Below are 57,671 nucleotides of genomic sequence, written 5' to 3'. Positions count from 1 at the left end.
ACTTTCCGTCAAGTCCTGCTTTAGCGCGATCAATTCCAGGCGATTCGGCAGACGGCCATACCATAGTAAGTAAATGATTTCTTCAAACGACGCTTTATAGGCCAAATCGTCAATCGTATAGCCGCGATAGCGCAATGTGCCCTCTTCTATCGAGCATATCGACGTTTCACAGGCAACAACACCCGTCAATCCAGACATACAGCCAGCCCCTTTACTCTAACCTGCTCGTTTTACTTCTTTACACTTTTGTATACTTGTATACAAAATTACCCTCATTATATGTACTAAGAACTCCCCGGTATAAACAAATGTATATAATTTTTGATTATATGCCCTGTCGTTTAGATAATCAAGCCAAATATCTTATATAATATGCGAAAAAAGTCCCGGTCATGACCGGTGAGAGGCGCTAGACGCTTTATATGGTCCCTGACGCCCCCTTTTATCCGTCAAGCAGTGGCGTCAGCATATCCCCTGCCAGGTCGGCGATACTCAGGCAGCAGGTAAGACCGGGCGATTCAATGCCGATCAGGTTGACAAACCCCGGCAAATCCCGCTCCGTCTCATGGCAAATGACAAAATCCCGCGGCGGACTGCCGCAGGCAACCAGCAGCCGGCAACGCAGCGCCGCGATATCGGCAGACAAATCGTCTTCTTCCAGAAACGGCAGGTAACTGCCAACCACAGCCAAAAACTGCCGGGCATTGGCCGGACTGATCCGGTAGTCGGTCAGGCCATTGGCGGCGTAATGGGCATCAGGCCCCAGTCGCAGCCGCCCGCCCATATCCTTGATGACCGGAATGCCGCTGCCCTTAAGCTCCCGGATGGAAGCGGGAAAGATCAGATGAGACACCAAGCCGGCCTTCTCATTGGCGACCGAAAAATATTCACCCTTGCAGCGGTAAATCCGGTAGCCCGCCTGGTCAACCGCAATGCCGGCCATAGCGGCGACGGCGTCGGCACCCAGACCGGCGGCATTGACGATACAGCGACAGCCTACCTCATCAGACCGGCCGGACGCATCAGTATAGGTCACACAGTAACCGCCGGTCATGCGGGCTATGCCGGTCACCGTCTGCTGATACACCGGCATGGCGCCGTATTTTCGCCCCACCTGCTCCAGGCGGGCCAGCAAGGTCCGGGTGTCCACAATCCCGCTGGACGGCGAAAACAACGCGGCCTGGCAGGAAATATTCGGCTCCAGCCGGGCTACTGCCACTGGCTCCAGTTTCGTTACATCGGCTATCCCATTGGCCAGCGCCTGCTCCTGCAATTGGTCCAGCTTAGCCGCCTCTTCATCATTACGGGCGATGACCAGCTTGCCCAGCCGCTGGTAAGGAACCTGCCAGGAGGTGCAAAAGTCATACAGTTTTTCCTTGCCGGACACACACAGCCTTGCCTTGAAGCTGCCCGGCGGATAATACAGGCCCGAATGGATCACCTCGCTGGTACGAGCCGACATTTCGAGGCCGAAAGTCCGGTTTTTCTCCAGCAGCAAAATACTTTTTTCCGGCCAGCGCTGAGCCAGCCGGCAGGCCGCCGCCAGGCCGACTACGCCGGCTCCGATCACAATCACATCTACCTGGTCCATCTTGTTTATCACCTGTTTTACTATAATACCCTTTATTGTACCACGGATCGGGCTGCCATACCATCTAAGCCGGTTTATCCTGTTTTGACAAAAAATACCCGGCATGATCCCGTCTGATCGGCAAACACTACTAAGGAACCACTAATTTATTCACACTGCCAGACTGGCGGATCTTTTTCCGTCTGGCTACGTCAGCAAAACCTTGAAATAGGGACCGCTTTTCCTGCGATTTTACTTCCTTGCCAGCCGAAAAAATCTCTCGCCAGTCTGGCAAGCTCATTAAATCAGCGGTTCCTTAATAAAAATAAGCCGGTAAAGGAGATTAGTTATGAAGCGCATCATTCGTAAATTAGGTAATCAACGGTACAAAAAGCTGCTGGCTGCCGTCGCCGGTGCAGCGGTTATCTCTTCGGCCATGATGCCCGGCCTGCCGGCGGCGCAGGCAAAGTCTTCCGCCGATACACCCCGGCAGGAACACAAAAGCGAAGACCGCCGGGATGACGCCCGCGCCATCCGCTTAGGCGACCCGGTGCGAAAAGTAAAAGAAAATGCCGCCACCTTCGGCTTTAATGTCAGCCGCGACCAGTTCTCCCTGCTGTCCATTTCCCGTGACAGTGCTACCGTACAGGTACGCTCCAGTGGCCGGACCTATAAGGTGGATTTAAAACGGGGCGGCCACGACTGGATTATTACCACCATCCGTGGTATCGGCGACTCCAACCATGCCGCCACCTATGTACCGGCCAGCATGTTTCCGGACTATACCCTGTCGCCGGCAGCCAGCCAGCTCATTCTGTACCAAAACACCAACTTCGACAACTGGCAGTGGCTGGACAGCACCTATACGCCAGGGACAGCCTTCGGTGTCCTGCTCGTCAATCCCCGCTTAGCCGGTACTACGGCGGAGGTTCCGGCCGCTGTAACAGCCCAGGCGGACTCAGTGGATTTTAACCGTCAGTTTCTACTGTACGGCAGCCTGCGGGGAGTGTCCGGCGACGGCTACGGCATTGCACTGAGCAAGGTAGTCCAGACCGGCAACGACTTTACCGTAACCGTCCGGACCAAAAGCCCGCAAAGTGCCGGCACCGCCAGCCAAACCGACAGTTGGGTGCTGCTTGACCGCTCCTTCCTGAATTTCAGCGACCCTGTGGTCATCACCTTTGTCAATCCGGCGGGCGCGGTGCTCAGCACGCTCACCCTGACCGGCCGGTAACCGTCCACTGCAGCAGCACAGATCGACAAATTTTATATTGACTAGTGGACGCCGGCTACTTTATAATGAGATCAAACAGCAAAAAGATGCGGAACTGGCGGAGTGACGTGGGTTACCACAGGGGACCGTATCTTGGGGAGAGAATAGCCGACCGCCTGGGCAAGATATCTGTATTTCTTGCACCAGGCGGTTTTATTATTCTTACAAAATGATCGCCTTTGTGCATGATCATTATCTAAAGGAGGGTTTACTTATGGAAGCTTGGCAACACTTTGTGGCGGGAGCCTGGAATGAGACGATCGATGTGCGTGATTTTATCCAACGCAATTATAAGCCTTATCATGGCGATGACAGCTTTTTATCCGGCCCGACGGCCAAAACGGAAAAGGTCTGGGCTGAATGCCGCCGGTTATTGAAAGCCGAACACGACAATCAGGGTGTGCTGGATGTGGACACTACCGTCGTATCAAGCATTACGTCCCACCGGCCGGGCTATATTGACCGGGAGTCCGAGACAATCGTCGGCCTGCAGACCGACGCGCCGTTAAAGCGCAGTGTCATTGTCAATGGCGGCATCCGTATGGCCGAACAGGCTTGCGAAGCCTACGGCCACAAGCTGAACCCCGTCATCAGTGACATCTACCATAACCATGCCACTACCCACAACACGGCGGTGTTTAATGTATATACTAAGGAAATGAAGCAGGCCCGCAAGGTGGGCATTATCACCGGACTGCCCGACGCCTACGGCCGCGGCCGGATCATCGGCGATTACCGGCGGATTGCCCTGTACGGTATTGACCGCCTGGTGGCCGCCAAGCAGCAGGATCTGACACATCTGGCTTCTTATCCGATTCTGGAAGACATTATCAAGCTGCGGGAAGAAGTGTCCCTGCAAATCAATGCCTTAAAGGCCATCGCGACTATGGCGGCAGAACATGGCTTTGACATCAGCCAGCCGGCAAAAACTGCCCAGGAAGCGGTGCAATGGCTCTACTTCGGCTATCTGGCCGGTATCAAAGAACAAAACGGCGCCGCCATGTCCTTAGGCCGGGTATCGACCTTCCTGGATATCTATATCGAACGCGATCTGGCAAGCGGCGTGCTGACCGAAGCAGAGGCCCAGGAGCTGATCGATCAACTGGTGATCAAGCTGCGTCTGGCCCGCCATCTGCGCACCCCGGAATACAACGAACTGTTCGCCGGCGACCCGCTGTGGGTAACGGAAGCAATTGGCGGTACCGGCCTGGATGGCAGAACGCTGGTTACGGCTACTTCATATCGTATACTGCATACTTTATACAATTTAGGTCCCTCACCGGAGCCCAATCTGACCGTGCTCTGGTCAACCAGCCTGCCGGAAAACTTCAAGAAATTCTGCGCCCAGGTGTCGATCGATACCAGCGCCATTCAATATGAAAGCGACGATCTGATGCGTCCCGTCTATGGCGACGATTACGCTATCGCCTGCTGCGTATCAGCCATGCAGGTCGGCAAGCAAATGCAGTTCTTCGGCGCCCGGGCCAATCTGGCCAAAGCCCTGCTGCTGGCCATCAACGGCGGCCGCGATGAAAAGACCGGCGAACAGGTAGGACCGGTCCTGCCCATTGCGGACGGCGAATATCTGGATTATGAGACGGTGCGGCAAAACTATTCCACCGTGCTGACCTGGCTGGCCGGACTGTACGTCAACACCATGAACGTCATTCACTACATGCATGATAAATATGCCTACGAAAGTGGCCAGATGGCCCTGCACGACACCCAGGTTGAGCGGTTGATGGCCTTTGGCGTAGCCGGACTTTCGGTGGCAGCCGATTCGCTAAGCGCCATCCGTTATGCCAAGGTGCGGCCAATCCGGGATGAACGGGGCATCACCGTTGATTTTGCGGTGGAAGGCGAATTCCCCTGCTTCGGCAATGACGATGACCGGGTCGACAATATCGCCAGGGAACTGCCCGCCGAGTTCTCCCGCCTGTTAAAGCAGCACCCCACCTATCGCAAGGCTACACATACCCTGTCCATTCTCACCATTACCTCCAACGTCATGTATGGCAAAAAGACCGGCGCCACCCCCGACGGACGCAAAGCCGGCCAGGCTTTTGCCCCCGGCGCCAACCCTATGCACGGCCGGGAAAAGCGGGGTGCCCTGGCCGCCATCAATTCGGCCGCCAAGATTTCCTATGAGGACTGCCGGGACGGCATTTCCTACACCTTTTCCATTGTGCCGAAGGCGCTGGGTAAAACACCGGCTGCCCGGGCTGCCAACCTGACGGCACTCTTGGATGCTCATGCGATGCACGGCGGCCATCACATCAATGTCAACGTGCTCAACCGCGAGCTGTTGGAGGACGCCATGGCTCATCCCGAGCAGTACCCGCAGCTCACCATCCGCGTGTCGGGCTATGCAGTTCATTTTGTCAAACTGAGCAAGGCCCATCAGCAGGAAGTTATCAGCCGCACCTTTTATCAGGCCGTATAATAAATACCTTACGGAGGCTATGCCATGCAAGGGTATTACCATTCCATTGAAACTTTCGGCACCGTCGACGGGCCGGGCATACGGTATGTGCTGTTTTTAAGCGGCTGCAACCTGGGCTGCTCTTTCTGTCACAATCCCGATACCTGGCAACGGGGCCAGAAAACCATTACCGTCGACGAGGTGCTGGCCGATATCGACCGCTACCGGTCCTATTACCAATCGTCCGGCGGCGGTCTTACGGTCAGCGGCGGTGAACCCCTGCTGCAGCCCGGCTTTGTCGCCGCCTTGTTTAAAGCAGCCCAAGCCGCCGGCTTGCATACCCTGCTGGATACCTCCGGCCATTGTCCGCCGGAAAACCTGGCAGCCGTCCTCACCCACACCGATATGGTGCAATTCGGTCTGAAAGCGGCCAGCCCACGGCTGCACCACCGGTTAACCGGCACTGACCACCGCCTCATTTTGGCTAATCTCCACTACACCTCGCTGCAGTCCAGCCGCCTGGTGGTCCGCTACGTGCTGATTCCCGGCCTGACCGATACCCCGGAGGAACTGGGCCTGCTGGCCGGCATCATCACGGCGCTGCCTAACCAGCCAACAGTCGAGCTGCTGCCCTACCATACGATGGGCTGTGAAAAATGGGAACAACTTAACCGCCCTTATGCGCTGACTGGTATTCCATCAGCCACCGACCTGGAGACAGAACGGGCTACCGGCTATTTGCACTCAAGAGGCCTTACCGTATTGTAATTTCCCAGCTTACAAACAAGGAGCAGAACGCGCTATAAGCGCATTCTGCTCCTTTCGATTTTCTTCATTAAGGGCGGGCCAGCAGTTGGTATAACGCCTGCCGGTTGTGGCAGTAGCTGCTTTCTATGGCCATAATCAGTTCCCGCACCGCCGCCAATTGGTCCGTCGCCGCGGCGCGCGTCCGTTCGAGTTTATCCTCTATTAGGCTGAGCAGTTTCAAGCTTTCCTGCCAGCCATACAAATAAAAGGGCTTTTTAAATACCAGATTGACCAGGAAGTGTTCACATAGCCGTTCGGCCGGGCCATAGTCGCCCCCGCTGCCGTCACCGGCGGCATCCATATAGTCATAATTACGGTACAGCAGCCGGGTAAGCTGCCCTCCCAGCGCGTCGTCGCCAGCCAGACGCCGCAGCGCCGTAACGGTGTCAGCCAGCAGCCGCAGGCGATGGCTAAGCGGTGCACCGCGCCACTGCAAAATGTCCAGCAGGTGCTGCTCAATCTCGAAATAATAATGAAGCGGATCACTGGCCGGCCGCTGCTGCGGGTGCACGGTCAGCACCACGGCGTCGGGAGCGACGGCAAAGGGCGGACTGTCCTGACGCAGTACCTCCAGCCGGTCGATCTGACAGGCCAGCTCCACCACCCGGGAGCAGCTAAAGCTGAGCGTTAGTTCCAATCCCCGGGCAGTGCTCATCGGGTAGCGGGGAAAGGTCTGACATACGGTATCCAAAAAGCCGTGCCCGGCTTCGCGCTGCAAGCGGCAAAGGTTTTCCCCGCCCAAAAACCAGCAGGCACCGCTATCCTGTTTGGCAATATAGGCGTACTCGCCAGTCTGCCTTGCTCCGGTCAGCGGTACAAAGACCCGCTCAAACTCTGCCTGTCGGCCTGTTTGCCAAAACAGTGTCCGGCTGCGGTCATAGGTTGCTTCATCGACGCTTACCAGCCAGTCGTTGCGGCAGCAGCGGCCGCACATGCCGCAGGCAAAGGACTGGCAAAGACTTGTATAGAGGTACAAACACATCACCTGCTTTCAGAACGTTTCTGCCCGTTATCAGAAGCTCCTAACAAACTGTCTTTTATTTCTCCCTGCCAGGCACTGTCTCCTGCCGCCCGGCAGAGCTTTTTTCCTGCACCGATGTCCATTTTTATAATATTATATAATATAAATTATTATATTGACTTATATAATATTATATAATATAATCAAAATTGTTAGATAATTCTACCAAAAAGGAGCGGTTACGATGACTCATCCACGTTCGCAGGAGAGCGACGCTTTCAACCTTACTAACGCATCGTGTCCGGCCGAAGAATCCGTTAGCGAGACAGCAACCAGCACGGATGGATCCGACCAGCACGATTCTGATACAGCGGCGGCAACCAACCAGGTCCTGGCTCAGCTAACGGAAAGGTACCATGCTTTAGGCCGACAGACCAAACTGGTGGCGGATTACGTGCTCAAGAATCCGAAAAGCGTAGTCCTGTTAAGCATCGCCGAACTGGCCGACCAATGTCAGGTAAGCCAGTTTACGGTAACCCACCTCTGCAAAACTATTGGCCTGTCCGGTTATCAGGAGCTAAAGCTGGCTTTATCCCGGACCTTTATTAAACCGTTGGAGAACATTCACGAAGAAATCGGCGAAACCGACCAAATTCCCGACATAGCGACCAAACTGGCGGAATCTCACACCGCTTCTATTCATTTTACCCGCCAGAATGTCGATATGCAGCAGGTCAAGCGGGTGGTCGACGCGCTGGCCGGCGCCAGCCGGGTAGACATTTATGGCATGGGCAATGCCGGTGTGGCAGCACAGAGCGCACTCAACAAATTTTTCCGTCTGGGGCTGGATGTCCGGGTTCCCCAGGACAGTCACCTGCAATCCATGTACGCTTCACTGCTCAAACCGGGCGATGTGGCCATCGGCATCAGCACCGCCGGCAGCAGCAAGGATGTCCTGGACGCCATGCGCCAGGCTAAACAGGCCGGCGCCACTACCGTGGCCCTGACCAGCCGGGCCGGCTCGCCCTTGGCCAAGACCTGTGAACTTAAGCTGATTACCACTTCCCAGGAGTCCATGTACCGCAGCGAGTCTATGGAAAACCTGATTGCCCAGATTTACCTCCTGGATGTGCTCTATGTCAGTGTCGCCATGCTGAAAAAAGACATGTTCCTCAACAACCTGCAGAAAACCAGAAAAGCCCTGCTGGTCAAAAAAGTATAACAGTCCGGGCAGCAAGAACAGCATAGCTCCCCCTGTCAACCTATATTGTGAGGAGGAGTTTAGATGAGTCGATTCCGTTGGGTTGTTCTAGCCATTATCTTTGTTACCTATGCGATCAATTTCGCCGACCGCAGCAATATCGGCGTAGCGTTGCCTTTTATCCAGAAAGAATTTCACTTTAACAATTTTGAGGCCGGTTCGATTGCCAGTTTCTTTTTCCTGGGCTATGCCATCAGCCAAATACCGGCAGGCTTCTGGCTCAGTAAATTCGGCGCCCGCGGCATGGTGCCGGCTTCGATTTTAGGGTTTTCCCTGTTTACCTATTTGATCGGCACTGCCCAGTCAGTGGCCGCCATCAAATGGTTCCGTCTGGGGCTGGGCATTTTTGAAGGCCCCACGCCGGTCGGTCTGACCTCTACCATCAACAACTGGTTTCCTTCGAAGGAAAAGGCCACCGGTGTCGGCTTCTACATTGCTTCCACCATGTTCGCCCCCATTGTCATCCCGCCGCTGTGCGTCTGGATCGCCACCGAATTCGGCTGGCGCACCATCTTCTACACGTTCTCCCTGCCGGGTTTTGCTATGGCGGTCATCTGGTATCTGCTGGTGCGCAACAAGCCGGCCGAAAGTCCCTATGTAAACGAACAGGAGGTCAGCTATATTCAGGGAGCCGGCGAGACTGCCGCGGTCAAGCAGGCAGAGGCCGTGTCACTGGGCTGGCTGGATAAGCTGATTCGGGCCAAAAATATTGCGAAAATTGAGACTAGAAAGAATATTTTTACCTCCTGGAATATCTGGGGCAACTGCCTGGCCTACTTTATGATGGTCAGCGTGCTGTATGGTTTAATGACCTGGATTCCTTCCTATCTGGTAAACGCCAAGCATTACTCCTTCCTCAAGATGGGCTTTGTCGCCGCCGCGCCGTGGGTGGGCGGGCTGATCGGTTCCATCCTGGGCGGCTGGATTTCCGATAAGCTGCTGCACAAACGCCGGAAACCGACTATGCTGCTGACAGCCCTGTCCACCTGCCTGATGATGGCGGTTATGGTCAATCTGCCGGAAAACTCCACCGCCGTTTCGGCCGCCCTGTTTATGACCGGGTTCCTGCTCAACGTAGGCTGGCCGGCCTTTACCGCCTACCCGATGGGACTTACCACAGGCAGTACTTATCCGATCGCTATTGCCTTAGTCAATAGCGGCGGCAATCTGGGCGGCTTCTTTTCTCCCATGATCGCCGGCGCCCTGCTGGATAAATTCCAGACTTACGACTTTGTCTTCACCTATTTCGGTTTGGCGGCGATTATCGGCTTCTTAATCATTCTGACTCTGGATGAACCGGTAGAAATTAAGAAAACGCAAGGAGAGATACAACATGGCCGAGTGGGCAGTCATTGCTGATGATTTAACCGGCGCCAATACGGCAGGCGTCCTGCTGACCAATAGCTATTTCCGTACATTGACCACTATCGAACACCGCACCATTGAAAAATTCCCTCTTCAGGACTATGACGCCATTGTCGTCAACGCATCCAGCCGCACGCTGGATGCCGCCGAAGCGTATGAACGCATCCGGGAGTGTACCGGTCAACTGCTGCAGCGCGGGATTACCCGCTTTTCCAAACGGATCGACAGCACCATCCGGGGCAATCTGGGGGCCGAAATTGAAGGCATGATGGATGCCCTGCCGGACAATGCCATTGCCTGCGTCGTGGCCGTTTATCCGGCCTCGGGACGCATGGTCGTCGGCGGCTACCAGCTGGTCAACGGCGTACCGGTCCATAAAACCCCGGCTGGCAACGATCCGGTCAAGCCGGTGCACAGCAGCGCGCTGAGTGAGGAAATCAGCACCCAGACGGCCTTGCCACAAGGCTTTATCCCCCTGTCGGTCACGCTGCAGGGCAGCGAGGCCATTACCGCGGCAGCCCGCCGGCAAATTGAACAGGGCGCCCGCATCCTGCTGTTTGACGCCATCACTTTTGCCGATATCGGCGCGATTGCTGAGGGCATTAACCGCCTGCAGGTTCCCTGGTTTGCCGTAGACCCCGGCCCGTTCACGCAAAAGGCCTGCGAACTGGCCTACCTGGGCAAACAGCGGGTCACCCGGAAAAAAGCCGGTAAAGTGTTTATCGTCGCCGCCAGTGCCTCCGACCTGACCCGCAGCCAATTAGCCTATTTGCAGAATGAATGTCAGGCCCACATTATCGACGTGGATATCCGTCACTTCCTCGATTCCGACGAGGAGCAGCCGGTGGAAGAAGTCATCGCCCGCGAAATCTGGGAAATCAGCCAGTGTAATGATGTGTTCGGACTGCGGGCCGCCGGCAATAAGGAGTTTTTAATTGACATTAAGGCCGAAGCCCATAAACGGGGCGTCACCCAGGATGACATTGCCCGGCGCATCACCTACGGCCTGGCCCGCATCGCCCGCAAAGCCCTGCAGCCGGGAATGAATTACTTAAAAGGCATCTATCTGACCGGCGGCGATATGACGGTAGCCTTCTGCCGCGAAAGCCAGGTCGAAGCCATTGAACTGATCGATGAGGTCCAGCCGCACATTTCCTTTGGCACCCTGGTCGGCGGCCCGCTGCACGGCATCGCCCTCATTACCAAGGGCGGCCTGATCGGCGAAACCAACACCGTGATGGTCTGCACCAAATATCTGTTAAACTATTAAACCGCAAGTGGCCGCCAGCCTGGCCGGCACCGCTTGTCTGACAATAAAGGAGTGTTTTCCCCATGCGTCCACTTATCGGCATCACCATCGGCGATCCGGCGGGTATCGGCCCGGAAATCGTCGTCCGCTCGCTGGCCAACCCGGACATCTACCAGCAGGTTCGCCCGCTAATTATCGGCAGCAAAAAAATCGTTGAACGGGCCTTGCTCGTCACCAACAGCCAACTGATCGTGCAGGCTGTCGCCGCTCCGGCGGACGGCACCTACCGGCCCGGCACCGTTGACGTGCTGGATATCGACAACGTGCAGCCCGACGCTGTGCCCTTCGGTGTCATCAGCGCCACCGCCGGTCAGGCTGCCTACGACTATATCAAAACAGCGATTGCCCTGGCACTGGACAAAAGAATTGACGGCATCGCCACCGCCCCGATCCAGAAGGAAGCTATCCACCAGGCCGGCATTCCTTATATCGGTCACACCGAAATGTTTACCGGTCTGACCGATTCGCCCAAGGCGGTTACCATGTTTCATGTCAACAAAATGCGGATTTTCTTCCTCAGCCGCCATCTGTCCCTCTTAAAGGCCTGCCAGTATGTCACCTATGAGAATGTGCTGCCCTTTATCGAAAACTGCGCGGCCGCCATGAAACGGCTGGGTCTGCCCAACGCCCGCCTGGCAGTAGCTGCGCTCAATCCCCACGGCGGCGAACAGGGCCTGTGCGGCGACGAGGAAATGACGGCACTGGCCCCGGCGGTCAAAACCGCTCAGGAAAAGGGCATCCGGGCTATGGGCCCCATTCCGGCCGACTCGATCTTCCGCTTGTTTGACATCGATCAGTGCGATGCCGTCTTGTCGCTCTACCATGACCAGGGCCATATTGCCGCCAAGGTGCACGACCTGGCCCGGACGGTCAGCGTGACCGTCGGTCTGCCTTTCGTCCGCACCTCGGTCGACCACGGCACGGCCTTCGACATTGCCGGCAAAGGCCTGGCCAGTTCCAAAAGTATGGAAGAGTCCATCCGGGTGACCGGACTGTATGTCAACCTAATTCAAGCCAACGGGAGTGATCCGGTATGACCAGCAACAACAGCCCCTACCGCAAGCCCCTCATCGGCACAAGCTGGAAAATGAACAAAACCAACCAGGAGGCACTGGCTTACTTGCAGCGCCTGCAGGAACGGCTCAAAGACGTCTCCACCTCTGTCTTTATCCTGCCACCGTTCAGCGCCCTATCGGAAACGCGGCGGTTTCTGCAAGAGAGCGACAGCCCGCTCCTGTTCGGTTCTCAAAATGTCCACTGGGACGACGCCGGTGCTTTTACCGGCGAAGTATCGGCGCCTATGCTAAAAGAAATCGGCTGCCAGTTTGTCGAAATCAATCACCAAGAACGGCGGCGCTGGTTCAGTGAAACCAACGAAACAGCCAATTGGAAAATCCATGCCGTGCTGCGTAATAATATGTCGCCGATTATCTGCCTGGGCGAAGAAAAACGGGAAACCTGGGATTTGACCGAAGCCTTTCTGCGCTATCAGCTGCTGCAGCTGTTGGCCGGTCTCGAACCGGCGGCGGCAGCCAACATCATCCTGGCCTATGAGCCGCTCTGGGCCATCGGCGCCACCGAGGCCGCCTCACCGGCCCATGTGGCACAGGTTCACGTCTTGCTCCGCCGGCTGCTAACCGAAAAATATGGCACTACGGTAGCTCAAGCCATCCCGCTGCTCTACGGCGGCAGCGTCAACCGGCAAAACGCCGCGGGACTGTCCTTACTGCCCGAGGTGGACGGTCTCTTTGTCGGCCGCGCCGCTCTCGAACCCGACGGCCTGGCCGACCTGGTCGAACTGGCCCTGCAGGCGCCGTCCGCCGCTTCCTCTATCGCTTAACACTCAATCACGATATTCCACCCTAGGGCGTGTTTTCAAGCTATCCAAAACGCTCTCTGGCGGCGCTTTTTGTGCCATACTTCACTAAATCTTTTTGAAATAGGGGCCTCTATTCCTGCCAAAATTTATTTCGTCTGGCGCAAAAATCACTCGCCATGGATCATTCCGTTAGTTTGAAAACACGCCCTAAAGGCCTGACAGCATACCTCCTGTCAGGCCTTCTTTATATGCTATAATAAGAATACATGACAGGCTGGTATCCAGTGACACAAGGTATCGCTGCCTGCCTTAAGGAGTTGATCGCATGCGTCGTTTTATGCCGTTTCTCGTCCTGTTCTGTCTCTGGCTGACTTGGACTCCGGTGGCTGCCGCCCAGACAGCGGCCGAAGACCTGACTTATGAAGTCCAGTCCTACAGCCGGGCCGACACCGGCGAGCTGTATAAAGACCTGCCCTTAACCTGGTATCCGGCTTACGCCCTGCGGGAATTTGACGCCTTTGCGCCGACACCGGGGGCCGACTGGCCGACCGGGCCGGTCAATAAAAAAACGCCGCCGGTCCTCAAAAACTGGCTGGCGGCAGCGCAAAAGCAGCAATGGCTTACCACCAAAACATTAACGTCGGCTGAGATCGGCGCTCTGCTGGTACTCAGCGACAGCTATGGCACCTATCTCGGTGTGATCACCGAACTGCATCCGTCCTATGTATGCTACAAAATGCCCAATGTGGAAGGCCTGCCTTCCCGCTTTCGGCTGGATTTTGCCGATAAAGACACTGGCGGCTACCGCCTGGAGGGTTTGATTCTGCCCCGCAAAGCCGGTTCTGCGGCGCCTTCCTTCGCGCCGTCTCAGGCTTCGGCCGGCACTGAAGCCTACAAAGGACTGCCCGGCAACTCGCCGCTCATCCCCCTGCTTAAAACCTTTGACAGTCACAGCCAAACCCCAATTGCCTGGTCGGCCGATCCGGAGGAATGGATTACGCTGACGGAGGCGCAAGGTCTCACCGTATCCTTTGACCCTCGGGCAGCCAAACCCAACGCCCTGCTGCTCACCTATAAGGACGGCAAGATAGCCGCCTTGAGTCTGGTCCGTGCCGTCTATCCGGATAAACTGATTGTGGAAAAAAGTATCGCCGGCGAACAATATCTCGAACAATTGCCGCTGGATCGGCTTACCGACTTTGCCGCCTATATCTATCCTGAATAGGTAGCCAAAGCGCCGCTACTAATGCTGTCCTTACACGTTGCTTTCCAGGCGCTGAATGTTTTTCAGCGAGGGAAATAATCTCATCCAAATAAGCGCGACAAGTACGGTAGCCACCCCGCCTAAGACAACCGAAGGAACCAGCCCCAGCCAGGTAGCGGCCATGCCTGATTCAAACTCGCCTAACTGATTGGACGTACCCACGAACAAAGCATTAACCGCACTGACCCGGCCGCGCATTTCATCAGGCGTGTTCAGTTGCACTAGCGCACCGCGCACGACCACGCTGATTGTGTCCGCCGTTCCCAGCACAATCAGTGCGCCAATCGACAGGGCAAATGAGGTGGATAAGGCAAAGGCAATGGTCGCCAGGCCAAACACCATGACGGCCAGAAACATTTTCCGGCCAACCTGGTTTTGCAGCGGCCGGTGGGCTAAAAACAAAGCCATCAGCACCGACCCCACCGCCGGCGCGGAACGCAATAGTCCCAAGCCTGCCGGACCGACGAGCAGGATTTTTCTGGCAAAAACCGGCAGCAAAGCAGTGGCACCGCCCAATAGAACCGCAAACAAATCCAGAGAAATGGCGCCTAAAATGACCGGCCTGCTGCGGATAAATGAAAGTCCCAGCAGGGCTGACCGCAAATCCGGTTTCTCACTTTTTACCGCTTCCTGCTTCTTTCTAATTCTACCCAGGAAGAAAATTGACAGAAAGTACAGCCCGCTCACACAGGCAAACACGATTCCCGGCCCATAGGTATACAGCAAACCGCCCAGCGCCGGCCCGGCAATGACCGCCGTCTGGGACGACGAAGCGGCAAGAGCGAGCGCCTGGGGCAAAACCTCCCGGTCCACAACCCCCGTCAACAGCACTTGCATGCACGGCATCTCAAACGTGCGGGCCGCCCCGATAAGAAAGACCAGCGACAAAATCGTTTCCTTAGTAAGCCACCCGGTCAAACTGCCAGCGGCCAGCAGAAAAACACCAAGTCCCTCACTCAATTGACACAACCGGATAATAAGCGTCCGGTTGTAGCGGTCAATCACATGGCCGGCAGGCAGCATCAACAAAACCATCGGCAGGAATTGCAACAGCCCGGCAATGCCCAAATAGAAAGTACTGTTTGTCAGATCATAGATCTGCCAGCCGACGGCCACGCTCAGCATCTGATAAGCCAGGACACTGGCTACCCTGGACAGCCAAAAACATCGAAAATCATGCATCTGCAAAAGGGAAAACCCTTTTGCCTCCCCAGAAACCTGCATCGTATAACTCCTTCATTTCAAAAGCGACTATTCTCGCAAAATTAAGCTATTTACCACTATAAAGAAAACCCGGTTGTTCGTCAATCCGCGACCGCTCAGGCATTTGGCCGACAATCAACACTAAACGCCAAAATACCGCCTATAAATGAAAAAAATCCTGCAACCCGCCCCGACGGCTGAATTGCAGGATTTTTTTATTCGGCGTTTGCCGCCGCGGCCAACAGTTCCTCGATCTTCGGCGTACAGCGCCGTCCGCCACAGGAACCTGAGCCGGCGCCGGTCACCTTCCGTACCTTCTCCACCGTATCGGCACCGCCGGCGATCGCCTCCTTCATGGTAGCCCGGCTAATACCCTTGCACAGGCATACCTTGGTCAGTTTATCCATTATCTCCTGGTTGAGTTCATTTTCCATGAAATCACCACCTTTACGTTAGTACCTTGCCAACCCTAATCCTGTGAATACTGACGGTCTATTTTCCGCAAGCCTTCGTTGTCGTCAGTCAGCATACTTCCGGTATGCCTCCTTTCTCCGCCTCGTCTTGCAAAAAAATAGCCTCGCCATTATGCCCACAGTTTTAGAATTGACAATGTACTAGTATACGGCAAGTGAAAAGAATCATGCCAGTTCATCCATCAGACTATGAATGTTAATAGTGTCAATGGGCTGTTTGACCAAGGGTTCCCCGGCCAGTTGCGGCAGCGAGTCTTCGAAGACAGGCCGTTCGGTCTGATAAAAGACGCCGATGGGGATCTTTTCACCCCACTGTGTCGACAACTCGGCGGCCTTCGCAAAATCAGCAGAATTGTAGTCGGGCAGACTCTGCAGCGGATAAACCCTGTCCATATACCACTGATAGCTGTTGACCTTGTTAAAGGATACGCAAGGCTGCAGGATATCGACCACAGCAAAGCCCTTGTGCTGGACGGCCTGGACCAGGATATCGGCCAGCTTCGCATCGGCCGAAAAGGAACGGGCGACAAAAGTGGCACCGGCGTGCAAGGCCATATGGACGATATTGATCGAATGTTCCACATTCCCCTTGGGTGGCGGGGTAAATTTAGTTGTCATGCCCATTTCGCTGGTCGGCGAAGTCTGGCCCTTGGTCAGGCCATAGACCTGATTGTTGTGAATGAAGTAGGCAATATCCAGATTGCGCCGGGCCGTATGAATAAAATGCCCCATGCCCAAGCCCATCCCATCGCCGTCGCCGCCTTCGGCAATGACGGTCAGATTCCGGTTGGCCAGCTTTAGGCCTGTAGCCACCGGCAGTGTACGGCCATGCAGCGTTTCAATCCGGTAGGTGTTGACATACTGGGCGATCTTGGGCGCACAGCCGATGCCGCTAACCAGGGCGATATTTTCCGGTCCCTCCGGCAGCGACGCCAGGGCTTTTTTCAGTCCGTTCAAAATCCCATAGTCACCGCAGCCGGGACACCAGGTAGGAGTATAGGGTGTTTTCAGTTCTTCCATTAGCCGATCACCTCCTTGATTCGAGCGGCAATTTGCGATGGCACCATGGGCCGCGAATCATATTTCAGATAGACCGCATCAGGCGCATAACCGGTATGAGCTCTGAGCAAAGCTCCCATCTGCGCCGTTTTATTGCATTCGATCAACAGTGTCTTGTTGCATCCTTCCAGCACCTCGCTTACCGCGTCGGCCGGGAAAGGCGACGGATAAAGGATTTGCAGGAAATTAACGTTATGCCCCGCTGCAGCCAATTCCGTCATAGCTTCAAGAATAGCCCCTTTCGTCGAACCCCAGCTAATCACCGTCAACTCGGCCTCAGCCGGTCCGTGCAGCTTAATGCCGGGGATTTCCGCCAGCAGGGCCGGCACCTTGTTAAACAACTTATCCAGGCCTGCTGCCGTAACTTCCGGCTCCCGGGCCGCATATTCCCGGTTGCCCGAACTGTAAAAGCCGTCTTCACCATGGGTATAGCTTGTGGCAATATGCCGGCCGCCCTTCTGTCCGGGAACGGCCCGCGGCGATACGCCGTCTTCCGTCAGCCGGTAGCGCAGGTAGGGCTGATTGCCGGCCAGCCACTCTTCATCGACCAGCTTGCCCCGCTCCACCCTTACCTTGACATCGTCAAAATAGTCATGGGTCAGGGCCGAATCGGCCAGATATTTATCGGTGAGAATAATGCCGGGCATCTGGTATTTTTCCGCCAGATTGAACACCCGGACGGTTTCAAAGAAGCACTCCTCCACATCACCGGGAGCCATGACAATGCGGGGAAATTCCCCCTGTGAGGCATGAACCACAAAGGAGAGGTCAGCCTGGGCCGTGCGGGTCGGCAAGCCGGTGCTCGGACCGCCCCGCTGGGCGTTTACAATAACGATCGGCACTTCCGCCTGGGCGGCAAAGCCCAGCGCCTCCACCATCAGCGAAAATCCGCCGCCGCTGGTGGCAGCTATCGCCCTGGCACCGGCAAAGCCAGCGCCAATCAGCATATTGACCGCCGCGATTTCATCCTCGGCCTGCTTAAAAACAAGGCCGAACTTTTCGGCATGATCAGCCAGGTAGGTCAGTACGCTGGAGCCGGGTGTCATGGGATAGCCGGCGGCAAATTTAACCCCCGCCTTGATGGCGCCCATGGAAATGGCGTCATTGCCGTTAATCAGCATTTTCTTCCGCTTATCGGGAGCAAGGGAAAACGCAAAGGCCTTTTGCCGTTCCTCGCCGTACTCCTCGCCAACTGCCGCAAAGGTCGTCTCTAAAAGCTGGATGTTTTGCTCCTGGACGGCAGGCTTCTTAAACTCCGACCGCATAGCCGCGGCAATCGCTGCCAGCGGGTAGCCGGTAATGGCGCAAAAGGCGCCCAGCATGGCGCTGTTAGCCATAACCTTGGCCGCATCACCGGGCAGCAGGCCGATCAATTTAACCGGATACAGCCGGACACCGGCTGGTATGTTAGCCATATCGGCTTTAACCACATCCTTATCATAAATGACCAAGGCTCCCGGTCGCAGCTTGTTGTAGTTTTGATCCAGCGCCTCCTGTGACAGCGCCCCCAGACAGTCCAGTTCTTCCTCATAAGCCTGCAGCGGCTGGTCACTTAACCGTACCAGACAGGTATTCAAACCGCCCTTGATCAGCGAAGGATATTCATTGACCTGAAAAGCCCACAGTCCATTTCGTCCCCCGGCCTTTGCCACCAGATTTCCCGCACTCATAATGCCATAACCTGCCTGACCGCCAAACAGTACCGTAAACGTCTTTCGACTCATTCCATTCCCTCCTATTGCTGATTATGATAATCCGAATCACGCTTTCCCCGGCAGCCTCTCGCCAAAATAGCTGCAGCTTGTTACTTAAAAGAAGCTACTATGTACTACTTATTGTCTTGCCGTGGCTTATATGCCTTCAAAAAGGGCAGCACCTGTTCTTCCGGCATCGGCTTGCTGATCAGATAACCCTGAATCCGGTCACAGCCGAAACAGGCAAGCCGGCTGTGCTGCAGCCCGGTTTCCACCCCTTCGGCCACCGTTTGCAGCCCCAGCCGGTGAACCAGTGCAATGATGGAATCAACCAGCGGAACCGTCTGCGCATTGCCTTCCAGTTCGTCAATAAACGACTTGTCAATCTTGACCAAATCGACCGGCAAATTTTGCAGATACTTTAACGAGCTATAGCCTGTGCCAAAATCGTCCAGGTGGATTTTCATCCCCCGCTGCCGCAATAGCCGCAGCTTCTCACTATTGGCCTCGAAGGTTTCCATCAGCAGCCCTTCCGTAATCTCAAAGGCGATGTGTTCCGGCGGTATGCCGGCATCTCTAACCACGGCCCACATACTTTCGACAAAATCGCTTTGCAAAAGCTGAATGATGGAAACATTAACCGACAGCAGCATATCCGCATAACCGGCCCGGTGCAGCCGGGCCAAAAAAGCACAGCCCTGCTGCAGCACCCACAGGCCAATGGGAATAATCAAGCCCGTCTCCTCAGCCAGCCGAATAAACTGGAGCGGCGAAACCATGCCAAGCTGCGGACTGTTCCAACGTAGCAAAGCCTCAAACCCGCTTACCCTGCCGTTCGAACAATCGACAATCGGCTGATAGTAAAGCAGCAGTTCGCCGTTATTTAAAGCGTGGCGCAAGTCCTCTTCCAGCACCAGCTTCCGGTAAGCCTCATCCGCCATCGACTGTTCAAAAAAGGCAATCCGGTTATCGGGCTGTCCCTTCGCCCGGCTAAGCGCCAGCTCGGCATGCTTGATCAGCGTCTCCATCGTTGTCCCGTCCTCCGGCAACAGCGCAATACCGACACTGATCGCAATCCGGATCGACCGGTTGCCCACCTTCAGCGGTTCGGCAAAGCAGGCAAGAATATGTTTGGCATAGGTCTGAACGGATGCCCGGTCGTTGATGTCATTGAGCAGAATGACAAATTCATCGTCACCCACTTTCGCCAGAAAATGCTGTGATCCCATCCGTTCCCGTAACATTTCGGCCACCATAAAAAGAATATTATCACCCAAAGAGACACCCAGCGTATCATTGATCGCCTTAAACTTGTCCACATCAAAATACAGGATCGCGCCGCGGTTCCGTTTTTCCCGCAAAACCAGATGAAGCGTCTCCTGCATGGAAATCCGGTTCGGCAGACCTGTCACTACATCAAAATAGGTCAGATAGCGGATAGCTTCCTCCTGCATTTTACCATGAGTCACATCGGTGACCGCTCCGGCCAGCCACAAGGGCTTACCGCCGCTGCCAAAGGCCGCCTTGCCCCGCATAATCACCCATTTCAAACCCTGGGAGGTCATGATCCGGCACTCGAAAATAAACATTCCGCTATGGCGGGCCAAACATTCCGCCAGCGTTGAGCGGACCAGTTCCTGATCCTCCTGTGGAATCAGTGCGGCAAACTCCTCAAATCCGCCGTACTCGTTCCGGATATGCAGCTCCTCCCGGCAACGTTCCGCAAATAGCAGCCGGTTAGTAACCATATCCCATTCCCAGGCAATATCATTGGCTACCTCCAGAAAAACCCGCCCGGCTTTACGCCATTCCCCTGCCGCAAAGCCGGGCGCCAGGGCACGCCTGATATGCTGACGGTATCTTCCTTTCATCTTCTCCCTGTAACTACGGCATCCGTATTTCTTCACCAGCTTCCCCTCCAACCGGCACGACCCTTTCACGTCTGACCGTCATAAGAAAATATATTAAATTCATCAAGTAATACCCTACGTACCGACAGCCGCCAAAACCGGGCTCACCTGCCGTCTTTACCGGCTGCCTCTTGCATGATGTACCGCCTAACCGTCATATACTATAGCATTCCCTGGCATTGCCCGGCTGCCGTCGGCCGGACTTTCCTGCCCGGCCGACTTCTGGCCGAACTAATTTTCGCAACAAATTATCCAGTAATATCTATTTTAGTCATATTTTCGCTAGATTCTTTCATTTTCCTGCCCACTACCTCGCTCTTTCCGGCAAAATGCCGGGCAGGAGTTAGCCCCTTGTTAGCGAATAGACTGATTAACTGTATTTGGAGGTGTTTCTGCTGAACTGGTCCCGTATTTTTCCCAAATCTATCCACGTGCCGGATGTAAGAGCCCGGGAACTGTTGCGTTATCTTGGCCCCGGCATTTTGGTTACCGTCGGTTTTATCGACCCCGGCAACTGGGCCGCCAATATCGCGGCCGGCGCCGATTATGGCTATCTTTTACTCTGGATGGTTACCCTGTCCACGGTCATGCTCATCGTCCTGCAACATAATGTAGCTCACTTAGGCATTGCCACAGGCTACTGCTTATCCGAAGCCGCGACAATATTTTTACCGAAATGGCTGTCCCGTTTGGTTCTGCTTTCGGCGGTTGGCGCCGCTATTGCCACCGCCGTAGCGGAAATTCTGGGCGCGGCCATTGCACTCCGCATTCTGTTCGATCTGCCGCTGTTGGTCGGCACGGTAGCAGCAGCGCTTACCTCGGGCGTGCTGCTCTTAACCAGCTCCTATCAACGGCTGGAAAAATGGATTGTCGGCTTTGTCTCCCTCATTGGCTTTTCCTTTCTGCTGGAGCTCAGCCTGGCTAATATTGACTGGCTGCAGGCCGCCCGCGGCTGGGTCACTCCCGACATTCCGCCCGGCGCCATGCCAATTGTCATGAGTGTGTTAGGTGCTGTCGTCATGCCGCACAATCTATTTTTGCATTCGGAAATTATCCAAAGCCGCCAGTGGAACCTGGAAGACGAAGCAATGATTCAAAAACAACTGAAATACGAATTTTTCGATACCCTCTTTTCCATGCTGCTTGGCTGGGCGATCAACAGCGCCATGATCCTCGTAGCTGCCGCCACCTTCTATCAGGCAGGCCTGCATGTCGATACCCTGGAACAGGCCGAACAGATGCTGCGGCCGCTCTTAGGTAACACCGCCTCGGTTATATTTGCCCTGGCCCTCTTATTTGCCGGTTTTTCCTCCACCAGTACGGCCGGTATGGCGGCAGGCAGCATTTTCGCCGGCATCTTCCGGGAACCGTACAACATCAAAGACGTCCATACCCGCTGGGGCGTGGCCCTTACTTACTTTTTCGCCGTGCTGGTTATTTACTTTATCTCTGATCCGTTTATCGGTCTGGTATACTCGCAAATCATACTCAGCATCCAGTTGCCGATTACCATCTTTTTGCAAATCTATCTGACCTCTTCGCACCGCGTCATGGGCAAATATGCCAATAAGCTGCGTCTAAAAGTAATCCTTGCCGTAATCGGAATTATTGTCAGCCTGCTAAACATCGGACTTCTGATCGACGCGCTTACTTCCTAACGCCTCATTATTCTCGCCTTCAAAATCACGGAAAATGGCAACTATCCTGCCCTGGCCTTTCCGTCTAAGGAGGATTTATGAACCGCTTACATTCGGTGCTATTGTCAGCTATCAAAAACCATTCCTTAAAGTCCCGCCTGATCGTCTGGAATCTTGGCATCGTATTGCTGCTAACCATCGTACTGTCCGCCATTTATTGCTGGAATGAAAGGGAGCGGACTTATGAAGCGGCCGAACGGCTGCTGCTGCAGGCCATGAGCATGCAGCTTCAGTCGGTGCAGAACTGGTACCGGGAGCGGGCCGCGGATGTGACAGTACTATCCCGGCTCGATTCAGTCCGTTCCCACGACAAGGCAAGGATGCTCGCCGATTTTCACTCCAACCTGAACAGCAGCCAGGATTTTTCCAGCTATACATACGCTGACAAAGACGGTATCACCGAGCTGGACACCTTGTTTCCTCCCGGCGTCAACATACAGGACCGTGATTATTTCCGGGCTTCGCTGGAGGGAAAACCCTTTGTCAGCGACATATTGGCCGGCAAGATGACCGGCCGCAATCTTTTAGTCTTTGCCAATCCGGTCTTCGACTACAACAACCAACTGAACGGCCTGGTATTCGCCTCTGTTTCGGTCGATACACTGGGCATTATTATGCAGGGCTTCCACCCCAGCGAAAGCAGCAAAGGCTATCTTCTGGACGGTAAAGGCTCCATTATTGCCGCCTCCCGGCTGGACGCCACCGATAAAGGTACGATTAAAAACAACCAGGGCTTCCTGCGGGCCAAAAATAAACTATCCGGCATTGGTGTCTACCAAGACCATCGCGGACGACAAGTCATCGGCTCCTATCAATGGATTCCCGAGTATAACGTGATTATCCTTTGTGAAATCGACGAGGCGGAAGCGCTCGCCCCCTACTACCAGCAAATCCAGCACCTCCTGTGGGGTGCCGTGCTGGTACTCTTCACCACCTTGCTCTTAACCTGGCTGCTGGCGCTAAATCTGGGACAACCCATTGTTCACCTGTCAGCGGCCGCTCAACGGGTGCAAAACCACGACTACTCGCAGCCCATCCCGGAATACAGCTATCTGACGTCGCCTAACGAACTACGCCGCTTCTGCATCGCCTTCAACAGCATGATGGGCACCATCCGGGAGCATGTTGCGCTGCTGCATAGCAGCAACCAGGCACTGTCCCAGGCCGAATCCAAATACCGCCTGCTCAGTACCCGTGATCAGCTCACCGGACTGTATAATCGGACCTATTTTGAAACGCAGTGGGATCACCTGACCGCGGCCCAGCAAGTCCCGCTCAGTCTGGTCGTCTGTGATGTGGACGGTTTGAAATTAATTAACGATACACTGGGGCACCAGGCCGGCGACGAACTGATCCGCACCTTTGCCCGGCTGCTGGCCGACAGCTTCCGTCTGGAAGACATCATTGCCCGGATCGGCGGCGATGAATTCATCGTATTACTGCCCGGTGCCACCGAAATAACCGTCCGCACCTGCCTGGACAAGCTGGGAACCTCCCTGAATATGTACAATACCCTGCGCCCCGAGCTGCCTATCGCCGCCTCCACCGGCAGCGCCACGGCCACGCAGCCGTCAGAGTTGAACCAGCTTCTCAACCAGGCCGATGATATGATGTATCAAAACAAAGAGAAAAACCGCAAAAAAACACGGCAAATCCTATTATCCACCCTCATCCAGACAGCCGAGCTGCGGGATCATCATCATACGGCCCACGCCGATGCCATCCAGCAATGGTCTTCCCTGATCGGTGAAAAACTGCAGCTTACCAGGCGGGAAATGCAGCAACTGTCCCTGGCCGCTCAGTATCATGATGTGGGAAAAGTCGGCATCGCCAAGGATATCCTGATAAAACCCGGACCGCTGACCGAACGGGAATGGCTGGAAATCAAGCGGCATCCGGAAATCGGCAGCCGGATCGCCAAAGCCATCCCCGAACTGTTTAATGTGTCCGACTTTATCGCCGCCCACCATGAGCGCTGGGATGGTACCGGTTATCCCTGTGGTATTGAGGGCCCTAAAATCCCGCTGCTCAGCCGCATCATCGCCATCACCGACGCCTATGACGCCATGCAGCGTACTACGCCGTACCGGCAGGCTAAAACTACCGAAGAGGCACAGCTCGAACTCCGGCGCTGCGCCGGCAGCCAGTTCGACCCCGAACTGGTCCAGGTCTTTCTAACCGTGCTGGAACCGACCGCGTAATAATAAAACCATGATCTTGAATAGCAATACCTCGCCTCATTGCCACAACACAGCCAGACGAGCACCTTCCCGGCCGTTACGGAAAAAGGCGGTCCGCAGGATGAAAAAATAGTACCTTCCGTTAAGAAAATCCGACTGTTTGAGCGAAGCGAGTTTCGGATTTTTAGGAAGGTACTATTTTTTCAAGCTTTTTGGAGTTCAGGCCTGGTGCTCTGCGTTACTTAAATCATTAGATAAGGTTGCAAGGATTTTTTTGCCCTGCAAGGCGGAGGAGTCGCGCATATCGGACATATGCAAGGCGATGACAACGAAGCAGGGCGAAAAAAGACTGCAAGATTATCCATGTATTTAGGTGACACAGAGCACCCTATTTTTTTGGTACTTTTGCATCATGGCAAAAGTACGAAGTAAAACGATCTAAGGAAACATGACAATCAATACGATTTATCGCCGTGGTAAGCATAGCAGATGACCATGCTTAGAACGGAACCAGGAGGATCAACGCTTACCAAAATAACTGCTCCGGATAATCTTATCGGCTACTTCCAGTCCCCGTACGGCATGATCCTTTTCCGCCGGGCTGCCGGCTTCCCCGACAACCTGCCCGTCCACCAGCACGGCAAAATCCTTGTTGGTATTTAGGAGATTGCGGCCCATCGCCGTCCGGGCGTATTCTGCCTCATCAATCCCCATGATATAGGCAATAGTCGGCAGAATATCAATATGCCCGCCGCGGGTCCAGACTTCCTCGCCGGCCATGTTTTTTTGATAAATAAGGAAAGGCACCCGGTGATTGTTAGAAAACCACCAGTCGTCGGCTGGCTTGATAGTGGGAATTTCCTCGCTGTAGAATTTATGTACCCCGTTATGATCGCCATAAATGACAACCACCGTGTTATCCAACAAGCCATCGGCATCCAGTTTGTCCAGGAATTTACCAATCTGTTCATCCGTATACCGCACAGTATGGAAGCTGGCTCCCATTTTGGTCCCCGCGAACTTCTTATCTACCGAAAGTACCTTGTACTTGTCCGGCAGTTCAAAGGGTCCATGATTGGTCAGCGTAATCAGAAAGGTAAAGAATGGCTGCTGCTGTTCCTTGATAAACGGCTCAAGCTGGCGTAGAAAAGAAGCGTCGCTTAGGCCCAGGCCGATAATCTCATCGGCCACAAAATAGTTGGAATCAATACAATTGTCGTAACCGATGGAATGCATGGCATGCATCCAGTTCCAATAGCCCCGGTTATCGGGGTGGGCGGCCATGACCGAGTAGCCGCGCCGGTCAAACAGCTTGGGCAGCGAATTGTAAGTATTGTCAGGATAGCGGAAATAGGTAGCGCCCATGCGGACCGGGTACACCGACGTATTAGCCATGAACTCAGCATCGGAGGTTGTTCCCACATTGACCTGTTCGAAAAACTCGGGGAAGAAAATGCTATGCTTAAGCAGGCGGTTTAAATTCGGTGTAAGCTCCTGCCCGTCCAGTTCGTTCTTTAGATAGAAGGTTTCCAGCGACTCCACCTGAATAACAATCAGGTTTTTGCCCTTAAACATGCCTTTATACAAATTGCCCGGCAGATTTTCCTGCTTCTGCGTATACCAGCCCTCAATTTCCTGCCGGTCGGCATCGCTCAGCACAAGCTGCTGGCATTCAGTCAGATAGTTGTACGCCTCAAACAAATGATAGCCCAGCGGCGAAAGATCGGTAATCGTCTGGGTTGGCGCCCAGCACATTTCAAACAGATACTGCCTTTTACCCCGTTCATCCGAAAGGTCATACACATAATGGGCATAGGACAAATAGACGCTGGACACGGCAATCAGCGCGAGGCAGACCGGAACTGCCCGTTTGGCCTGGAGGTACAAGTTCGGTCGTTTCATAACCCAGTACACCAAAAAAGGCAGGTCGATAAATAAGGCGATATCCTCCCGGCTGATAATCGACAGAATACTGCCGGAAAGATTGGGCAAATTGACGTACTGTTTGACGATATGAATCGAAATAAAGGTGCCAAAAGCTCTAAAATACCATAAATCAAACAGCAGCATCAATGAGCAGGCTATATCAAAAGCGACAATATACCAAAGCCGCTTTCTTTCACGCAACAAAAAAGCGAAAGAAAGGAAAATGAACATAAACGAAAAATAAACCGAATAAGTCGGAACCACATAAGCTACCTGAATCCAGGAATGAATCAGAAAATTTGTCTGATTGACAATACCGACAACAATCACGGACTTGATTAAAACGGATAATACCGCATACAGCAGCACATAATGTTCGGCCATTTGCCGCGCCTTCAGCTTTTGCTTAAGCTGGCTGAAAAACGCCGAAAATTTATTACCGTCTGCCGTCCTTGTCTGTAACTCCATGTAACTGACTGCCTCCACCCTTGTAAAAAATAAGCACTTAATGTAGTGACAGGTTCATATCTTGATCAAAGGGCGCAGGATAAATTTTCATCTGCAAGGCGGAGAAATAAGGCGTAGTGGGTTCCTACGCCGATTGACGACAACGCAGCAGATGGAAATTCAGACAAGTGATTTGATTAAAATATGGACTTGTTACTGCACTACACTATCTATACCGTTAAAATAATATCAAATCCTGTAAACCTATGTAAATGGATATCCTAAAAAATCTTAAAATTCCCTTATATTTTTATAAAAAGCATCCTCCGCCACCGATCGGCATCTGCCCTATGACATCTGCCCTGCAGGGTAGAGAACCGGCAAGCCAGGCTCTGCAGGCAGGCGCAAGGAATATGGCTTGGTCTGGCAAAACGGTTATGGTATGCTAAGAGGGAGGTGTTTATTACATGCAGACAAACTATCGTACTGTGGCCGGTTCCGGCGAAGCCTCCTACGAGATCAGCAAATCGCGGTTTCTGACTTATGTCGGCCGGGCTGAAACCGAGACAGAGGCGGCTCAGTTCATTGTAACTATCAAAAAGAAGCACTGGGATGCTACTCATAACTGCTCGGCCTATATCATCGGCGACAACGAGCAATACCAGAAGGCTGATGACGACGGCGAGCCAAGCGGCACGGCCGGCCGCCCCATTCTGGAGGTTCTGAAAAAGGCGGCCCTGACCAATACAGTAATCGTCGTCACCCGCTATTTCGGCGGCATCAAGCTGGGAGCCGGCGGGCTGATCCGCGCCTATGGCAAGGCTGCTGCCGTCGGACTGGCCGCTGCCGGACTGGTGGAGCGCCGGCTGCATACCACGATGGCTATCGAAGCCGATTATACACTGCAGGGCGTCCTGGAAAACAACCTGCGCTTAAACGGCTATCCGATTATCGCCAAGGAATACTATGAAAAAGTCAAAATTCTCACCCTGGAAAGCTGCGGCAATGAGACGGTTCTGGAGGAAAAGGTGACCGACTGGACGGCCGCCACCGCCCGGGTAACCCGCCTGCAGCCACAATATGTGGACATTCCCTGTACACCGGAATGACTGCTTATTCCTCAGTTAACCGGCTAGTCCGGCGTTGCACATAGGACAGCCGAACGGCCAGACCGACCGCACCGGCAGCCAGGCCGACAATAAAGCCGATCCAGTAACCGTAAGCGCCATAGCTGCTGTCTCCGGCCAGCCAATAACCGACCGGCAGGCCGATGACCCAGTAAGAAACCAGCGCCATTACAAAAGTAACCGTCACATCCTTGTAGCCCCGCAGTATTCCCTGGATAGGCGCCGCCACCGCATCGGACAATTGAAAAAAGGCGGCGTACACCAGGAAGGACTGAATCAGCAGCTTTACGGCAGAGTCGTCCGAATACAAAGCGGCCACAGGCTCGTTATATAAAACCAACACACCGGCTGAAATCAGTGCCAGACAGACAGCCGTGCCGATGCCGAGAAAACCGTACTGCCGGGCATCGCCTAAGCGCCGGGCGCCTGTCTCAAACCCGACGACAATGGTCAGAGCCATGGAAATGCTTAAAGGCAGCATATAAATTAAAGAAACAAAGTTAATGGCCGCCTGATGGGCGGCGATGGTCAGCGTCCCAAAATGGGACATAAATAAGGCGACTACGCCAAAAATACTGGTCTCACAAAAAATGGCAATGCCGATGGGCAAACCGATGCCCAGTTGTTCCTTTAGCGCCGGCCAGGACGGACGGGACCAGTTGGTCAATAGCCGGTAATCCCGGAATGGTGCCACCTTTTGCACCACCAGCACACTCATGATGGTGATGCACCAATACGTCAGGGCCGAGGCATAGCCGGAGCCAACGCCGCCCAGCCGGGGAAAGCCAAACTTGCCGAAGACCAGAATATAATTTAAACAGATATTGATCGGCAGCGCACACAGCGCAATCAGCATGGTCACCCGCGTATAGCCCAGGGCATCAATAAAATTACGCAGCACCATGTTGACAAAAAAAGGCGCTACCCCCAGCGCGATAGCTCCCAGAAAACGCTGGGCAATGGAAAATACGGCTGGTTCCAGGTTTAACTGCCCAAGCAATGCCGTAACGGTGACCGCTCCCAGGCCAATGGTAGCGGCAGCCAGCAGCAGCGCCAGATAAATTCCCTGGGCGACTACAGCAGGAACCTCAACCGAACGCTTGGCACCATGAAGCTGGGCCATGATCGGAGTCACGGCCAGCAGCACGCCACCCACGGCGGTAAAGACAGGCATCCACAGATTGCTGCCAATGGCCACCCCGGCCAGATCATCCGGACTGGCGTGACCGGACATGGTCGTATCAAAAAAGTTAATAGCGCAATAAGCAAGCTGCGTAATAAAGATCGGATATAAAATAGACAGCAGCGTAGCCGCCTTTTGTCGCCAGGAATATGTCTGTTCGATAAGTAACACCCCGTTGTTGAAAAATCCGCCGGGCCAGTGTTCCGCCAACTTTGCAACGGCAAATTAAATTTGCCGAAAAAGACCTGTGAAGAAATGGTAGTTTCCGAGTTGTCGGAACCCTAGGTAACCACTGATTAAATGAACCTGTCGGCCTGGCGAGAGATTTTTTCGTCAGGCAAGGAAGTAAAACCGCAGGAATAGCGGCCCCTATTTCAAGGTTTTGCTGACGCAGCCAGGCGGAAAAAGCTCCGTCAGGACGCGCAGCGTGAATTAATCAGTGGTTACCTAGCATACATATTTCATTATACACGCATTTACGCGAAAAAGGTATGCCGGCGGTCACTCCGGCCCTGCTCTTGCAAGGCGCACCGGCCAGTGCTATAGTAGACATACCGGTCCGGTGCCTTATCAGCTCCAAAAGACAGGCTTAAACCGGACAAGATACTAACCCTATATTATCAGCCTGCGGCTGCCGGGCCTTTGGCCCGATTACCGCTGACGGAGGAAAACAAATGAGTACAAAAACAGTCGGCCAGTCCAAGGTGATTATGTCCTCGGTCATGCTGCCGGAGCACGCCAATCCCGCCGGTCATGTCCACGGCGGCGAAATCATAAAACTGATGGACACGGCGGCCGCCGTCGTCGCCCGGCGGCATGCCCGCACCAATGTCGTCACCGCCCGGGTTGACGAGTTGGAATTCCATCATCCCATCTTTATCGGCAACGTGGTTACCTGCCACGGACAATTAACCTTTGTCGGCAAAAGCTCGATGGAAATATCCATTACCGTGACGATGGAGGATTTGTCGAAAGAGGAACCGGCCAAAACGGCGCTGACCGCCTTCTTTACCTTTGTGGCTCTGGATGAAAACGGCAGACCGCACCCGGTTCCCACTCTGGAAATCACCAGCGAGGAAGAAGCCTGTCTGTTTGAACAGGGAAAGCAGCGCTATCTGGCGTACAAGCAGAAAAAGGCCCGCCCTGCCGCTTGTCAGGTGACCCTGGAACAGCAATAACCGGAAAACAACTGACTGGCCGCGAGGGCCAGTCAGTTGTTTTTTGTCAAACTACGGTTGCCGGTTGGCAAAACCTCTAGGTAAGCACTGATTAAATGAACCTGGCTGGCGAGAGATTTTTTCGCCTGGCAAGAGAGTAAAAGCGCAGGAATAGCGGCCCCTATTTCAAGGTTTTGCTGACGCCGCCAGGCGGAAAAAGCTCCGTCAGGACGCACAGCGTGAATTAATCAATGGTTACCTAGCTTATTCCGGGTCTTTGTGCTCAAAGACCTTTTTATAGTGCAAAAAAACGAAATAGGCTGCTACCGATAGCGCCGCCAGAATAAACAGCCGGGGCGAATGCTGCCGGTACAAAAGCAAATCATGCCCCATAGTTACCTCGATAGCTGCCGAAGGCAGCTTTCCGATCAGCGTGGCCACCGCATAATCCCTAATCCGGATACTGCTCACGGCGCCCAAGGCGGTAATCAGGCCGGAAGGAATATAGGGAATACAGCGGGCAAACAGCATAATCACAAATCCCCGCCGGCCGCTGAACTCGTCTATCTTTTTTAAACCTTCGCTTCGTTCAATAATGGCATGGGCCCAGTCATGGAACAGATAACGCATCAGCAAAAAGCTGATGATCACGCCCAGCGACTCACCCAGCCAGGAAATGACGGTTCCCCAGGTCACCCCAAATAATATACCGTTAGCGGCCAACAGAAAAATATTCGGCAATACGGCCACGATATTGACCAGGACTACCAAAACAAAGGCAACCAGAATCGCATACGGTCCGTAAGACTGAATGAAAGCAATACTGCCTCGGACATCGCCATGCACAACGTAGCGCATCAGCCGGTGAATGAATTCAGGCTGTGTCACATAAACGACCGCCGCCAAAACTGCTATGGCGGCCAGAATGACGATACGAAGAGTTTGCTGATTTATGCCGGTGTGCTTAATCGTTCTGCCCCCTTTATCAACGAACTACCATTGAACCGTGTCCTATTCCCGGATGACCAGCAGAACCCCACTGAGAATGCCACCCACTCCCAGCCAGAAAGTCCAGCCCACCTGTTCCCCGAGAAACAGCCAACCCAGCAGAGTTCCCACCAGGGGCTGAAAGAAAAAATACAAACCGCCTCGGGCGGCATCCACTAACTGCAACCCCTTATTCCAAAAATAAAAGGCACCGGCTGTGGATACAATGCCCAGATACAAAAGCCCCGGCCAAACCGTCAGGCTGTCTGCTACCAGCCGCACCAGGTCGTTCCGGCCCAGAACAAAGGGAGTCATAACTAAGGCGGCCGTCAAAATGCCATAGGTAGTGACCACCAGTGCCGAATAACCGTTCGGCACCCGCTTGACCAGCACCGACATCAAGGCCCAGGTCAACGCTGCCACCACCAGTACCGCACCGCCCAGTTGAAACGAACCGCTCCCGTCACCGCCACCGACAATCAGCAGCACACCGGCGGTTGCCAGCGCAACGGCCGCGGCTTTTCGCACCGTAATCCGCTCGTTAAGCAGCCAGCGGGCAAATACCACCATAAAGGCCGGTGTCGCCGAGGTAATGACCGCCCCCATCTGAGCGGAAGAAAGCTGCGTTCCGGCAAACTGGGCCCAAATCGAAATGCAGTAGCCGATCAGGCCGATCAGCAAAATAAGCGGCACATCCCGGCGCCGAACCTTCCAGGACTGGCCGGTTGCCAACCCCATGACCACCAGTGCCGCCAGCGCTACCACATAACGCAGCCAGACCAGTTCCAACGGTTCAACGACAGCCAGTACCTGTTTGCTAACCACATACATACCGCCCCAAATACTGGCGGCGGCTATTAAATACAACGATCCAAGATATTCCCTCAATGTTCCGTCCTCCCTTTTTCCTTATCCAGGGGAGGGCTTGCGGCACGCTCCCCGTTAGTTAAGCGCGTACAGCCGGAACATCATTTTCAAATAAAGGCTTCCTATACATGGACGCTACCTCCTGTTAAAGCAACGTAATATCCCTATTATATCATATTGTCCCGCTGTCGCCTGCCTATTTTTCACCTCGCCGCAAAATTAGCGGACCAGCTCAAAAAGGGGAAGGTAATTGCCACTTTGCAAAGAAATATTAATATAAGATTATGTAACTCAACAGCCTTGTCCAGTACGGTATCAGCCTATCATTAATTACGACATCAGGAGTGTATATGGTTACCCACTATCTGTTTCCGCTGCGGACCAAGTTTTTCTATACCTGTATGTTTTGCTGCCTATTTTCGCTGTTTATGATTGCCAGCCTGCTCTTCCATGCTCCGGCCGACATCCTGATCCAACAAAGCCCGGTAAGCAGCAGCCTCCTCTCCGGCGAATATCTGGTCACCGCCTTTGCCGTGGCCGGTATCGGCTCCGCCCTGTGCTGCTACCTGCTAGCCCGCTACTTTTCCCGCCGGCTCAGCCTGGTCCAGCGGGCCATTCAGCAGCTAGCTAGCGGCAAACTGGACATCGATCTTGAAATCGACGGCAGCGACGAATTATCACTTCTGGCTTCGCAAATCAATCAACTGGCCTGCCGGTTGAGCAATGAGCGGGAGAATATGCTGCTATCAGTCATCGAATCACTGATCAATGCCCTGGAGGCTAAGGACACTTATACCTACAGCCATTCCTCGGAAGTGGCCGACATCGCCTTACATATCGGACAGGCGCTGCACCTGCCTGACGATCAGTTGTTTCAGATTAATTTTGCCGCCATTTTGCATGACATCGGCAAGATCGGCATTCCCACACCTATTCTAAATAAACCCGAACCACTGACCGACGAAGAATGGGATATGATCAAGCAGCATCCGGTCATCGGAGCACGGATTATCGCCGGCATTCCTTTTCTCAGCCATGTGTCGGATATCATTTTGCACCATCACGCCCGCTGGGACGGCACCGGTTATCCCAGTTCCTTAGCCGGCACTGACATCCCGCTGGGGTCCCGGATTATCGCAGTGGCCGACAGCTATCAGGCCATGACCTCCACTCGTCCGTACCGGGAAAGTATATCCCATCAAGAGGCCATCCGCCAGCTGACACGCAACGCCGCCACTCAGTTTGATCCGGATATTATAGCTATTTTTATAAAACTTTATGCCAATAAATACGGCAGCCCCGCTTGAGGCTGCCTGAAAAAGCGGACAGGATGTATTCCTGCCCGCTTCTTTTATTTATTTCTGCAAAGTACCCACATATTTCTTGATCATTGTCACCGGATGATACGACTGCTTCGCCTTGCGCAGACCGGGAATGCCCATATCCTCTTCCCGGTTGATATAAGGAATATGCGCCCAGGTGTTGCGGCAGTATTCCTGATTGATAGCGGTAAATACGCCGCGGATTTCCGGGTTGCCCTTTTCCACATGGGCAACCGCCGTATCCTCATTCAATCGCTCGCCGAAGGTAAACGCGGCAACCTGCCCGGAGAGCAGGATGGCTCCGCCGTTCAAACCCAAATACTCCATATTACCCAGCGCGTCGGCGATAGCCTGCTGCTCCAGCTTCAGGCTGACATCCTCGCTGTCTGGCTGCTGCAGCCACCAATTTTGGGCCACCTCCAGACAGGCCGGAACCAGATCAGGCGTCAGCGGCACATAGGAATAGTCACTGTAGGACCGTTTAAAACTGTTTAGATGATTTTTCTTGGAATGATATTTGCGGCCCGACAGATCAATCAGGTCCTGGGTGTTGTAAACATAGTCAAAATTATCCTCGTCTGCTTCCCACCGCAGCAGGCCCGGCCGCAGCGCATTCAATTCTTCGGTCATAAAGGCCTCGGCCCCGCGAATGACCAGTGGCCATCCCTGGGCGGCAAAATGCTCCGCCAAACGGTCCAAAGCATCACCCATGCCTTGATCGGGCGCACCAAAGGGCGGCAGAATATAATGCTCGCCATCCCAGGCCGCCCGGATGCAGAGATGTTCGCCAAGCAGCGCCCATTCCACCTGGAATCCGCTGCGCCACATAAACAGATTAGTAAAGCTAAAATGAGCGTTTTCATAACGCCGTTTACGAAGAAAACTGTCAAATAGCGGTTTATCCGCTAAACGAATCGGCTGAAAATTAATAATAAACCCTCCCTGAAATTGTCTCACGGCAGTCTGCCCCGCTAGGGCGAGGGCACGGCGGCAGGTGCTGCCAATTTATAGTTTTTCTGTATATTGTATCATATTATGGCCACCGGCATAACGTTAACTGATCAACTGCCTGCTAATCAATCGAACTGGCAGTCTGGCCAGCAAGACGGTCAGCACCAGCAACACGCTAACATGGCTCCACAGTCCCGGCGCCAGCTGCCCTAACGCCAGAGCCCGGCAAACCTCCACCGTGTGAAACAGCGGATTGGCCCACAGGAGCGCCTGCGCCCAGCCGGGCAGCGAAGAAGCCGGAAAGAATACACCGGAAAACAAAAAAAGCGGCGTAATAAAGAGTGTAATATAGTAATTCAAATAATCAATATGTTTTATACTTCCTGTATAAATCAGTGCCAGTATGGCAAAAACCAGGCCCGGCAGTACCAGGAACAGCGGGATCAGCAAGGCCCAAAGTGAATGCACCTGCCCCAATGCGGCAACAACGGCCAGCACGACCGAGCCAAACACGATATTTTTAATCGCGGCAAACAGAATTTCACCGGCCACCACGTCGCCTACCGAAACAGGCGCCGCCAGCATAGCGTGAAAGGTCTTTTCAAAATGAAGCCGCATAAAACTGCCGTAGGTGCATTCAAAGGTGGATGCCCACATAGCCGACGAAGCCACCATGCCCGGCGCAATGAACTGCATATAGCTCATACCGTCCATTGCCTCCACGTAGCTGCCTACACCGAAGCCCATGGCTGAAAGATACAGCAGCGGTTCAATCAGACTATAGGTTACATTGGTAATCAGTGTCCGGCGAAACACCGTCAGATGCCGTTTCAGGACAGACAGAACCTGCAATGTCATGCTTCGCCTCTCCTTCCTGTCAGCTTCAAAAACACATCCTCCAGATGCGAGCTGCGCAGATAACAGGCATGCTGCGGCACACCCAGGCTGGCCAATTCCCGCCAGAGCCGGTCCCCATCCTCACAAAAGACAAACAGGTCATCGGCCAAATAAACAGCCTCGCCGCCCAACCGGGCCACCTGACCGGCAAAATCAGCCGGAACCTGATCGGATGGCACCCGCACCTCAATCACATAGGGCCGGACATACCGTTTCACCAGCTCCTCCGGACTGCCCTCGGCCAAAATCAGCCCCTCGTTCATCACCAGCAACCGGTCGCAAAGCTGAGCCGCCTCCTCCATATAATGAGTGGTCAACACCAAGGTAGCGCCCTCGGCCTTAAGCTGTCTCAGCTTTTGCCACACCTGCCGGCGAGCCTGCGGGTCCAGACCGGTAGTCGGCTCATCCAGAATGATCATTTTCGGCCGGTTGAGGAGCGCTCTGGCAATGACCAGCTTGCGTTTCGAACCGCCGGACAACGACTCCACGGTAGCCGTCACTTTGTCCTCCAGCCCCATGAATTGCAACAGCTCCAATCCCCGCTGGCGGGCCTCCTGGCGGCTGAGTCCAAAATAACCGCCGTAAATCTCCAAATTCTCCAGTACCGTCAGCTCCACGTCCAGATTGTCCTCCTGCGGCACAATGCCCAGCAGCGCTTTCAGCGCCGGCGGCGTCAGCGGCGCCACCGGCTGGCCGAACAGGTGCAGCGAACCCTCCTCCACAGTAGACAAGCCGTACAGCATGCGCATGGTGGTCGATTTGCCGGCGCCGTTATGACCGAGAAAGCCGACACACTGCCGCTCTTCGATCGTAAAGGATATCCCCTTCAAGGCTTTAAAGCCGCCATAAGTCTTACCCAAATTTTCCGCTTGCACAATACCTGGCATAACCGGTTTCCTTTCCGCCAATAAGACAATAAACTGCAATAAAAGAAAAACAGCCGCCCTAATCTTACAGCTGTTTCGTCTATCTTCTATATTATAACACTTTTAAAATATTATACATAGAATCACGTTGCACCGGAATACGGCCGACTTGCCTGATCGTTTCAATTATTGTTGTCTTTTCTAAACTTTTCGCCGATTTGGCCCCTGCAGCATGCATAATCTTCTCCTCACTCACTGTACCGTCCATATCGTTGGCACCAAAGCCCAGGGCTAATTGGGCCAAAGGGAGGGTCAGCATAATCCAGTAAGCCTTGATATTTTTAAAATTATCCAGCAGCAGCCGGGAAATCGCCATGGTTTTCAGATCGTCCCACTGGCTGGTGCGCGCCAAATGCCCCAATTCGGTATTTTTCGAGTGAAACGGAAAGCAGATAAACGTTTGAAAGCCGCCGGTTTCATCCTGCAGCGCCCTGAGCGCCAGCAGATGGTCCACCCGCTCCTCCAGCGTTTCCACATGGCCGTACAGCATGCTGGCATTGCTCTTTAGCCCCAGGCGGTGCGCCTCGTAACTGGCTTGCAGCCATTCGGCCGCGGTAGCTTTATTGGGGCAAAGCATTTGCCGTACCCGGTCGGACAGGATTTCCGCGCCGCCGCCGGGTAATGAATCCACCCCGGCCGTCTGGAGGATTTGCAAAACCTCCCGCACCGGTTTTCCCGACACCTTGGCAAAATGGCAAATCTCTACTGCCGTAAAGGCCTTCAAGTGGATACCGGGTAAAGCCTGTTTCAGGCTGGCTATCACATCCACATAATAGTCAAACGGCCATTCGGGATGCAGACCGCTGACAATATGCAGCTCCTTTAAGTCCGGATCAGTCGCGGCCTGCCGCGCGATTTCCAGCACCCGCTCCTTGCTCATTTGGTAAGCCTGGCGGCTGTCGGCATCGCAGCCGAAGGCGCAGAATTTGCACCGGGAGGTGCAGATATTAGTCAGATTAATATGTCTGTTTACATTAAAGTAAACATAATCACCGCTGATGCGCTGACGCACCTGATCGGCCAAATAGCCCAGCCAGCTAAGATCCTGGCAGGCGAACAGGGCCAGACCATCCTCCTTGCTCAACCGTACTCCGTCTCCTATTTTGGTTTCGATTGCGTGTAAATGTGCATTCATGACAGACTCCCTTTCCAGTAGTCCACCAAGCCTAAGGTCGCAGGCTGAATTGCGCGAGATTTTCCGTCCAGCTAGGCGAAGGAGCCGCACATATCGGACATATGTAAGGCGACGCCAACAAAGCTGGTCGGAAAATCTCGCGATAAGAACACTGTGAATTTAGGCTTGGTGGACTACTACAGTATATTCAGCATACACCTCCTATCTTCCTGCTTTTTTCATCCCATAATCACCGCCGACAAACGCCGGTTCCATGCCGCAACTATGCCCCAAAATAAACTACAGGCCGCCCTCAGGCAGCCTGTAGTTTATTTTTATAGTCCAGTCAAATCAGCTTATTTTTTAACCACTAGTTCCAGCGCAACCGGAATAGCCGGCTGAACGGTTTCTCCCTTAATAACCTGCAAGGAAGTTTCAATGGCGATTTTACCCATATCTTTCGGTTTTTGAGCTACCGTTGCTGCCAGCGTTCCTTCATTGACCGCCTTCACAGCATCGGCATTGGCATCAAAGCCGACTACCATCACACCGGTACGGTTAGCTGCCTTAATGGCTTCCAGCGCGCCCAGCGCCATTTCATCGTTATGGGCAAATACAGCCTGAATCTCCGGATTGGCCTGCAGGATGTTTTCCATAACCTTCATCCCTTTAGCCCGGTCAAAATCAGCCGGCTGTTTGGCAACCACGCTGATGCCGGCAGCCGCTTTAATAGCTTCATTGAAGCCTTTGCCGCGGTCATTGGCGGCCGAAGTTCCCGGTACGCCTTCCAGTTCCACTACTTTGCCCTTACCGCCCAGCTTGTCGACAATATACTGTCCGGCCATCTTGCCGCCGGCCACGTTATCCGAGGCAATAGCGCTGACAATTTTGCCGCCCTCAGCGCCTCTGTCCACGGTAATCACCGGAATATTAGCTTTGTTAGCCGCTTCCACCGCCGATACAATGGCTTTGGAATCTACCGGATTGACAATAATCACATTGACCTTTTTCTCAATCAGATTTTCAATGTTGGCCATTTGCTTGGACGCATCATTTTGCGCGTCCATTACGACCAGCTCAATATTGGCCGCTTTGGCTGCCGCTTCGGCCCCTTCCTTCAAGTCAACAAAAAATGGGTTGTTCAGGGTTGAAATCGAAAGACCTACCACCTGCTTTTTCTCCGTCTGAGCCTGTTGTCCACCCGAACCGCCGCCGCACCCGGCAAGCAAAAACATACTGGCCAGCATGGCCGTCAGGATAGTCCACACCTTTTTCGTACGCAAACCTGTAAACATACGTCTCCCCCTTTTTTCTGATAAGAATTTCCGAACAAGGTACCCGATCGTTCCAGGCATCGCCTCCTCTTTCCAACGTGTCAGTCCTCTTTCTTTATTTGCTTCTCTTACGATCAAGCAGCACTGCCAAAAGAATCACAATCCCCTTGGCAACCTGTTGATAAAAAGAGGAAACATTCAGTAAATTAAGGCCGTTATCCAGTACACCGATAATCATGGCCCCGATCAATGTACCGCCAATCGTCCCCACACCGCCCGACAGGCTGGTGCCACCCAGTACGACAGCGGCAATGGCATCCATTTCAAAGCCCATGCCCGCCGTCGGCTGCGCCGAATTCAGCCGGGAAGTCAGGATAATGCCGCTCACGGCGGACAGCAGCCCGGCAATACCATACACACCGGCCAGGATGTATTTGGTCTGAATGCCCGACAGACGGGCAGCCTCTTCATTGCCGCCAATGGCATAGATGTACCGGCCAAACCGGTTATGCTTCAAAAATATATAGGCACCGGCAAAAATCAACGCCATAATGATGACCGGCACCGGAATGCCTCCCAGATAGCCGCCGCCTAACCAGCGAAATTCCTCACTCAGGCCGGTGATTGGCCGTCCGTCGGTATACACCAGCGTATAGCCCCGGACAATGGTCATCATCCCCATGGTGGCAATAAAAGCCGGTATTTTCCCCTTGGTAATTAAAAGTCCGTTCAGCAAACCCAAAACCGTTCCCAGGACAAGGCCTGCCACGATTGCGGTGCCGGCGCCCCAGCCGCTCAGCAGCAGTCCGGCGGTCAGGCTGCCAGCCATGGCCACGATGGACCCAACCGACAAATCAATGCCGCCGGTCAGAATAACCAACGTCATGCCCACACTGATGATGGCGTTGAGTGAAATCTGCCGGGCCACATTCAGCAGGTTGCTGACGGTCAGAAACCGGTCGGATATTACGGCGAGAATCGCGCACAACGCGATAAAGCCCAGTAACGGTCCCAGTTTTCGGAGCACAGCTCCCTTTTCCCGTATGCTTGTCATATGTGCCACCGTCTTACCCTCCTGCCGCAAAGGCCATAATCTCTTCCTGCGTCGCTTCGGCTGCCGCCAGTTCTCCGGCAATCCGCCCCCGATGCATGACCAGAATACGGTCACTCATCCCCAGAATTTCGGGCAGCTCGGAGGATATCATCAAAATCCCCACCCCGGCAGCAGTCAACATATTCATAATCTGGTAAATCTCTGTCTTGGCCCCCACATCGACGCCACGGGTCGGCTCATCCATAATCAGCACCTTCGGTTTGGTCAGCAGCCATTTGCCGATGACCACCTTTTGCTGATTGCCGCCGCTTAAATTCTTTACCAGTTGATCCCCGCTGGGTGTTTTGATCTTCAGCGTAGCAATCTGTTCCCGTACCGCCCCGGTTTCGGCAGTGCCACTGATAAAGCTGCGGCGGCAAACCTCCTTGAGTGCGGCTAGCGACAGGTTGTCGCCCACCGACATAGAGAGCACCAGCCCCTGCTGTTTGCGGTCTTCCGTAATCAGTCCAATGCCGGCAGCGATAGCGTCACGAGGCGAATGAATTGCCTGCGCCTGACCGTCAACGACGATACGGCCGCTGTCAATCGGATCGGCACCAAACAGCGCCCGGGCCAGCTCCGTCCGTCCGGCTCCCATTAGGCCGGCCACACCGACGATTTCCCCGGCATGAACGGTGAGAGAAACATCACGGAGCACTTCCTGCCGCGACAAACGCTCTACCTGCAGAACCTCCCGGCCAATTGTCGCCGGTTGCTTGGGAAAGCGGTCGGTTAACTCCCGGCCTACCATCATTCTGACCAGTTGATCAAAGCTGATTTCCCCGGTCGGCACGGTGCCAATATAGCTGCCGTCCCGCATCACGGTAATCCGCTGGCTGACGGCAAACAGCTCCTCCATACGGTGAGAAATGTATACAATGCCGACTCCCTCCGCTGCCAACTGACGGATGATAGTGAACAGTCGCTCCGTTTCCCGTTCGGTCAGCGCGGCCGTCGGCTCATCCATAATAAGAATGCGGGTCCTGCCGGCCAGTGCCTTGGCGATTTCCACCATTTGCTGAGCACCGATACTCAGTTCGGACACTACGGTTTCGGGCCGGATGTCCGTTCCCAGCTTGGCCAGCACGGCGGCCGTTTCCCGCTCCATCGTCCGCTTATCGACAAAACCGAATGAATGACGCGGCTCCCGGCCGAGAAAAATATTCTCCATTACCGTAAGCTCCGGTACCAGATTAAGCTCCTGATGGATAATGCCGATGCCCAGCGCCTGAGCCTCCCGCGGCCCGGCGAACCGTACCTGCCGGCCATCCAGCCAAATTTCACCGGCATCTTGGCTGTATACGCCGCTGAGCACCTTCATTAGCGTCGATTTTCCCGCACCGTTTTCCCCCAGTAGTGCATGAATTTCACCGGGCTGCAGGGAAAAATCCACTGCCTTAAGCGCCTTGACCCCCGGAAATTCTTTAACAATCCCCTTCATGGCAAGCAACGGTTTATCCTCCACAGCTCTCCCTCCTTAAAAAACCACGCCGGATTTTAAAATGATGTTGGCATAAGGCGTAAATTCCCCGGTCCGTACGACTGCCACAGCCTGGCGGGTCAGTTTTTTTAACTCTTCGTGGCTCACCGTATCGACCGGAATCCCTGTCAGCAGGCCGCCAATCCTTTCCCGCAAGGCGGGACTGCAGGTTTCCATTTCTCCGGCAATCACCGCGCTTTCCACCTGCAGCTCCGACAAAATAACCGCCAGCGTCTGCACAAAACCGGGCACCCCTGTCGTCAGTGCCAAATCGATCCGCCGTACCCCTGGCGGGATGGGCAGCCCGGCATCGGCAATGACCAGCATATCGTAATGGCCCATACCGGCCAGCACTTCACTTAACCCCTGATTGAGTGTCCCAATTTTTTTCATACCAATGTTCTCTCCTTATCCTCCAAATAACGGTCGACTTCGCCGCGCCAGGGCAAGGCTGCCTGCGCCCCCGGCCGCGTCACTGCCAAACCCGCCGCCACCGCGGCAAAACGCAAAGCTTCCGGCATAGCCTGGCCTTCCCCCAAGGCGGCGGCCAGCGCGCCGGTATAAGCGTCCCCGGCCGCTGTTGTATCGACAGCCGTCACCGCAATCGGCGGTATAACAGCCTCGCTTCCCGGTGTCATATAGAAAGCTCCCTGGGCTCCCATGGTAATAATCACCTGCTTGACCCCTTGCTTCAGCAGCCGGCCGGCAGCCAATTTAGCATCAGCCGGATTGGTTACCGGCAGGCCGGTCAACGCCGTGGCCTCCGTCTCATTGGGGGTAATGATATCCACCAGGGACAGCAGCTTGGCCGGCAACGGCCGGGCCGGCGCCGGATTGAGGATAACCGTCCAGCCGGTCTGTTTAGCGGCTCGAACGGCATATTCCACCGTAGCGGACGGCACCTCATGCTGCACCAGCAGGATGCCTGGTTCCGGCAGCACAGCCAAGGCGGCATCCACATCCTGCGGCGCACAGCATTCGTTGGCACCGGGCACCACCACGATCATATTGTCGCCGCTCTCAGCCACCGTGATTAGGGCCGTCCCCGTCGCTCCCGCCACCTGCCGCACACAGGCGCTTGTCACGCCGCTCTCGGTCAGGCTGTGTAACAACGCCTCGCCAAACACATCACTGCCCACACAACCGGCCATGATCACCCGGCCCCCCAGTTTACCGGCAGCTACTGCCTGGTTAGCCCCCTTGCCGCCCGGAAAGGTTGCAAAACTTTGCCCGAATACCGTCTCGCCGCTTTGCGGCAGGCGCTTGGCCGTCGCCACCAAATCCATGTTCAGGCTGCCAACCACCAGGATAGGCCGAGTCTGCACCGAACCTCTCATTCTGCCAGTCATCGATTCGCTCTCCTCCTTTTTATTCGTCCCCCCCTGTCGACTGCCGCACAATCAACTCGGGACGAAACCGTTTCTCCACCATATCCTGCGTCGGGCTGCCCAGCAAATGAAGCAGCAGTCTGACTGCCTCCTGCCCCATTTCATAGACGGGCTGCCGTACAGTAGTCAGCGCAGGCTTATACCAGCCAGCCAGGCGAATATCGTCGTAACCGGCTACCCGGACATCCTGGGGAACGCGGATTCCCCTGGCCGCCAGACATTCAATAACCCCAATGGCAATCATGTCATTGGCAGCAAACACCGCGTCAAACTCGCGCTCTTTCTCCAGCAGCAGCCAGGCATTCTGGTAACCGCTGTCATAGGTAAAATCGCCGTGTAAAATCAGTCCTTCGTCCAAGGGCAATCCGTACTCAGCCAGCACCTGGCCATAACCCTTAAACCGCTCGGCGGCGACCGACAATTGCGGCGACCCGCCGATAAAGGCAATTCGTCGGCCGCCTAATTCCACCAAATGGCGTACGGCCAGCGCAGCCCCGTATACATTGTCCACCACAACCGAGCTCATATGCACCCGCTTGGACTGACGGTCCAGGCTGACAGTCGGAATCGGCAGCGAAGACAAAAGTTCCATGCTGGAATCGCTGTTGGCACCGCCGGTGAAAATCACGCCATCCACCTGTTTGCCGTGCAGCAGCCGGATGTAACGCTCCTCCTCGCTTCCCACGCCATCAGAGTTGCACAAAATCACCGCATAATCATGGCTGCGCGCCATATCCTCCACACCTCTGACCAGTGCCGGAAAGAAGGGATTTTCAATATCCGGTATAATCAGGCCGATACTGTGGGACTCCTTCACTTTCAAGGCCCGGGCCACCGCATTGGGCTGATAGCCTAATGCATCGACGGCTTGCTGCACCCGTTCAGTCAAGGCAGGCGACACACCGGCACTGCCGTTCAGGATGCGGGAAACAGTGGCTATCGATACACCGGCCTGACGGGCCACATCTTTAATCGTTGCTGCATTACCATTGGCAGAATCTGCTGTCTTCAACACAATGCTCCTCTTTCCTTGGCATCCGCTTCTGTAAACGTTTACAAAGAGTATATTTCGACTTGCGCTGAAAAATTCCTGCTTGTTTATCTGATATTTCAAAAAATTATATTAAATTCAATTTTTCCAGCAGTCCTTCACTTTTCCGTTACTCAAAAGCTTCGTCCACCAGTTCTGTCCACCCTGACGGCAAAAAAAAAAGAGCCAGGTTGCCCCAGCTCCGGCTTGTTCATCGGTTTTGCCGCTTATTCCGGATCGATAATAGCAATATCGCCTTCTTCGCCGGTACGGATTCTGACCGCATTTTCCAGCGAATACACAAAAATCTTCCCGTCGCCGATCTGCCCCGTGAAGCAAGCCTGTTTGGCGGCTTCCAGCACCTTTTCCACCGGAACTTCGCAAACCACCGTTTCCACCTTGACTTTTGGCACCAGGTTGATAGTCACTTCCCGGCCACGATATACTTCCTTATGCCCCTTGGACAGACCGCAGCCATAGACCTGGGTCACCGTCATACCGGCCACCCCGATGGCATTTAAGGCATCCTTCAACTCCTCCAGTTTTTCCGGACGGGTGATAATGTCTATCTTGGTCAGTTTCCGCATCGCTTTCCTCTCCTCATTTGAACGAATTGATTACAATATGGTAAGACTATTATAAAGCATCCGGCCGGTCTTTGCACCCAAATTAACAGACACTTTGCCTAGATTTTCTGCTGTTTAACCCAGAAACTTTCTCACCTCACGGCGGATAATCTCCAGGCCCCGGTGAATGTCTTCAGGCGCGGTGCGGGCCAGGCTGATCCGGATGCCCGGTTCATAGAAAGTTCGGCTGCTGTAGTAATAGTAGCCCGGCGTAACCAGCACACCGTGGCTGCGCAGGGCATTGATCAGACGGGTTTCCGGCACCCGCGCCGGTAAAGCCAGATACAAATAAAAGCAGCCCGGGTGAGGTGTAAAGTGCACCGCGCATTCCTGCAGTGCCGACCGGTGCTCCGCTACCGCCCTGAGACGGCCGGCCAGTTCTTTTTCGATAGCCCGGACATGCTTATGCAGCAGCTTGCTGCGGATATAGACATCCAAGGTGGCCTGCGATACCAGGGACGCCGAAAAGTAAGACCGGTAATAGGAGTGCCACATCCAGGTTTCAAACCCTTTGAGCAGCGGCGTGGGCAGCACCGTAATGCCGATACGGAACCAGGGAATGATTTTCGAAAAACTTCGCAGGAAAACATGGTGGTGATGATCACCGTAGGCATAGATCGGATCATAGCGGGCATCAGGCGCCACATCGCCAAAATAGTCATCCTCGACGATATATACATCGTATTTGGCCGCCAGTTCAGCAATCCTTTTGCGCTGCTCCGCCGGATAAATGCCGCCGGTAGGATTATGATGGCGGGGCACGGTATAGAAAAATTTTATTCTTTCCGTTTTAAAAATATGTTCCAGCCGGTTCAGATCAATGCCGTTTTCTCCCCGGCTAATGCCGGCAACCGGAACCGCGGACTGTTTTAAAAACTCCATAAAATAGCGATAGGTGGGCTGTTCAATCAGGATGGTATCCTTCCGGCTGGGGAACGGCATGGCCGTCAACAGGCTTAAAGTTTGCTGTATTCCCTGCATAATAAAAATGTGGCCGGGATCGGTAAACACCTGAGAATCGCTTAAATACCCCGGCAGCAGTTCCCGCAGGGGCGAGGTCCCCCGCAAATCCCGCCGGAGCGAGTAATTCCTGCTGATATCTACGGCGCGATCCAGGCAATGTTTGAGATCAGGAATATGTACCGCCCCAATCAGCGGATTGCCTGTGGAAAAATCAATCATTGAATGATCAATATCCTCACTGATCAACGTATGCTCGACCACATAATAGCCGCTTTGGGGCACCGAATAGATGACATGCCTGTTTTTCAAAGTATCATACGCCTTGATGGCCGTGGCTTTGGAACAACCGTACCGATCCGCCACCTCACGGATGGAAGGCAGCCGCCGGCCCCTCGGGTAAGCCCCGGCGGCAATCTGCTTTTCTATATCCAAGGCAATATACGTATATAATTCTGGCATAGCTTCTCCTCCAACTGTACCGGTACAATCTCATTATAACATGATTGTAGGCCCCACTTTCCACTTATATAATCAAAGTGACACGGAAACTACAATTTTTATTGTGAGGTGGCTTTGCTATGAAGGGACTGAAAATCGTAACCATCGGCGGCGGTTCCAGCTATACGCCGGAAATCGTCGAAGGCTTTATCAAACGGTATGATGAACTGCCAGTGCGGGAACTGTGGCTGGTGGATATTCCGGAGGGGAAAGACAAACTTGATACCGTCGCCGGACTGGCCCGGCGCATGGTGCGGGAAGCCGGCGTCCCCATCGGGATACATACTACCCTGGACCGCCGTGAGGCCCTGCCGGACGCCGACTTTGTCACGACCCAGCTCCGGGTGGGCTTGCTGGATGCCCGCATTCGTGACGAGCGCATTCCGCTGAGTCACGGCTACATCGGCCAGGAAACCAATGGGGCCGGCGGCTTTTTGAAGGCCCTGCGGACTATTCCGGTCATTCTGGATATTGACCGGGACATGGCCGAGCTCTGTCCGCAGGCCTGGCTGATCAATTTCACCAATCCCTCGGGTATGGTAACCGAGGCGGTAGCCCGCTACGGCAAGAATAAAAAGGTCATCGGCTTATGCAACGTGCCTATCGGCATGGAAATGGCCATCGCCAAGTTGCTGGAAATTGATCAAAGCCGGCTGCGGATTGATTTTGCCGGTCTTAACCACATGGTATTCGGTCTTCATGTCTACGCCGACGGGGTAGATGTAACCAGGAAAGTAATTGAACGCATTGCCTCCGGCGAGTTGGGCGAAGTAGTCAAAAACATCATCAACATCAAATGGATTCCCGAATTTATCACCGGTCTGGACATCATTCCCTGCCCTTATCACCGCTACTATTTCAAAAAGGATGAAATGCTGGCTACCGAGCTGGAAGAGTTCACTAAAGGCGAAACCCGGGCCGAGCTGGTCAAACAGCTGGAAAATCAATTGTTCGAACTATATAAAGACCCGGAGTTAAAAACCAAACCGCCCCAACTGGAAAAACGGGGCGGCGCTTACTACAGCGATGCCGCCTGCCGTCTGATCAGCTCCATTTACAATGACAAGCATGACATCCAGCCTGTCGACACGGTAAACCGCGGCGCCATCAGCGGCATCGCGTCCGACTCGATTGTCGAAGTCAGCTCGGTCATCACCAAAAGCGGTCCTAAGCCGCTGACCATGGGCGAGCTGCCTGTACAGGCCAACGGTCTGGTCCAGCAGATCAAATCCTTTGAACGCGTCACCATCGACGCCGCCGTCAGCGGCGACTACAGCACCGCCCTGCTGGCACTGACCATCAATCCGCTGATCGCGTCCGACACAGCCGCCAAGCTGCTGCTGGATGAAATGCTGGAGGCCAATAAAGACTACCTGCCGCAGTTTAAGGACTATTTCGCCAATAAATAATATCCTTAAAAAGGGATTGTCGCACCAAGACAGTCCCTTTTTTATTATTTGAACTTATTGCTAGCCGAGGCAAGCCATCCTCCGTGACTGTTCCCCGTGCCACCGGCTGTCCAATCTCCACTAATTGTTTTCCGGCCAAAACTAATCGGTTCTATAAATAAATTGTAACAGTATTGCAACAAGGAACACTATACTTACAGGTAAGAATACTTTTGGCTAACGTTTTTGCAGAAATTAGTAGATGCGGAAAATAATCGAATGAGAAAAACATTTTAAAATTATCTTTGATTTTTATATTATTATTTACCATATCATTACACCGAAGAGAAAGCCGCCAGCAAATGGCTGGAACATAAAACAGTCTCACTAAAAGGTAAATTAGTCCCCGTAAACTAATCACCGGCTTACATTGTGAAGTATGGAAAAACCCCGTTTCCTTGCCTTATGGCTTGAAAACGGGGTTTTCCTATCCTTGTTAATTTGACCTGCGAGTGGTCAGCGACTGCCGAGCCAGCCATTCCATCAGTGCAAGCTGCTGGCCGTCAATGGTCGCGGTGCATTGATTGTTATACACATAGATCCAGGACCAATGCCCGTTGTATTCATAAGGCGTGCCATCGGCATTTTTATATAACCCGGTTGTATCGCGCACATCCTCAAACAGGGATAGGTGAACATCCGGCGCACCGGCTTCCAGCAACCGCCGGTAAGTGGCAATAACATATTCGCCGGGCGGTACTACCTTATCCGTCTTCGCTGCAGTAAACCAAAGCGGCACGTTTTTCATCTTTTGGATGTCCGCAGCGGTAATCAGACTATCTCTTAACGCTTCACAGGTTGGAAAAGCCGCCGCAAAATACTCCGGATAATCGCGGACCAACAGCATGGTCATATACCCACCGTTGGAATCACCGCCAAGGTAAATCCGGTTGGTATCAATATCCCGGTTGGCGGCCACATACTTCCGGATCATAGCCATAAGTGCCTTTTCGTATTTGGAGGTGCCATCACCAAAGCCCTGGAAACCGTCCATCCAGAAGGTTGGCGTCTGGGGCACCAGCACATAGGCGCCGCCAAAATAGGCTTGCAGTTTCTGGCTGGCAAAATGATCCGCCTTATTGGCCGCAATCGGCAGACTGGGGTCCGTTCCTCCCTCGCCCATACCATGCAGCCAAATAATGAGTGGCTTCTTCTTTCCGTCCTTGGGCGGCGTGTAGCTGGCATAATTCAGCGTAATCCCCTCATAAGCCGCCTTCCCCATGGTAAACGTATCGACAAGCGTTCTGCTGCCTCCCGCGTAGTTGCGGATAACCAGACCGGACAGCGTTCCTGCCGCCGCCGGAATAGTCTTCTGCTGCGTAATGGTATACTCACAGGAAACCCACGCATTAAAGTTGGTTTCCAGACTGAAATTAAGCGGTGACCCCAGGGTCACGTCCGGTCCGACTTTCATTTCCAAAACCACATAGCGGCCGTTATTAACCGCCTGCCCTGCCTGGTCGGCCACATAGGCCCGAACCACCTCGCGGTCGCCGGCCGCCTCGCCCAGCAGCCGGGTATTCGGGCGGTTTTCTGTTCTTACCACCTGCACCCGGAAGGTGTCCTTAGCAACCGACTCCCGGCTGACAGTCACGCCTAAATCAACAATTAATTTGGAAATGCCGGCCCCCCAATCGTAGATTTCCGTAACCGTCCGGTAAGAAGGCGACGTTGGCTTGGCTGCGGTCACCAGCCCGCCGCCGCTGCCACATAATGACAGAAGCAGACTTAAACCCAGAATAACGATAGTTTTTCCGTACATTGTTCTCCCCCTTTCGTTGGTTTTTCTTTACGCCGGCCATGGCGCAAGCGGGTTACTTGTACTGCGGTTCAAACCCGTCATACTCAAAATAACCCTGTTGTACCACCTGCTGGAACCAATAGGCGGATTTCTTCAACCGCCGCTGGCGCTGGTTATCCAGATCGATTTCCACGTAGCCGTACCGGTTCTTAAAGGCATTGTAGGGCGAAACATTGTCGGTAAAGTTCCACATCAAATACCCCAGGCAGTTGCTGCCCTCCTCAACCGCCTTTAGCAGCCACCGCAAGTGGTCGGCGACAAAATCAATACGATAGTCGTCCTGAATGACACCGTCCGGGTTCTTATATTTCCACTCCTCGGCTACCCCCATGCCGTTTTCCGTCACCAGCCAGGGAAGATTGTTATATTCCTCTTTTAACAGCATAGCAAAGTCATACAAGCCCTTGGCGTAAATCTCCCAGCCGCGGTGGGGATTCATCTTCTTGCCTTGCAATTCATGATTTTCAAAATAATAATGGGGATGGAAGGCTACGTCCGGATTCCAGGCTGAACTTCTGGCTTTCACCCGGTGCGGCGTGTAATAATTAAGCCCCATCACATCAATGGTATTATCCCGGATCACCGCTAAATCCGCCTCGTCATAAACAAGCCGGCAACCATGCTGCTCCAGCAGGGAAAAATACTCCGCCGGGAATTCTCCCTTAATGCAGGGATCAGTATACAGCCGGTTGTAAAACAAATCGCACATAGCGGTAGCTTTACGGTCATCTGCCGATTGCGAACGGGGATACACCGGCGCGGCGTTCAGAATGATGCCGATCCGCCCGCCTTCCCGGTAGCCGTAATCGCCGCCGTGATACAGCTTCACGGCCAGGGCGTTGGCCAGCACCTTATGGTAGTTCCACTGCATGGCTTCCCCTGTATCACAGGTATAAGGGTACCACACGCCGTCCATGATACCCAGCCAGGGAAAGACTATCGGCTCGTTGAAAGTAAACCAGTATTTCACTCTAGCCCCGAGCAGCCGGAAAACCGCCTCCGCATAGCGCACATAGCAGTCAACCACCGTTCGCGACCGCCAGCCGCCATACTTTTCAAACAACGAATAGGGCAGTTCCCAGTGCTCCAGGCAGATCATCGGTTCTATTCCGTTACTAATTAATTCATCAACCACATTGCTATAATAATCGGCAGCTCCCTGATTCACTTCCCCGGTTTCATAGTTCAGGATAAACCGCGACCAGTCGATGGAAGTCCGGTAAGTTGTCATTCCCAGCTCCTTCATCAGCGCGCAGTCCTCGGCATACCGATGGTAAAAATCGGTTGCCATCGTCGGTCCATAGCCTTCATGCCAGCGGTCGGGAAACTGTTTGTACGCCATATCAATCAGCGAATCCTGTCCCTCCCGTTTCCCGGCCCAGCCTTCCGTCTGCCAGGCTGCGGCCGAAGCCCCCATTTTAAAGTTGTCCGGTAAGGTATATCTCATTGCAACCACTTCCTCCTCCAGTTTAACCGGTTTGCTCCTGGTACCGGCCATCTTTACTATTTCTGCCGGACCTGCATTTCCAGCAGCGAAATGACTTCTTCAATCAAATCCTTGGCCAGCATGGCTGTCATCAAGTGATCCTGCGCATGCACCAAGAGAAGACTAAATTCCTGTTTTTTTCCTTCTGCCTCCTGCTGTAACAGTTGAGTCTGAATATGATGGGCATCAATCAGCTTGGTTTTTGCCTGAGACATGCTGGCTGCTGCCGCCTCAAATTTTTGTTCACGAGCATACCTGAGCGCTTCAAAGGCATAACTGCGCGCATCTCCGGCATGCATGATAATGTTAAATACCACTTCTTCCATATCGGTGTACCCCTCATCGACTAATTTACTTTACCCTTTGAGACTATAAGCCTGCTCCAGTACCTTAACTCCGTCCACCCGGCCATAGCTCATGGAATCAATCACGGCAAAAGCCTTGCCTTTTTCCACCGCCAAGGCCCCTACTGTTTTAGCCTTATAGCGGATTTGCGGGCCAAGCAAAACAACCTCATAGCGGTCAATATATTCTTCCAGTTCATCGATGGAGCAGGCGAATATCTCGTCCTGCCAGCCTCGGGCCTGACTTTCTTTTTGCATTTTGGTCACCAGCAGGCTGGTAGACATACCGGCGCTGCATACAAGCAAAATATTCATTATTTCTTTCTCCCTTTATTTTTTTATTTCACTGCTTCATCAGAAGAAGAACTGTGTCTGGAAACGGTACAGGTCGTCCTTCTCACCAGTATCAATTTCTCTTCCCCAGGTATAGAAGGTATCCAGAAGGATGTTCTTCGCCGGTACATAGCTTACGCCAAGGCGGAAGAAGCGTTCATTGAGCCCGCACCAGTCCGTGACCGTTGGCCAGCTGAGCGCCGGTTCATAACGGTAATCAGCGGTAATGCCATAAGAACCAGGAGCCTGAAGATCGGACCCCTTGTACTGGAGCTGCACCCAGCGGCCCGGCTGCTTCGTCTTTGTGGCTGCAGTTGCCGTATCATCTCGTTTTGCATCGCTATTGATGACGCCCACGCGGAGATCCCAGTTGTTATCAAAATTGTGATGCGCATGGGTATAGTAATAGAATACGCGTCCCTGATCAGGATCCTGGTAGCGGCTGGCCATAGCAGAACTCCAGGAAACGCCGAAATTGATGTCATTTTTCTTATCAAATGGATAGAAGGAACGCAAGCTGGTAACCTGTTCAGACTCACGATCACCACCCATGGCATTATCCCAAAGATCCATCTTGCCCGAGGTGAAATAGGTCTTGAAATCTTTTTTGCCATAATCAAGCTGTACGCCGGTGAAATCGCAGTCGATATCCATACCCCAGCCGTAAATGTTCCATTCATTCCACTTGCCGACTTTAAGACCGAGAGCATTGTCCGCCATGCGGCCCGTCACATAGGTATCCATGGTGATGCCCGTCTGATTCTCACTCGGTGAAAGGGATTTCAGCTCATCAAAGCCACTGAAGGAATTACGATAGCCAAGATCGGTATGGACCTGCCAATTATCATTTACCTTGTACGTCGTATTGACTTGCACATGAGTCATGTTTGCACGGGTTGTCCTGCCCGTATCCTTCAGATAGTGGTCATTGCGTAGGCGGGCATAGCCATCAATGGAAAACTTATCCGCAAAAGCTGCCGCTTTCTTCAGGCCAGCTTTTTCTTCTTCCGTAAAGGTCGTGTCATTTGTAGCCTTTTCCAAATCTGCATTGTCGAGCTGCGACAGCCTCTGTATCTTTTTGATGTCATAGTAATACTCTTTATTCAATTTCTGAATTGTATCCTGCTCAGCAGGCGTGAATTCTTTGAGGTTCTGCATGGCATCATCGACAACCATGGCCATTTCCATGCGGCTCATGATACGGCCTTGCGGTATCTGTTCGGTGTAGTCATTCACATGTCCTGTGGCAATAAGCCCGTTGACGGCTTCATAAGACCAGTCGTTCAGTGGTACCTCTTGAAAAAATCCCGGTGCTGCCTCGACGTGTACGCCACCACAAAAAATTACAGAAGAAAGGCCTAGTACTACCAGCTCTTTTTTCATTGTTTCTCCTCCAAAATTGCTATTTGCTTTTCTTCATAAACAACTTCACTGATTCCTTCTTCCCGGCAATTAACCATATCGGCCATTCTTAAAAATGGATAATAAATAATGCCTGTCACTAAAAAGCAAACAAACTGCAGTACCGCGGTCCGGATGTCACCGGTATCCAAAAAGGCATTGATAAACGGCGGCGTTGTCCAGGGAGCCATGGCAAAGGCCTTATCCGCCAGACCCAAATCGGTAACGAAATAGGCAATGGTTATGGAGACAACCGGTGCCAGTACAAAGGGTATCATCATAATCGGATTCATAACTATCGGTAGCCCAAAGATGATCGGTTCGTTAATATTAAACAGCCCGGGCCAGATAGCCGATTTACCGATCGCTTTAAGCTGTTTTGACTTAACAATGGTCAACAGCATGATAGCCAAAGCAAAGGTGGAACCAGAACCGCCGATGGTAGAAAACATTTCCCAAAACTGCTGGCAGATAATATTGGGTGGTACTTCGCCGGCCGCTTTGGCGACGGCATTTTGCTGCGAAAGCGAGTACCATACGGGACTCATAATGCCTCCGACCAGACTGGCGCCGTGAATCCCAACTGTCCATAATAATTGCGCGAACACAGCCGCCAGCAGAAAGGCCGGTAACGAACCACCAAGACTTAATAACGGAGCAGCCAGAATTTTATAGATAATGTCCTGTACATTGCTGCCCAGCGAAAACAAACTAATGTTCAGTATCAAAATCAAAGCTAACGCGATAAAGCCCGGAATCAGAGCGACAAATGAACGGGCCACGGTTGGCGGCACACCGTCAGGCATTCTGATAACAATATTCCGTTTGATCATAAATCGCTGCAATTCCACAATGAATATGGCCGACAGCATAGCCACAAACAGCCCCTTGCTTCCCATCCAGGCCGCGGCAATATTACCGTCTTTCGTGAACGGCGTCGCCAGCATAAACGCCGCCACGCTGAACATGGAACTGCTGAGCGTGTCCATTTTGTATGAAGCGGCCAGAGAATAGGCAACGGCAAAGGCAGCCATTAACCCCATTAAGCCCATCGTTGTGTTGTTAACCGAAACCAAAATGGGTACATAAGGCTCCACCAGCTTGGCCAGTGAACTAATCGGTGGAAAAGCAATAATCAGAAAGAACGAACCGATTAGCAGTAGGGGAATTAAGGATACCACACCGTCACGGATAGCTTTTAAATGACGTTGATCACCAACCCGTGCCGCAAAGGGCGCATAATATTCATCAAGCCATTTAATCAATGCTTCCATAAAATCACTCCTTTGTTTTTATGCTTTTATATTTTGCAAGGAACATGCCAATACACAATAAAACCCGGAAAGCTGCCTTTAATAACAAGCTTTCCGGGTTTTCCACCCCAAGTGTATTCTTTTGTATCCAAAAGTGTATTGTTTTATTAAAACACCTGGCACTCTACAAAAACAGTTCCGGCAGAACATGTAATCTGAATATATTCCTGTTTCGCTAAATCAGATAAATTAGTTTAACAATGTTCCGGCATTCATGGACAGGCAGCTTCACAGCAAAGGTCTCTTCCATTACTCCCAACGCCTGCTCAACTACCCGCAGGCTCTCGCCATAGCCCGCCATAGCCAGTCCACTGTGCTTTCCGTCATCGTCAAGCGCTTCCCCTCGCAGCAACCGCTCAATCGTACAAGCTAAATGCAAGATTAGCCCGATATCGGCATCATCAGGCAAAAGCAACGCATTCGCCGCCAGCCGTTTTACAAAAAACTCATAGGCCCGAATAAAGGTTGCGCCGTCAATATTAAGATGTTCGTCGATTACTTCCACCATAAACTGTATGTTATCCAGCACCGGTACGGTAACCACCGACGGTTGCAGCCCCTGCAGAACAGTGCCGATTTTCCCCTCCAGCAGTTCCTTGGTCGACAAATAGGGAATCGATGGGTCCTGTGGCCTAATGCTGCTCACCACGGCCAGCAGGTTTTTCTCCTGACGGATTTTATTTAACTTACGCAAATAATCCTCCATACCCCCGATTTCGATGGGCAGAATGTCCACAGGCCGGTCATAATCGGCCAGACTCTTTTTTAAGATGTTTTTCAACTTAATGGCCGTTCCCCGGCCGGTAATGCAGGCCGTGACAATCACACCTTCATTAAGCCGGTGGGAAAACTCCACGCTGTTCCAGTACATCCGTCCCAGATAGGGACTTATGTTGGTAAGGGAATAATATATCTCTTCCAGCGAAGTCATCAGCAGCGCTTTGCGTGCCGCTTCCAGCACCAGCGGTGTCGTTGCCATTTCTACCGTTTTAATGGCAATGCCTGTCCGTTCGTAAATGATATCACCAAACATAACCAGCGAGCCCATATCGACCAGCAGCAAAACCCCCTGGCCTTTATCCTGCTCCTTAACCAGACAAATAATTTCTTCTAAAGCCACTTCCGGTTTCTGCTCCAAAGGCAAATCATAGCCCACCGCATGCTTCTCACCCAACAGCCGGTTGACCACCTCCACCATCGAGGTAGCCGTGCTGTTGCCATGCATAGCGACAATAACGCCCACCCGGCCCGGCGCTGCCTGCCGCAGAGGATCATCCAGCACCAAAAACATGGTAATAAAACCAAGTTCATCGTTAGGTATGATTACGGAAAACTCCCGTTCTGCCAGCTTGGCAAAATGCTGTGCCAAGGCGAATTCCTCCGGATAAGAGCTTTCTATTTCACTTAGATGAGGATTGACAATCTCCTTGCCGTCTCTGATACGCTCCAGAGCATGGGCAATATGAATCGACATGCCGAAAAGCACCTTTTCTTCGAACGGTTTGCCTGTCTCGGCTTGCACATATTGCAGAAATTCCTGAGTCATGCCGACCACCTTGCGGTCTACTATTTTATATAATTCCTCCAGATTATTTTTTCGGAATTTGCTCATGTATTGCTTGACGTAGACATCAATCTCGAGGCTCATAATCAGTTGAATATCCTGATCGCTTAAGCCTTTTTCCTTAAGTGTGTTGAATTTCTGCTCCAACACCTCATAAATACCTGCCGGCTCGTTCCCGACAGTCCGGTTTTCCCCGGGCCCCGGAAAAAAGATCAGGCTGCCCGTAATTCCAATCTGTTCAATATCCTGGCGATGCGCCTTATAATTCACAAAGCCCCGGCGGATATATTCGGACAGGTCCTCACTGCACACTGTTAGTGTTTTTTCCCGGCTGCCCACATATTCCAGGAAGGCACGGGCACAGCTTAATTTAATATCGCTTTTCAACTGCCCGATATTGTTAGGGCATTCATACAACAAAAAGGCAATCAGCGCGTTCTTAGAAACACTGACCGGAAGATGTAAGGCCTGGGCTTCATTTTTAAAGAAACTCTGGATCAGCCTCCACCGTTCCTCCATGGTTCTTTCTCTGATAGAAGGAAGTGTAATCAGCATGGGAATGCGTCGCATAAACGTTCTTAACAGTGACGATTCGGCACTTTCCGTTGTAGCACAAATAATTAGTACCCTAACGCGACGTTCTTCCACCGCTTCTCCCAGCGCCCGGTAGGCTCCTTTATCAATCAGGTAAAATAGCATTTCCTGCCCTTCCGGGGGAAGGCGGTGCACCTCATCTAAGAATAAAATTCCCGTATCCGCTTTTTCCACCAGCCCGGCCGTATCCCGTTCCGCGCCGGTATAGCTGCCCTTTTTCACCCCAAATAACTGAGATAGCAGCAACTGGGGATTGTGGGCATAATCGGCGCAGTTAAAGACCACGAAAGGAGCATGGGGCGACAATCTGCCCGTATCCTGGGCATATTGAAAAATGGCCCCGGCAAACATGGATTTGCCCACACCGGTTTCGCCCAGCAACAGCATATGCAAACCAAAAGGCGGGTACATAACGGCGGCCTTCGCCTGCAGCAAAGGCTTTTTCAGGCTTTGCTCCGCCCCGATAATTTGATCCAGTACCGTACCCGTCACCTCAGCAGTATGTTCCTGGCGCAAGGCTTCCCGTATTTTATAGAGAACCGGCTTACCTTCCACCTTTTCCAGTTTATTCAGCTTTACCAACGCATTCAAATCACTGGACGCATTGGAACGCTGAATAGCCAGCGTCTGGGCAACCAGCTCCGTAGGCACCCCCACAATCGTTCCCTTTTGACGGTATTGTTCATCACATTGTTCTACAATAAACTGATAGACCAGATCTAATCGCTTCATCAAGAGCCTCCACAAGCTAATGCTTTACCAACCTGTTTTCATGTGTGCTAACATTCTGTATTCCGAGCACTGAGGCTATCGTCAACCGGCCTACGTCGATATTCTCCTGTTTGTACCTTATTATGCTGGAACATGGGTTCGGCTGCCGTCTACTACGTTAAGGCTGTAAAAATCACAATAGTAAATATTGTAAAAATTCTCTTTAGGTTAGATGAATTCCTTCAAAAAAGGTAAGTAAAAAAGGTAATAGTATGGCAATAAAAAGACTGCAGAGAGGGTTTTCTGCAGTTTTATGTTTATTGCCTAATGGACTTATAGTATCCGGTTCTACCGCTCCACCTTGATGAGTTAAGTCATCTTCAATCATCAATCCCCCTTTTTGTCATGATACAAAAAGGGGCAAAAAAATCTAGGCCTACACTTCAAAAGACTTGCCAGAAGGGGAAGCTTCCTAGAATCCAAAACTCGCTTCGCTCAAACAATTGGATTTCTTAACGGAAGCTCCCCCCTTCTGGCATCCTGCGGACCGTCTTTTTCCGTAAAGGCCGCCGGGAACGGCTCAATTGAACAGTCTTGGACAAATAAGTAAATTACTCATAAATGAGTATTAAAAGGTGCCATACGCCCTACTGCTACCCGGTGAGGGCTATACCTTACCATAAGCGTAAGTCAGCACTGGAACATTGTTATGATACAACCCCTCGTCGGCTCGCCTTGATGTTAATATCCTCACATCGATTCCTACAAGGACTTAGCTCTCAGCCCTACATTCATCTTTACACAACAAAAAGACACCCACCAAGGTGAGTGTCTTTCTCTTAACCAGCAACTATCTATCCTCCCGGGCCGTTTCCAACCAAGTCTTCCGTTTAAACCGGCAGCCACTGACTTATTTCATTTTCGTTACTAAAGACGATAACTCTTCTACCTAGCCACACACAGGAATAAATCAAAGGTACGTCAGTACCTTCCTTGACGTATGTGAGCTTAACTACTTCAACTTATCAGCACAAACAAAAAACACCCACCAAAGTGAGTGTCTTTCTCTTAACCAGCAACTATCTATCCTCCCGGGCCGTTTCCAACCAAGTACTTTCGACGTATGTGGGCTTAACTACTGTGTTCGGTATGG

General features: G+C 53.1%; 47 protein-coding genes, 1 rRNA gene and 1 riboswitch (1 of these 49 running past the window's edge). Of the genes, 15 read left to right on the top strand and 33 right to left on the bottom strand.

Going from position 1 to position 57,671, the window contains the following annotated elements; genetic code table 11:
* Together BMW43_RS13520 and BMW43_RS13515 are read right to left on the bottom strand one after the other, a co-directional pair.
* On the bottom strand, nt 1–198 hold the beginning of the coding sequence (locus BMW43_RS13520; RefSeq protein WP_091748504.1) for a citrate/2-methylcitrate synthase. 912 nt of this gene lie to the left of the window's left edge; the window shows 198 of its 1,110 coding nt (coding positions 1–198); it begins with the start codon at nt 196–198; its stop codon lies off the left edge, out of view.
* A 244-nt stretch (nt 199–442) separates the two neighbouring features.
* Nucleotides 443–1,591 (bottom strand): NAD(P)/FAD-dependent oxidoreductase, encoded by a 1,149-nt coding sequence (locus tag BMW43_RS13515; RefSeq protein WP_177173597.1) that lies wholly within the window; start codon nt 1,589–1,591, stop codon nt 443–445.
* A 328-nt stretch (nt 1,592–1,919) separates the two neighbouring features.
* Here BMW43_RS13515 and BMW43_RS13510 point away from each other — a divergent pair, with 328 nt between their 5' ends.
* From BMW43_RS13510 to pflA, 3 genes are all read left to right on the top strand, one after another.
* The gene (locus BMW43_RS13510; protein WP_091748498.1) at nt 1,920–2,804 is read left to right on the top strand and encodes a hypothetical protein; all 885 of its coding nucleotides are present in this window, start codon (nt 1,920–1,922) and stop codon (nt 2,802–2,804) included.
* A gap of 80 nt (nt 2,805–2,884) precedes the next feature.
* Nucleotides 2,885–2,972: riboswitch (ZMP/ZTP riboswitch) on the top strand.
* A gap of 85 nt (nt 2,973–3,057) precedes the next feature.
* Nucleotides 3,058–5,286, top strand: coding sequence for a formate C-acetyltransferase (gene pflB, locus BMW43_RS13505; protein WP_091748495.1), 2,229 nt, complete (start codon nt 3,058–3,060; stop codon nt 5,284–5,286).
* Nucleotides 5,287–5,310: 24 nt separating this feature from the next.
* Complete coding sequence (pflA, locus tag BMW43_RS13500) at nt 5,311–6,033, top strand: pyruvate formate-lyase-activating protein (RefSeq protein ID WP_091748491.1); 723 nt, start codon at nt 5,311–5,313, stop codon at nt 6,031–6,033.
* Nucleotides 6,034–6,100: 67 nt separating this feature from the next.
* Here the strand turns inward: pflA and fliB are convergent, their stop codons facing one another.
* A complete protein-coding gene (gene fliB / locus BMW43_RS13495; RefSeq protein WP_091748487.1) occupies nt 6,101–7,048 on the bottom strand; it encodes a flagellin lysine-N-methylase in 948 nt (315 codons plus the stop codon).
* Nucleotides 7,049–7,277: 229 nt separating this feature from the next.
* Between fliB and BMW43_RS13490 the strand changes: the two genes are divergently transcribed.
* From BMW43_RS13490 to BMW43_RS13465, 6 genes are all read left to right on the top strand, one after another.
* Nucleotides 7,278–8,255 carry a MurR/RpiR family transcriptional regulator gene (locus tag BMW43_RS13490; protein ID WP_091748484.1) on the top strand — a complete coding sequence of 326 codons (978 nt, stop codon included), beginning with the start codon at nt 7,278–7,280 and terminating at the stop codon, nt 8,253–8,255.
* A gap of 63 nt (nt 8,256–8,318) precedes the next feature.
* Complete coding sequence (locus tag BMW43_RS13485) at nt 8,319–9,653, top strand: MFS transporter (protein WP_091748482.1); 1,335 nt, start codon at nt 8,319–8,321, stop codon at nt 9,651–9,653.
* Nucleotides 9,628–10,929, top strand: coding sequence for a four-carbon acid sugar kinase family protein (locus tag BMW43_RS13480; protein ID WP_091748479.1), 1,302 nt, complete (start codon nt 9,628–9,630; stop codon nt 10,927–10,929). The genes BMW43_RS13485 and BMW43_RS13480 overlap by 26 nt, the downstream gene beginning before the upstream one ends.
* Nucleotides 10,930–10,991: 62 nt before the next feature.
* A complete protein-coding gene (gene pdxA / locus BMW43_RS13475; RefSeq protein ID WP_091748477.1) occupies nt 10,992–12,005 on the top strand; it encodes a 4-hydroxythreonine-4-phosphate dehydrogenase PdxA in 1,014 nt (337 codons plus the stop codon).
* The gene (gene tpiA, locus BMW43_RS13470) at nt 12,002–12,808 is read left to right on the top strand and encodes a triose-phosphate isomerase (RefSeq protein ID WP_091748475.1); all 807 of its coding nucleotides are present in this window, start codon (nt 12,002–12,004) and stop codon (nt 12,806–12,808) included. Before pdxA ends, tpiA begins: the two co-directional genes overlap by 4 nt.
* A 304-nt stretch (nt 12,809–13,112) precedes the next feature.
* Nucleotides 13,113–14,012 carry a hypothetical protein gene (locus tag BMW43_RS13465; protein ID WP_091748473.1) on the top strand — a complete coding sequence of 300 codons (900 nt, stop codon included), beginning with the start codon at nt 13,113–13,115 and terminating at the stop codon, nt 14,010–14,012.
* 30 nt (nt 14,013–14,042) lie between these two features.
* On the opposite strand, the gene BMW43_RS13460 is transcribed toward BMW43_RS13465, so the two are convergent.
* The 5 genes from BMW43_RS13460 to BMW43_RS13440 all read right to left on the bottom strand — a co-directional run bounded on the left by BMW43_RS13460 (nt 14,043) and on the right by BMW43_RS13440 (nt 20,387).
* A complete protein-coding gene (locus BMW43_RS13460) occupies nt 14,043–15,275 on the bottom strand; it encodes an MFS transporter (RefSeq protein WP_091748471.1) in 1,233 nt (410 codons plus the stop codon).
* A gap of 194 nt (nt 15,276–15,469) precedes the next feature.
* On the bottom strand, nt 15,470–15,688 hold the full coding sequence (locus BMW43_RS13455) for a (2Fe-2S)-binding protein (protein ID WP_091748470.1): 219 nt from the start codon (nt 15,686–15,688) through the stop codon (nt 15,470–15,472).
* A gap of 204 nt (nt 15,689–15,892) precedes the next feature.
* Nucleotides 15,893–16,747 (bottom strand): 2-oxoacid:ferredoxin oxidoreductase subunit beta, encoded by an 855-nt coding sequence (locus BMW43_RS13450; protein ID WP_091748467.1) that lies wholly within the window; start codon nt 16,745–16,747, stop codon nt 15,893–15,895.
* Nucleotides 16,747–18,510 (bottom strand): 2-oxoacid:acceptor oxidoreductase subunit alpha, encoded by a 1,764-nt coding sequence (locus tag BMW43_RS13445; protein ID WP_091748465.1) that lies wholly within the window; start codon nt 18,508–18,510, stop codon nt 16,747–16,749. Before BMW43_RS13445 ends, BMW43_RS13450 begins: the two co-directional genes overlap by 1 nt.
* Nucleotides 18,511–18,614: 104 nt before the next feature.
* Nucleotides 18,615–20,387: a putative bifunctional diguanylate cyclase/phosphodiesterase gene (locus BMW43_RS13440; protein ID WP_143050622.1), complete on the bottom strand. Its 1,773-nt coding sequence runs from the start codon at nt 20,385–20,387 to the stop codon at nt 18,615–18,617.
* A 461-nt stretch (nt 20,388–20,848) separates the two neighbouring features.
* On the opposite strand from BMW43_RS13440, the gene BMW43_RS13435 reads away from it, so the two are divergent.
* A complete protein-coding gene (locus tag BMW43_RS13435) occupies nt 20,849–22,048 on the top strand; it encodes an Nramp family divalent metal transporter (RefSeq protein ID WP_245732460.1) in 1,200 nt (399 codons plus the stop codon).
* Nucleotides 22,049–22,125: 77 nt separating this feature from the next.
* On the top strand, nt 22,126–24,288 hold the full coding sequence (locus BMW43_RS13430) for a diguanylate cyclase (protein ID WP_091748459.1): 2,163 nt from the start codon (nt 22,126–22,128) through the stop codon (nt 24,286–24,288).
* 498 nt (nt 24,289–24,786) lie between these two features.
* Here BMW43_RS13430 and BMW43_RS13425 read toward each other — a convergent pair whose 3' ends face one another.
* Nucleotides 24,787–26,661 carry an LTA synthase family protein gene (locus BMW43_RS13425; RefSeq protein ID WP_091748456.1) on the bottom strand — a complete coding sequence of 625 codons (1,875 nt, stop codon included), beginning with the start codon at nt 26,659–26,661 and terminating at the stop codon, nt 24,787–24,789.
* A gap of 446 nt (nt 26,662–27,107) precedes the next feature.
* Here BMW43_RS13425 and BMW43_RS13420 point away from each other — a divergent pair, with 446 nt between their 5' ends.
* Nucleotides 27,108–27,749 (top strand): YigZ family protein, encoded by a 642-nt coding sequence (locus BMW43_RS13420; protein WP_091748453.1) that lies wholly within the window; start codon nt 27,108–27,110, stop codon nt 27,747–27,749.
* A 4-nt stretch (nt 27,750–27,753) separates the two neighbouring features.
* Here BMW43_RS13420 and BMW43_RS13415 read toward each other — a convergent pair whose 3' ends face one another.
* Nucleotides 27,754–29,160, bottom strand: coding sequence for an MATE family efflux transporter (locus tag BMW43_RS13415; protein WP_245732458.1), 1,407 nt, complete (start codon nt 29,158–29,160; stop codon nt 27,754–27,756).
* 464 nt (nt 29,161–29,624) lie between these two features.
* Here BMW43_RS13415 and BMW43_RS13410 point away from each other — a divergent pair, with 464 nt between their 5' ends.
* Complete coding sequence (locus BMW43_RS13410) at nt 29,625–30,128, top strand: acyl-CoA thioesterase (RefSeq protein WP_091748450.1); 504 nt, start codon at nt 29,625–29,627, stop codon at nt 30,126–30,128.
* Nucleotides 30,129–30,371: 243 nt separating this feature from the next.
* Here the strand turns inward: BMW43_RS13410 and BMW43_RS13405 are convergent, their stop codons facing one another.
* A complete protein-coding gene (locus tag BMW43_RS13405) occupies nt 30,372–30,995 on the bottom strand; it encodes a TVP38/TMEM64 family protein (protein WP_091748447.1) in 624 nt (207 codons plus the stop codon).
* A gap of 123 nt (nt 30,996–31,118) precedes the next feature.
* Entirely contained in the window at nt 31,119–31,982 is an 864-nt protein-coding gene (locus BMW43_RS13400; RefSeq protein WP_091748444.1) for a DMT family transporter, read from the bottom strand.
* Between the two features lie 329 nt (nt 31,983–32,311).
* Here BMW43_RS13400 and BMW43_RS13395 point away from each other — a divergent pair, with 329 nt between their 5' ends.
* Nucleotides 32,312–33,268, top strand: coding sequence for an HD-GYP domain-containing protein (locus BMW43_RS13395; protein WP_091748441.1), 957 nt, complete (start codon nt 32,312–32,314; stop codon nt 33,266–33,268).
* A gap of 48 nt (nt 33,269–33,316) precedes the next feature.
* Here the strand turns inward: BMW43_RS13395 and BMW43_RS13390 are convergent, their stop codons facing one another.
* The 12 genes from BMW43_RS13390 to BMW43_RS13335 all read right to left on the bottom strand — a co-directional run bounded on the left by BMW43_RS13390 (nt 33,317) and on the right by BMW43_RS13335 (nt 45,484).
* A complete protein-coding gene (locus tag BMW43_RS13390) occupies nt 33,317–34,240 on the bottom strand; it encodes a DUF2156 domain-containing protein (protein WP_091748438.1) in 924 nt (307 codons plus the stop codon).
* Between the two features lie 96 nt (nt 34,241–34,336).
* The gene (locus tag BMW43_RS13385) at nt 34,337–35,092 is read right to left on the bottom strand and encodes an ABC transporter permease (protein WP_091748435.1); all 756 of its coding nucleotides are present in this window, start codon (nt 35,090–35,092) and stop codon (nt 34,337–34,339) included.
* Nucleotides 35,089–36,018 (bottom strand): ABC transporter ATP-binding protein, encoded by a 930-nt coding sequence (locus BMW43_RS13380; protein WP_091748604.1) that lies wholly within the window; start codon nt 36,016–36,018, stop codon nt 35,089–35,091. The genes BMW43_RS13385 and BMW43_RS13380 overlap by 4 nt, the downstream gene beginning before the upstream one ends.
* Before the next feature lie 91 nt (nt 36,019–36,109).
* Complete coding sequence (mqnE, locus tag BMW43_RS13375) at nt 36,110–37,192, bottom strand: aminofutalosine synthase MqnE (RefSeq protein ID WP_091748432.1); 1,083 nt, start codon at nt 37,190–37,192, stop codon at nt 36,110–36,112.
* Nucleotides 37,193–37,527: 335 nt separating this feature from the next.
* On the bottom strand, nt 37,528–38,466 hold the full coding sequence (gene rbsB / locus BMW43_RS13370; protein WP_091748429.1) for a ribose ABC transporter substrate-binding protein RbsB: 939 nt from the start codon (nt 38,464–38,466) through the stop codon (nt 37,528–37,530).
* Between the two features lie 94 nt (nt 38,467–38,560).
* Nucleotides 38,561–39,499 (bottom strand): ABC transporter permease, encoded by a 939-nt coding sequence (locus BMW43_RS13365; protein WP_091748601.1) that lies wholly within the window; start codon nt 39,497–39,499, stop codon nt 38,561–38,563.
* A gap of 13 nt (nt 39,500–39,512) precedes the next feature.
* Complete coding sequence (locus BMW43_RS13360) at nt 39,513–41,003, bottom strand: sugar ABC transporter ATP-binding protein (RefSeq protein ID WP_245732456.1); 1,491 nt, start codon at nt 41,001–41,003, stop codon at nt 39,513–39,515.
* Nucleotides 41,004–41,015: 12 nt separating this feature from the next.
* Nucleotides 41,016–41,411 carry a D-ribose pyranase gene (gene rbsD, locus BMW43_RS13355; protein ID WP_091748427.1) on the bottom strand — a complete coding sequence of 132 codons (396 nt, stop codon included), beginning with the start codon at nt 41,409–41,411 and terminating at the stop codon, nt 41,016–41,018.
* Complete coding sequence (gene rbsK / locus BMW43_RS13350; RefSeq protein WP_245732454.1) at nt 41,408–42,367, bottom strand: ribokinase; 960 nt, start codon at nt 42,365–42,367, stop codon at nt 41,408–41,410. Before rbsK ends, rbsD begins: the two co-directional genes overlap by 4 nt.
* A gap of 19 nt (nt 42,368–42,386) precedes the next feature.
* Nucleotides 42,387–43,421 (bottom strand): LacI family DNA-binding transcriptional regulator, encoded by a 1,035-nt coding sequence (locus BMW43_RS13345; RefSeq protein ID WP_245732452.1) that lies wholly within the window; start codon nt 43,419–43,421, stop codon nt 42,387–42,389.
* Between the two features lie 242 nt (nt 43,422–43,663).
* Nucleotides 43,664–44,023, bottom strand: a complete 360-nt coding sequence (locus BMW43_RS13340; protein ID WP_091748425.1) for a P-II family nitrogen regulator — start codon at nt 44,021–44,023, stop codon at nt 43,664–43,666.
* Between the two features lie 114 nt (nt 44,024–44,137).
* The gene (locus tag BMW43_RS13335) at nt 44,138–45,484 is read right to left on the bottom strand and encodes an aminotransferase-like domain-containing protein (RefSeq protein WP_091748422.1); all 1,347 of its coding nucleotides are present in this window, start codon (nt 45,482–45,484) and stop codon (nt 44,138–44,140) included.
* A 119-nt stretch (nt 45,485–45,603) separates the two neighbouring features.
* Between BMW43_RS13335 and BMW43_RS13330 the strand changes: the two genes are divergently transcribed.
* Nucleotides 45,604–46,932 (top strand): 6-phospho-beta-glucosidase, encoded by a 1,329-nt coding sequence (locus BMW43_RS13330; RefSeq protein WP_091748419.1) that lies wholly within the window; start codon nt 45,604–45,606, stop codon nt 46,930–46,932.
* Between the two features lie 475 nt (nt 46,933–47,407).
* Here the strand turns inward: BMW43_RS13330 and BMW43_RS13325 are convergent, their stop codons facing one another.
* The 9 genes from BMW43_RS13325 to rrf form a co-directional block, all read right to left on the bottom strand.
* Nucleotides 47,408–48,733 carry a prolyl oligopeptidase family serine peptidase gene (locus BMW43_RS13325; RefSeq protein ID WP_091748417.1) on the bottom strand — a complete coding sequence of 442 codons (1,326 nt, stop codon included), beginning with the start codon at nt 48,731–48,733 and terminating at the stop codon, nt 47,408–47,410.
* Between the two features lie 52 nt (nt 48,734–48,785).
* Nucleotides 48,786–50,219 carry a glycoside hydrolase family 1 protein gene (locus BMW43_RS13320; protein ID WP_091748590.1) on the bottom strand — a complete coding sequence of 478 codons (1,434 nt, stop codon included), beginning with the start codon at nt 50,217–50,219 and terminating at the stop codon, nt 48,786–48,788.
* Nucleotides 50,220–50,275: 56 nt separating this feature from the next.
* Nucleotides 50,276–50,584, bottom strand: coding sequence for a PTS sugar transporter subunit IIA (locus BMW43_RS13315; protein ID WP_091748414.1), 309 nt, complete (start codon nt 50,582–50,584; stop codon nt 50,276–50,278).
* A 30-nt stretch (nt 50,585–50,614) separates the two neighbouring features.
* The gene (locus BMW43_RS13310; protein ID WP_091748411.1) at nt 50,615–50,917 is read right to left on the bottom strand and encodes a PTS sugar transporter subunit IIB; all 303 of its coding nucleotides are present in this window, start codon (nt 50,915–50,917) and stop codon (nt 50,615–50,617) included.
* A gap of 39 nt (nt 50,918–50,956) precedes the next feature.
* The gene (locus BMW43_RS13305; RefSeq protein ID WP_091748408.1) at nt 50,957–52,318 is read right to left on the bottom strand and encodes a hypothetical protein; all 1,362 of its coding nucleotides are present in this window, start codon (nt 52,316–52,318) and stop codon (nt 50,957–50,959) included.
* Entirely contained in the window at nt 52,315–53,610 is a 1,296-nt protein-coding gene (locus BMW43_RS13300; RefSeq protein WP_091748405.1) for a PTS sugar transporter subunit IIC, read from the bottom strand. The genes BMW43_RS13305 and BMW43_RS13300 overlap by 4 nt, the downstream gene beginning before the upstream one ends.
* Before the next feature lie 214 nt (nt 53,611–53,824).
* Nucleotides 53,825–56,539 carry a sigma-54-dependent transcriptional regulator gene (locus BMW43_RS13295; protein ID WP_091748400.1) on the bottom strand — a complete coding sequence of 905 codons (2,715 nt, stop codon included), beginning with the start codon at nt 56,537–56,539 and terminating at the stop codon, nt 53,825–53,827.
* A gap of 202 nt (nt 56,540–56,741) precedes the next feature.
* Entirely contained in the window at nt 56,742–56,906 is a 165-nt protein-coding gene (locus tag BMW43_RS21185; RefSeq protein ID WP_177173596.1) for a hypothetical protein, read from the bottom strand.
* Between the two features lie 682 nt (nt 56,907–57,588).
* Nucleotides 57,589–57,671, bottom strand: a 5S ribosomal RNA gene (gene rrf, locus BMW43_RS21970); the annotation flags it as partial.

The sequence above is a fragment of the Propionispora vibrioides genome (genome assembly GCF_900110485.1).
Classification (GTDB): domain Bacteria; phylum Bacillota; class Negativicutes; order Propionisporales; family Propionisporaceae; genus Propionispora; species Propionispora vibrioides.
Note: the sequence above shows the minus strand (reverse complement) of the source record. Positions and strands in the feature narration are given on the sequence as shown.

Bases quoted from the DNA above. Each gene is read 5' to 3' on its own strand.
- BMW43_RS13330 (WP_091748419.1), top strand. From the start codon at position 45,604: ATGAAGGGACTGAAAATCGTAACCATCGGCGGCGGTTCCAGCTATACG.
- BMW43_RS13315 (WP_091748414.1), bottom strand. From the start codon at position 50,584: ATGGAAGAAGTGGTATTTAACATTATCATGCATGCCGGAGATGCGCGC.
- BMW43_RS13515 (WP_177173597.1), bottom strand. From the start codon at position 1,591: ATGGACCAGGTAGATGTGATTGTGATCGGAGCCGGCGTAGTCGGCCTG.
- BMW43_RS13300 (WP_091748405.1), bottom strand. From the start codon at position 53,610: ATGGAAGCATTGATTAAATGGCTTGATGAATATTATGCGCCCTTTGCG.
- BMW43_RS13420 (WP_091748453.1), top strand. From the start codon at position 27,108: ATGCAGACAAACTATCGTACTGTGGCCGGTTCCGGCGAAGCCTCCTAC.
- mqnE (WP_091748432.1), bottom strand. From the start codon at position 37,192: ATGAATGCACATTTACACGCAATCGAAACCAAAATAGGAGACGGAGTA.
- BMW43_RS13425 (WP_091748456.1), bottom strand. From the start codon at position 26,661: ATGGAGTTACAGACAAGGACGGCAGACGGTAATAAATTTTCGGCGTTT.
- BMW43_RS13310 (WP_091748411.1), bottom strand. From the start codon at position 50,917: ATGAATATTTTGCTTGTATGCAGCGCCGGTATGTCTACCAGCCTGCTG.
- BMW43_RS13325 (WP_091748417.1), bottom strand. From the start codon at position 48,733: ATGTACGGAAAAACTATCGTTATTCTGGGTTTAAGTCTGCTTCTGTCA.
- BMW43_RS13480 (WP_091748479.1), top strand. From the start codon at position 9,628: ATGGCCGAGTGGGCAGTCATTGCTGATGATTTAACCGGCGCCAATACG.
- BMW43_RS13465 (WP_091748473.1), top strand. From the start codon at position 13,113: ATGCGTCGTTTTATGCCGTTTCTCGTCCTGTTCTGTCTCTGGCTGACT.
- pflB (WP_091748495.1), top strand. From the start codon at position 3,058: ATGGAAGCTTGGCAACACTTTGTGGCGGGAGCCTGGAATGAGACGATC.
- BMW43_RS13380 (WP_091748604.1), bottom strand. From the start codon at position 36,018: ATGCCAGGTATTGTGCAAGCGGAAAATTTGGGTAAGACTTATGGCGGC.
- BMW43_RS13430 (WP_091748459.1), top strand. From the start codon at position 22,126: ATGAACCGCTTACATTCGGTGCTATTGTCAGCTATCAAAAACCATTCC.
- BMW43_RS13485 (WP_091748482.1), top strand. From the start codon at position 8,319: ATGAGTCGATTCCGTTGGGTTGTTCTAGCCATTATCTTTGTTACCTAT.
- rbsK (WP_245732454.1), bottom strand. From the start codon at position 42,367: ATGACTGGCAGAATGAGAGGTTCGGTGCAGACTCGGCCTATCCTGGTG.
- BMW43_RS13395 (WP_091748441.1), top strand. From the start codon at position 32,312: ATGGTTACCCACTATCTGTTTCCGCTGCGGACCAAGTTTTTCTATACC.
- pdxA (WP_091748477.1), top strand. From the start codon at position 10,992: ATGCGTCCACTTATCGGCATCACCATCGGCGATCCGGCGGGTATCGGC.
- BMW43_RS13445 (WP_091748465.1), bottom strand. From the start codon at position 18,510: ATGAGTCGAAAGACGTTTACGGTACTGTTTGGCGGTCAGGCAGGTTAT.
- BMW43_RS13365 (WP_091748601.1), bottom strand. From the start codon at position 39,499: ATGACAAGCATACGGGAAAAGGGAGCTGTGCTCCGAAAACTGGGACCG.
- BMW43_RS13340 (WP_091748425.1), bottom strand. From the start codon at position 44,023: ATGCGGAAACTGACCAAGATAGACATTATCACCCGTCCGGAAAAACTG.
- BMW43_RS13410 (WP_091748450.1), top strand. From the start codon at position 29,625: ATGAGTACAAAAACAGTCGGCCAGTCCAAGGTGATTATGTCCTCGGTC.
- BMW43_RS13320 (WP_091748590.1), bottom strand. From the start codon at position 50,219: ATGAGATATACCTTACCGGACAACTTTAAAATGGGGGCTTCGGCCGCA.
- rbsD (WP_091748427.1), bottom strand. From the start codon at position 41,411: ATGAAAAAAATTGGGACACTCAATCAGGGGTTAAGTGAAGTGCTGGCC.
- BMW43_RS13510 (WP_091748498.1), top strand. From the start codon at position 1,920: ATGAAGCGCATCATTCGTAAATTAGGTAATCAACGGTACAAAAAGCTG.
- BMW43_RS13490 (WP_091748484.1), top strand. From the start codon at position 7,278: ATGACTCATCCACGTTCGCAGGAGAGCGACGCTTTCAACCTTACTAAC.
- tpiA (WP_091748475.1), top strand. From the start codon at position 12,002: ATGACCAGCAACAACAGCCCCTACCGCAAGCCCCTCATCGGCACAAGC.
- BMW43_RS13450 (WP_091748467.1), bottom strand. From the start codon at position 16,747: ATGGAAGAACTGAAAACACCCTATACTCCTACCTGGTGTCCCGGCTGC.
- BMW43_RS13460 (WP_091748471.1), bottom strand. From the start codon at position 15,275: ATGCAGGTTTCTGGGGAGGCAAAAGGGTTTTCCCTTTTGCAGATGCAT.
- pflA (WP_091748491.1), top strand. From the start codon at position 5,311: ATGCAAGGGTATTACCATTCCATTGAAACTTTCGGCACCGTCGACGGG.
- rbsB (WP_091748429.1), bottom strand. From the start codon at position 38,466: ATGTTTACAGGTTTGCGTACGAAAAAGGTGTGGACTATCCTGACGGCC.
- BMW43_RS13295 (WP_091748400.1), bottom strand. From the start codon at position 56,539: ATGAAGCGATTAGATCTGGTCTATCAGTTTATTGTAGAACAATGTGAT.
- BMW43_RS13385 (WP_091748435.1), bottom strand. From the start codon at position 35,092: ATGACATTGCAGGTTCTGTCTGTCCTGAAACGGCATCTGACGGTGTTT.
- BMW43_RS13305 (WP_091748408.1), bottom strand. From the start codon at position 52,318: ATGAAAAAAGAGCTGGTAGTACTAGGCCTTTCTTCTGTAATTTTTTGT.
- BMW43_RS13335 (WP_091748422.1), bottom strand. From the start codon at position 45,484: ATGCCAGAATTATATACGTATATTGCCTTGGATATAGAAAAGCAGATT.
- BMW43_RS13455 (WP_091748470.1), bottom strand. From the start codon at position 15,688: ATGGAAAATGAACTCAACCAGGAGATAATGGATAAACTGACCAAGGTA.
- BMW43_RS21185 (WP_177173596.1), bottom strand. From the start codon at position 56,906: ATGATTGAAGATGACTTAACTCATCAAGGTGGAGCGGTAGAACCGGAT.